The 57671-nt window shown below is 42.2% G+C and carries 40 protein-coding genes and 3 pseudogenes (1 of these 43 only partly in view); 18 read left to right on the forward strand and 25 right to left on the reverse strand.

All coding sequences use genetic code 11. The features are described from left to right. The first annotated feature begins 129 nt into the window (after positions 1–129). From rplY to MSG38_RS21880, 3 genes are all read left to right on the forward strand, one after another. Positions 130–408: a 50S ribosomal protein L25 gene (gene rplY, locus MSG38_RS21870; protein ID WP_017060373.1), complete on the forward strand. Its 279-nt coding sequence runs from the start codon at positions 130–132 to the stop codon at positions 406–408. 480 nt (positions 409–888) lie between these two features. After that, positions 889–1074, forward strand: coding sequence for a hypothetical protein (locus MSG38_RS21875; RefSeq protein ID WP_129590040.1), 186 nt, complete (start codon positions 889–891; stop codon positions 1072–1074). Between the two features lie 63 nt (positions 1075–1137). Beyond that, complete coding sequence (locus MSG38_RS21880; RefSeq protein ID WP_248402597.1) at positions 1138–2370, forward strand: tyrosine-type recombinase/integrase; 1233 nt, start codon at positions 1138–1140, stop codon at positions 2368–2370. A gap of 190 nt (positions 2371–2560) precedes the next feature. Here MSG38_RS21880 and MSG38_RS21885 read toward each other — a convergent pair whose 3' ends face one another. The 4 genes from MSG38_RS21885 to MSG38_RS21900 form a co-directional block, all read right to left on the reverse strand. Next, the gene (locus tag MSG38_RS21885; protein ID WP_248402598.1) at positions 2561–3118 is read right to left on the reverse strand and encodes a hypothetical protein; all 558 of its coding nucleotides are present in this window, start codon (positions 3116–3118) and stop codon (positions 2561–2563) included. 233 nt (positions 3119–3351) lie between these two features. After that, on the reverse strand, positions 3352–6309 hold the full coding sequence (locus MSG38_RS21890; protein WP_248402599.1) for a hypothetical protein: 2958 nt from the start codon (positions 6307–6309) through the stop codon (positions 3352–3354). Between the two features lie 9 nt (positions 6310–6318). Next, positions 6319–7602, reverse strand: coding sequence for a hypothetical protein (locus tag MSG38_RS21895; RefSeq protein WP_248402600.1), 1284 nt, complete (start codon positions 7600–7602; stop codon positions 6319–6321). Positions 7603–7604: 2 nt separating this feature from the next. Continuing rightward, positions 7605–10706 (reverse strand): SNF2-related protein, encoded by a 3102-nt coding sequence (locus MSG38_RS21900; RefSeq protein WP_248402601.1) that lies wholly within the window; start codon positions 10704–10706, stop codon positions 7605–7607. Between the two features lie 290 nt (positions 10707–10996). Here MSG38_RS21900 and MSG38_RS21905 point away from each other — a divergent pair, with 290 nt between their 5' ends. Then, on the forward strand, positions 10997–12538 hold the full coding sequence (locus tag MSG38_RS21905; protein ID WP_248402602.1) for a DNA cytosine methyltransferase: 1542 nt from the start codon (positions 10997–10999) through the stop codon (positions 12536–12538). A gap of 34 nt (positions 12539–12572) precedes the next feature. Here the strand turns inward: MSG38_RS21905 and MSG38_RS21910 are convergent, their stop codons facing one another. From MSG38_RS21910 to MSG38_RS21925, 4 genes are read right to left on the reverse strand one after another with little or no spacing between them, the layout of a single operon-like run. After that, positions 12573–14072 carry a hypothetical protein gene (locus MSG38_RS21910; protein WP_248402603.1) on the reverse strand — a complete coding sequence of 500 codons (1500 nt, stop codon included), beginning with the start codon at positions 14070–14072 and terminating at the stop codon, positions 12573–12575. Continuing rightward, on the reverse strand, positions 14072–15601 hold the full coding sequence (locus tag MSG38_RS21915; protein WP_248402604.1) for a DUF5710 domain-containing protein: 1530 nt from the start codon (positions 15599–15601) through the stop codon (positions 14072–14074). Before MSG38_RS21915 ends, MSG38_RS21910 begins: the two co-directional genes overlap by 1 nt. Beyond that, positions 15601–17397: a DUF1998 domain-containing protein gene (locus MSG38_RS21920; RefSeq protein ID WP_248402605.1), complete on the reverse strand. Its 1797-nt coding sequence runs from the start codon at positions 17395–17397 to the stop codon at positions 15601–15603. The genes MSG38_RS21915 and MSG38_RS21920 overlap by 1 nt, the downstream gene beginning before the upstream one ends. Continuing rightward, on the reverse strand, positions 17390–20545 hold the full coding sequence (locus MSG38_RS21925) for a helicase-related protein (protein ID WP_248402606.1): 3156 nt from the start codon (positions 20543–20545) through the stop codon (positions 17390–17392). Before MSG38_RS21925 ends, MSG38_RS21920 begins: the two co-directional genes overlap by 8 nt. A 1032-nt stretch (positions 20546–21577) precedes the next feature. On the opposite strand from MSG38_RS21925, the gene MSG38_RS21930 reads away from it, so the two are divergent. Then, positions 21578–22600 carry an integrase domain-containing protein gene (locus MSG38_RS21930; RefSeq protein ID WP_248402607.1) on the forward strand — a complete coding sequence of 341 codons (1023 nt, stop codon included), beginning with the start codon at positions 21578–21580 and terminating at the stop codon, positions 22598–22600. A gap of 9 nt (positions 22601–22609) precedes the next feature. Continuing rightward, positions 22610–22912: a hypothetical protein gene (locus tag MSG38_RS21935; protein WP_248402608.1), complete on the forward strand. Its 303-nt coding sequence runs from the start codon at positions 22610–22612 to the stop codon at positions 22910–22912. Here MSG38_RS21935 and MSG38_RS21940 read toward each other — a convergent pair. The 4 genes from MSG38_RS21940 to MSG38_RS21955 all read right to left on the reverse strand — a co-directional run bounded on the left by MSG38_RS21940 (position 22909) and on the right by MSG38_RS21955 (position 27365). After that, positions 22909–24438 carry a hypothetical protein gene (locus tag MSG38_RS21940; protein WP_248402609.1) on the reverse strand — a complete coding sequence of 510 codons (1530 nt, stop codon included), beginning with the start codon at positions 24436–24438 and terminating at the stop codon, positions 22909–22911. The genes MSG38_RS21935 and MSG38_RS21940 overlap by 4 nt on opposite strands. A gap of 1002 nt (positions 24439–25440) precedes the next feature. Beyond that, positions 25441–25833, reverse strand: a complete 393-nt coding sequence (locus MSG38_RS21945; protein ID WP_102450836.1) for an NUDIX domain-containing protein — start codon at positions 25831–25833, stop codon at positions 25441–25443. 30 nt (positions 25834–25863) lie between these two features. Next, positions 25864–26631 carry a nucleotidyltransferase domain-containing protein gene (locus tag MSG38_RS21950; RefSeq protein WP_248402610.1) on the reverse strand — a complete coding sequence of 256 codons (768 nt, stop codon included), beginning with the start codon at positions 26629–26631 and terminating at the stop codon, positions 25864–25866. Between the two features lie 71 nt (positions 26632–26702). Next, positions 26703–27365, reverse strand: a complete 663-nt coding sequence (locus tag MSG38_RS21955) for a DNA alkylation repair protein (protein ID WP_248402611.1) — start codon at positions 27363–27365, stop codon at positions 26703–26705. A gap of 204 nt (positions 27366–27569) precedes the next feature. Here MSG38_RS21955 and MSG38_RS21960 point away from each other — a divergent pair, with 204 nt between their 5' ends. Beyond that, on the forward strand, positions 27570–28091 hold the full coding sequence (locus MSG38_RS21960) for a type II secretion system protein (RefSeq protein ID WP_017083309.1): 522 nt from the start codon (positions 27570–27572) through the stop codon (positions 28089–28091). A gap of 86 nt (positions 28092–28177) precedes the next feature. Here the strand turns inward: MSG38_RS21960 and MSG38_RS21965 are convergent. The 7 genes and pseudogenes from MSG38_RS21965 to MSG38_RS21995 form a co-directional block, all read right to left on the reverse strand. Beyond that, a pseudogene (locus MSG38_RS21965) lies at positions 28178–28711 on the reverse strand (GNAT family N-acetyltransferase). Positions 28712–28713: 2 nt separating this feature from the next. Beyond that, positions 28714–29239 (reverse strand): annotated as a pseudogene (locus MSG38_RS21970) (GNAT family protein). 50 nt (positions 29240–29289) lie between these two features. Further along, positions 29290–29388: pseudogene (locus MSG38_RS21975) on the reverse strand (DUF3465 domain-containing protein); the annotation flags it as partial. A gap of 38 nt (positions 29389–29426) precedes the next feature. Next, complete coding sequence (locus MSG38_RS21980) at positions 29427–29678, reverse strand: TIGR03643 family protein (protein ID WP_017065384.1); 252 nt, start codon at positions 29676–29678, stop codon at positions 29427–29429. Positions 29679–29801: 123 nt separating this feature from the next. Beyond that, positions 29802–30323 carry a GNAT family protein gene (locus tag MSG38_RS21985; RefSeq protein WP_193842264.1) on the reverse strand — a complete coding sequence of 174 codons (522 nt, stop codon included), beginning with the start codon at positions 30321–30323 and terminating at the stop codon, positions 29802–29804. A gap of 146 nt (positions 30324–30469) precedes the next feature. Beyond that, a complete protein-coding gene (locus MSG38_RS21990; RefSeq protein ID WP_248402613.1) occupies positions 30470–31282 on the reverse strand; it encodes a hypothetical protein in 813 nt (270 codons plus the stop codon). 218 nt (positions 31283–31500) lie between these two features. Beyond that, the gene (locus MSG38_RS21995) at positions 31501–31926 is read right to left on the reverse strand and encodes a hypothetical protein (protein ID WP_248402614.1); all 426 of its coding nucleotides are present in this window, start codon (positions 31924–31926) and stop codon (positions 31501–31503) included. Between the two features lie 527 nt (positions 31927–32453). Between MSG38_RS21995 and MSG38_RS22000 the strand changes: the two genes are divergently transcribed. Both MSG38_RS22000 and MSG38_RS22005 read left to right on the forward strand, forming a co-directional pair. Continuing rightward, a complete protein-coding gene (locus MSG38_RS22000) occupies positions 32454–32645 on the forward strand; it encodes a hypothetical protein (protein ID WP_004734640.1) in 192 nt (63 codons plus the stop codon). Between the two features lie 206 nt (positions 32646–32851). Continuing rightward, positions 32852–33271 (forward strand): BLUF domain-containing protein, encoded by a 420-nt coding sequence (locus MSG38_RS22005; protein ID WP_248402615.1) that lies wholly within the window; start codon positions 32852–32854, stop codon positions 33269–33271. Between the two features lie 157 nt (positions 33272–33428). Here MSG38_RS22005 and MSG38_RS22010 read toward each other — a convergent pair whose 3' ends face one another. The 3 genes from MSG38_RS22010 to MSG38_RS22020 all read right to left on the reverse strand — a co-directional run bounded on the left by MSG38_RS22010 (position 33429) and on the right by MSG38_RS22020 (position 34952). Further along, positions 33429–33821, reverse strand: a complete 393-nt coding sequence (locus tag MSG38_RS22010; RefSeq protein ID WP_241486943.1) for a hypothetical protein — start codon at positions 33819–33821, stop codon at positions 33429–33431. Positions 33822–33892: 71 nt separating this feature from the next. Then, a complete protein-coding gene (locus MSG38_RS22015) occupies positions 33893–34342 on the reverse strand; it encodes a hypothetical protein (RefSeq protein WP_248402616.1) in 450 nt (149 codons plus the stop codon). Next, positions 34335–34952, reverse strand: coding sequence for a winged helix-turn-helix domain-containing protein (locus MSG38_RS22020; protein WP_248402617.1), 618 nt, complete (start codon positions 34950–34952; stop codon positions 34335–34337). The genes MSG38_RS22015 and MSG38_RS22020 overlap by 8 nt, the downstream gene beginning before the upstream one ends. A 254-nt stretch (positions 34953–35206) precedes the next feature. Here MSG38_RS22020 and MSG38_RS22025 point away from each other — a divergent pair, with 254 nt between their 5' ends. The 9 genes from MSG38_RS22025 (at position 35207) to MSG38_RS22065 (ending at position 43012) form a co-directional block, all read left to right on the forward strand. After that, positions 35207–35722, forward strand: a complete 516-nt coding sequence (locus MSG38_RS22025) for a hypothetical protein (protein ID WP_050621916.1) — start codon at positions 35207–35209, stop codon at positions 35720–35722. Positions 35723–35739: 17 nt separating this feature from the next. Then, the gene (locus tag MSG38_RS22030; RefSeq protein WP_248402618.1) at positions 35740–36258 is read left to right on the forward strand and encodes a hypothetical protein; all 519 of its coding nucleotides are present in this window, start codon (positions 35740–35742) and stop codon (positions 36256–36258) included. Beyond that, the gene (locus tag MSG38_RS22035) at positions 36255–39038 is read left to right on the forward strand and encodes a TcfC E-set like domain-containing protein (RefSeq protein WP_248402619.1); all 2784 of its coding nucleotides are present in this window, start codon (positions 36255–36257) and stop codon (positions 39036–39038) included. The genes MSG38_RS22030 and MSG38_RS22035 overlap by 4 nt, the downstream gene beginning before the upstream one ends. 2 nt (positions 39039–39040) lie before the next feature. After that, the gene (locus tag MSG38_RS22040; protein WP_248402620.1) at positions 39041–39739 is read left to right on the forward strand and encodes a hypothetical protein; all 699 of its coding nucleotides are present in this window, start codon (positions 39041–39043) and stop codon (positions 39737–39739) included. After that, positions 39739–40779, forward strand: coding sequence for a hypothetical protein (locus MSG38_RS22045; RefSeq protein WP_248402621.1), 1041 nt, complete (start codon positions 39739–39741; stop codon positions 40777–40779). The genes MSG38_RS22040 and MSG38_RS22045 overlap by 1 nt, the downstream gene beginning before the upstream one ends. Beyond that, the gene (locus MSG38_RS22050) at positions 40779–41582 is read left to right on the forward strand and encodes an outer membrane beta-barrel protein (protein ID WP_248402622.1); all 804 of its coding nucleotides are present in this window, start codon (positions 40779–40781) and stop codon (positions 41580–41582) included. The genes MSG38_RS22045 and MSG38_RS22050 overlap by 1 nt, the downstream gene beginning before the upstream one ends. A gap of 3 nt (positions 41583–41585) precedes the next feature. Beyond that, the gene (locus MSG38_RS22055; protein WP_248402623.1) at positions 41586–42137 is read left to right on the forward strand and encodes a helix-turn-helix domain-containing protein; all 552 of its coding nucleotides are present in this window, start codon (positions 41586–41588) and stop codon (positions 42135–42137) included. A 7-nt stretch (positions 42138–42144) separates the two neighbouring features. Then, entirely contained in the window at positions 42145–42570 is a 426-nt protein-coding gene (locus tag MSG38_RS22060) for a hypothetical protein (protein WP_248402624.1), read from the forward strand. A 67-nt stretch (positions 42571–42637) separates the two neighbouring features. Further along, positions 42638–43012, forward strand: coding sequence for a hypothetical protein (locus MSG38_RS22065; protein WP_248383701.1), 375 nt, complete (start codon positions 42638–42640; stop codon positions 43010–43012). Positions 43013–43101: 89 nt separating this feature from the next. On the opposite strand, the gene MSG38_RS22070 is transcribed toward MSG38_RS22065, so the two are convergent. The 3 genes from MSG38_RS22070 to MSG38_RS22080 all read right to left on the reverse strand — a co-directional run. Beyond that, positions 43102–44052, reverse strand: a complete 951-nt coding sequence (locus tag MSG38_RS22070; protein ID WP_248402625.1) for an OmpA family protein — start codon at positions 44050–44052, stop codon at positions 43102–43104. 62 nt (positions 44053–44114) lie between these two features. Further along, entirely contained in the window at positions 44115–47630 is a 3516-nt protein-coding gene (locus tag MSG38_RS22075) for a hypothetical protein (protein ID WP_248402626.1), read from the reverse strand. 27 nt (positions 47631–47657) lie between these two features. Beyond that, positions 47658–57671 carry the 3' portion of a DUF11 domain-containing protein gene (locus MSG38_RS22080; RefSeq protein ID WP_248402631.1) on the reverse strand. Its footprint extends 381 nt past the window's final position, so 10014 of the gene's 10395 nt are visible here — the last part of the coding sequence; its start codon lies beyond the right edge, outside the window; the stop codon is at positions 47658–47660.

Below are 57671 nucleotides of genomic sequence, written 5' to 3' on the forward strand. Positions count from 1 at the left end.
TGCTCATATTGGAATGTGATGTTAGTATCCGCGCTCGCTTAAGCATGAACTTTTATGTTTAAGCATTACCACGCACTCAAGGTCGCATTGAGGTGTGAAGTTAATTTTTACTAATTTGAGAGTAAAACTATGAAATTTGAAGCAGTAGTACGTACTGAACTAGGTAAAGGTGCGAGCCGCCGCCTACGTCACGCTGGTAAATTCCCAGCTGTAATCTACGGTGGCGAAGCTGAAGCTGTAGCTATCGAACTTGTTCACGCTGACGTGATCAACCAAATGGATAAGCCTGAATTCTACGAAGCAATCACTCTACTGATTGACGGCGCAGAAGTTAAGGTTAAGCCACAAGACGTTCAACGTCACGCGTTCAAGCCAAAAGTTGAGCACATGGACTTCATCCGTATCTAATTCCCTACCAAGGAATAAGATTGGATTAATCCAGCCTTCTGCATAGAAAAGATAATCGATCTTACCAGTCGAGAAATCTAGAAATTCGAAACCCCGATGCTACCAACACCGGGGTTTCACCGTTTCTGGGGTTTGAAAAACCGATTAATATTTCTATTTTTCATAACCTTAGGCGATAATTGGGTAAATTGTGAGAACATGACAGATCACGATAGTGACATTATCGAGACAGTATACAGTGCTCACATGGCCAATTAATCACTCTCATACGCCCCCACGACACCTCTCCCCGGTCTTGGTCTTTAAGTCACAACCGATTTGTCACTTTGGCCCAATTAGCGTCTTTTCAATTATTCGAAAAACAATTAAACACGCAAATTAGCGTCCTTATTTGCCAAATCCGTTGTTATTAATGATTACATTGATTTCAGGTGAACGATCACCTGACTTTAAACCAACGCAATGAAATGGAGAGCAATTATGAGCGCGCGAACACTAACACCTAAAAAGTATCTTGAAGAAAAGTACCCAGGTTCAGGGATCACAACAGCTACCGTACATAACTGGTGCCGGAAAGGCTACTTGCCCTATGTACTAACACCAAGCGGTAACCTACTCGTCTTAGTAGATGATAACAGTGGACTTCAGTTTAGTAACTGCAAATGAACGTCGGCAATTAGATCACTACTCCACGCTTAGGGTAGTGATCTATCATTAGGAGATCTAACTATGGGTAGAAACCGCTCTGTCAAAAATATCGACTTACCACCTTATCTTTATCGATATCGACACAAAGATGGCAAGGTACGTTACCGCCTAAAACTTGAGTCTGGGCGTTACTTCAATTTCCCTAAAGACACAAAAAAGCTCCACGCTATCAACGAAGCTATTAACTATAATATCCAATACCGCTCAATGGCACAGCGCATTAAGAAAGCACACCAGTCTTCAGATCAGACTGTGGGTAGATTCAATATTCCTTTAGAAAAAGCGCTAAGCAAAATCTTTCCATTGATTGAAAGAGAAGAGCTTTCACAAGGTTCACTGAAGAAGTATCAATCAATAATACAGAAACTCTGTGATGATTTGGGAACAACACTCACACATGACTTGAACTTAGAAATGTTGAATGCATTCTTAGAAACACATTATGGTAAGTCTTCATCTCAGAACTACAACAACAACCTCAGCCATATCAAAAAAGCATTCAGTTACCTAGCTGATCAATCCTTTATACCAGATAACTTCATACGCAATAAAAAACGTTTAAAAGTCATGAAGTCAGAACGTGTTAAAAAGCGTCAAAGACTGACGCTAGAAGAGTTCGAGTTAATTTATAGTAACGCACCAACCTTTCTTAAGGTCGCTATGGCATTGACGTTAGAGACGACACATTCCGTAAACGAAATATGTCGTATCAAATACAACATAAGAGAACCTAAAGATAATCGCTGTGGGATTGTCTGGAATCAAGATAAGAAACCAAATATGCTCCATGGAGAAAAAGTTTATGGATACCTTTATATACATAGGCAGAAAGTCCAAAACTCAGCGGCATCTAGAGTGAAGATCCCTATAACCCAATCCATCTACGATATTGTACAACTAAGCTATTCAGATCGAGTATCCTGCCCTTATATCGTCCATAAGAAGCCTATACAACAGCAACGAGGCATCGCTAAAGATTGTGACCATATCTATCAAGTACAAAGTCATTACCTAAGTAAGCAGTTCAGTAGAATACGCGATAAAGTTGGAGTGAAATCAGACTTACCGAGCAACCAAAGACCTACCTATCACGAGATTCGTTCCTTAGCAGCTCGATTGATCGAAGAAAAAGGTTTAAGTGCCACCAGCAGAATGGCTCATAACAACGCCAAAACCACAGAGATTTACACGAAACCTGACGAAACAGTATGGAATGAGTGTGAGCCTATTTCCCTTAGAAACTATTCGGTATAAAAAATTATACTAACCTGTGCTTTCCCATATCAAAGACCAACAATAAGTCTCAATGTTGGTTCACAACAAGGGCCTCTTTTAAGTAACATCTTTATGGAAACGCACACTACCTAGGTAACCGTTCTCAAGCTAACCACTCTTTATTACTGAATCAGTACTCTAGTTTGGTATTAACTAATCTATGAAGATATTAGCTACGTGAAGGTCTAACTGTAACTAGACGTTGTGTAGCTTCCTTAAGCTTGGCAACATCATCAGAAGTCATTTTAAGGCGCTTTTCGTATTTATTTATCGAAGCTATATTTAGTTGACGTTCGATAGACATTAAATCGTCAATTATTCTTCGCAATTTAGCCACTACTACTCGAATTTGTTTTAGTTCTTTTATGGCCTCTAGTTCAAGAGCTGCGACCCTATTAGAGCAACTATCGTATTGAGCTTTTAGGATCTTTTCAAACCCTCGAATATAACCATTTGCAACTACAAGCTCACTAATCGTTGCATGGTCAAAATACCTCTCTGGGTTATCTGATTTTTCTATTTCATCATATACACACCTTAGCTTTTTGGCTTGGGAGCTGAGTTTAGTCATAACAGTCACTGCCGTATCCATACTCTCAGTCGCAACTTGGTATTTACTTCCTTTACACTCCACCATCTCAAGGTAAAGCTTCATAGTTTTAGAGATAATATCGCTCATATCCGCACTAATATTATCACCGAGTACGATAAGTATACTTTTATTCATAATCTATATCTTTTTCCTACAGGCTTATAAATATTCAAAACCAGCGTGTAGAGTAACTAAACGGCAAGATGATAGTCATACTTAGTAACACAGAGCTCCACACTTCCTTGTGTAGTCAATCAACCCAAAAGTTGAAATCTAGGACCTATTTTTATTACTAGAAACAGCTGTCGTCACAGAACTCTAGTCATTGCTCTATCTTTAGACGGACCTGAATTCATACCACCGGAAAGCTATTCAAATGAACTTGCCTCTCTACCCAAAAAAACTTCATCCATAGACAATTCAGCACTTAGTAAACGTGCGACTGGGGTTGGTAGCCTTTCTATCAGAGATACTACATGAAGTTCTTTTCGTGGCCTAGACAGAGCAACATAGACACCGTTTACCTTGTCTTTTTTCGTCCATTCAACTTCTTCTAACCCAGCTAAAATAACCGTGTCAAACTCCAACCCTTTAATATGTTCAGGACTTGAAAAATGAATCTGATATTTCTTGTTCAACTGCACGGTTTCCGAGACATAAGATTCTCGGAAGACACTCTTCAGACCTTCCCTCAAGTTTTCCTCAAGAGTTTTGGCTAAGTTTAAGTTTGGCGTCAATACCGCAATAGTACGAGTCTGCGGCTGAGTTCTGATAACGTCCAAAATTGCATCATGAGCAGATTCAAACCCGAGATTACTAAAAGTATAGCCATCAGAAGACCGTATATTGTCCAAATGCATTTTCACTTGTTCGAGAGAATCAGATAACCTTATATCTCCCTGTATAAATCGTCTGAAAATCTGAGATATCGACCCAAGTGTAGCGTTAAACTCCTGTCTCTTGTTCTCTACCAGCAAATGCTTTGATAGCTTTCTGTATGGAAAGCATGCATCCAAATCTTTCGCCTGCCTACCACTCAACTGTTGGTGCATATCTCCGACCATAGTGACTGCGTCATATTCAGGAGACGCTTGTCGTCCCATAATAAACACTTGGATTTCAGTGAAATCCTGTACTTCATCTACAAACACACTTCTATAATACTGTGTGGTATGCCAGCGGGTTGGGATTGAGCCATATTCTTCATTGTCTTTTGCGCCAATAATATGGGACATAGCTAACAGTACGTCTATATCATGCGTATTGAGCTTTCTTCCTATTAAGCGATTTAAAGCATCGCTATTTTTACTCCCCCATCCTTTATCACCAAACAATAAAGCATCTCTGTACAAATCAGCTATGTGCCAATGATTAAACAGGCGTGGAATTAACCTCGACCTTAGGAAGTTAGAAAAACTTGTAGGCTTTCCTCCCTTCGAAGTTGGTGTAATAGTTGCTGTATACGGACTAGGGCGTTCAAATGGTCTAACTCTAGATGACAAACCTTGTAGTACAAATAACCTCCTTTCCGAACGAAGGAAGCTCAGTTGTTCAACATCTACAAGTTTACCTTTAAAAAGTGCACCATTAGAGCTCTTACCAATTAAATATTGCGTGTCTTCCTCACTGACTTTATCCCAGAGATCATCAAACGGTGTATTTAGTTCAATCTGACCCGGCACGTCTTGGATTGACAACTCAACTAATTCACATTTTTCAACAAACGTTGAAAGGTCTTGTTGCGAGGACAATTGGAAGCAAGTTCGCTCTTGCTTATCTAAAAATAAATGCTTGTGAGAACGGTAAGCACCGAATAGATTCGACAAGCTAGTCGTAAACTCTGGTTCATCATCTTTGATGGAATACCAAAAACCACTTCGATCAACTGTATCGGCAACAGTAACTCTCATAAGTTGATATAGCTGGGGGATAAGATCTTCACAGGCAAAGTGACTATGCACTCTAGATGTTTTCCATTGAGCTATATTTGTTTGAAGCTTCAGCTTTAATTTATCAGTCAAAGTAGATAGCAACAAAGTCGAAACAGATTCAGAAGGCTCAAATTTATTAGTATCGAAAGTAAGTTGGTCGACAACTTTATCAACTTTCGTTAATAATAAATCAAAAAGTACTTTATCGAATGACTCCAACCAAGACATCGTCGTCTCTGATTCATCGTTTTCACTTAAATCTACAGAGAGAGCATATTTAGGTGAGTTATCAGTTTTCGATCGTTGCTCAAGCTCCCTTGCTAGTTGAAGCCTTGAACGTAGTTCATCGTATTCGATAATCGGAAGATGTGATAAGCCGAGTTCATTACAGGTTTGCTTCAAATATTGAACTAACTCCCCGGTTCGGACAATACCGACACTACTCTCTTGATCAAAAAAATCGGTAGCTTCGTACTCATCACTTTCATCTGGTACAACTTTAGATAAATCAACCAAAGTTTTAGCACGACCTAACGCAGCACAAGTCTTTCCTGAACCGGCGATACCTTCTACCAACATAGGCCCAGTGTCCAAGGTATTAGACATGATCTTATATTGCTCTCTAGTCGGGTTTAAATAAAAGTTACTACTTAGGCCAAAATACTCATCTTTCAACTCAATTGGTTCGCTTATATTTTCTGGTTCATCGAGAATGATATCATCTATCGCGTCATCTTCGTCCCAGCCTCCAAACTCAGATACTCCCCAAGTAATATCACCCTGAGTTGTTTCTTCAATGTCTAAATCATCCTCAGGGCAAGTGAGCTCATTTCCAGCAATGTTGTTGCTCCACATCAAGACGGTCTTCTTCAAGTCTTGCGTATGATATTCATCAATATCATTGCTATATTTACCAGAGAAACTAGAGCGAACCATAGTTTGAAAGTTTCGTAAATTATCTGCAGCTACGTGACCTTTGAAACGCTCAAAAGTTCTTATTTCAAGGACTTCATAATTTCCTAGTAATTTGCTCTTACCTGAGAGTCCAATATAGGCTTGACGACATAGGGTACCTATGGGAGAAAGAGACGTTGATACACCGTGCTTTGTATTTGCATAACTTCCAGCAACTTGGGTCACTCGATACTCTTGAATGCCTTTTACATCACTTTCTATCAAAACTGACTTCCCATAAGCTACTCGTTTCATTTCTTCAAGAGTAGAGATGTCCTGGGAGTTACTTACTTCTCTTGCTCGGCGCAATTTTTTATCGACATCATCAATGACACTATCGATACAATCGAGCTCAGCTTTTATAGCCTCTTGTGTTGCAGTGGCTTGCTCAGCAGTGATTTTTTCTATTTCAGTGGGAATTTTCCAACGATTTATTGACATAATTTTCTACTACGATGCGTCTAAGAGGTATGAGTTTTCTGATTTTTTATATGAAGTTTTTTTTTCAACTACACCTAACTCTAAAAAGCCTAAATCATCTGGTTCAAAAGTAAGGCCGTAAGCTACAGATACCCTATGAAAATCTCGTTCACTTAACTTAGTGTCAACCATTTCATAAGGTTGATTAAGACCAGTTATGCGTAAAGGATAATAACTCTTCTGTTTATCTTTAAAGTCATCAAGAGCCTTTTTGTATAGAGGCAAGCTAGCACCACCTCCAATGAAAATACAATGTATATCTTCGACATATGATCCCGAAGGAATATTAGTTATTACGTCTCCAATTAGTGCTTTGAACTCACCTTCCATCCATTTATCCGCAGCCTTGACTCCCATAGATTCTCGTTTTTTATTGAGAACTTCTGCCCCTATAGTCTTAACGCTTTTGCCGTAAATTGGATAAGAGTACTCCCCTTCATTTTCAACAACGCGAAACACAGCTACATCGACCGTACCACCACCTACATCAATTAGAAGATGGGCAAAATTTTGTCTTTGAGGTGAACGAATATAAGACTGAATTTGACCGACAAATTCAGGAAACAATGATAAACAATCTTCATGTAGACCACTGAACTCATGACTTGACAATTTGTCAGGAACATCACCAAAACTCAAGTAACTTTCCAGTTCTCTAAGGCTAAAACCATCATTAATATTCGAGAACTTCCAAGCACTTTTAATTATCTTTCTATAAAGAGTAGTCAGTCTAGAATTCTGTGAACTTTCCGTGGGCAAACCAACGTTCAGCAGCCAATCAATTTCATAGTTTACGAGTCGACTGCTCTCTTTGCTTAGCATCCAACAGCGTGCACTTTTAAGAACTAAAGCACAATATGCAGCCATTATTGCAAGGTCTTGAGTTCGAGCTTTATTCTCTATCAATTTTAATTTGGATACTTCAATCTTATCCACTGCATCACTTTGTTCTAAAGTGCAATTACCCACACTATCAATAAAAAATCGAGTCGGAAGAAGATGCGTATTAGGTAACAATTGAACTGTATATTTATTTTCAAAGCCACTGATTGCGACTTTTGTATAAGAAGTTCCAAAATCTAGCCCAATAATAAACTGAGTTCGGGATCTAGTAGAAGAAGTGGTACGAGAAGACGCCCTGGACTTGAGTATGCGAGGTTGACCTAAAGGCTGTTTATCAACTGTACTAGATTGATGAGCTTTTCGGGGAAGTGCTTTTTTAAGCTTACCTTTAAGTTTATCTAAGCCTTTCATTACTAACCTATCCTAATGGCAATGAAACATACTTCGATATTGTCATGAAGTAGTTCTTGTTTAGCTGATAACTGCTCTATTTGCACATCAAATCGGCTTTCGATATTTCGAATTTGCGCTTTGGTCGCGGCAACAAGAGAAGCAGATTTTTTGTCATCCCTCATACTCAATTTTGTGAGCGCACTAAATCTCCCCTCTAACTGACGCTCCTTGTTTTTCTTGGCTGAAGATATTTGAAATTGAATTCGGTCTGCATTCTCATTGTAACGTCGATCAACCTCATCCTGATAATCTTGCTCAACATAGTCAGATACTACCTCAAAAGCTTCTTCTAGAACGTCGGCATCATATGCCAAATGAACGTCTTGCCAATCTCCTCCTAAAACCCGAGTCGCATTCAACAGGTTGTAAGAGTCTTGCTCGGACAATAGTTCGACTTCATCTCCCAATTTGAGTCCGCGTGAAAATAGCTTCTCTTCGACTCTTATTCCGCTAAATTCTCCTTTTTTTACGACTAAAATATAGTCACCTTCAGGAATTTCGACCTTTCCACTTTCTATTCTAGCTCCTACTAAAGGGTGCTGTTCTTCACTGTTAGTAGCCAATTCTTGTGCGAAGAAACGGACCAATGGATGAAATTGTGATAGTACCTCTGTTTGGGCATTACTATTTCGCGTCACCTTATTGGAAAACAGACACCTACGAACAACACCTGTTTGCAATTGAGATAAATTACTTAAGCTATGTTTTCTCACAAATTCAGCAAACTTTGCTGCAAGATCTGAAGGTAACCTAACGTCAAATGTCAAACCTTCGCTCAGGACTTGTTGGAATAAATGTCCAGAGCCATATTTATCTAAAAAGCTCTTTACAAAATAGAATAAATCTTGTTCATTTATATTCTGTCTAAACTGATGAGCAGCTTTTACTTGAGAAAGGATATAGCCACTGTGAGCGATCAAGCTCGATGCCTGTTCTTCAAGTCGGACGTTCTCACTTTTTACTTTTTCGATTGCAAGACGAGTCTGCTCTATACGGTCTTGCTCCTGTTGTGCTGTTAACTCCTCTCTAATGAGAGAAGACGTTAAATTTTCAATCTTTTCACCTAAGATCGCATCCATATCACCGAGAGCAGCTTTAAATATGCCTAGACGTTCAAACAAGCGATCGTAAATCCTTTGATCTATGGTATCGGCGTAGCAAAAGTTAATGATGTGTATCTTTTCTGATTTCTGACCATATCTATCAATACGACCTATCCGTTGCTCTATTCGCATTGGGTTCCAAGGCAAATCATAATTAATCAACACTCGGCAAAACTGCAAGTCTACACCTTCACTTGCTACCTCTGAAGATAGAAGGATACGGCACTCTTTATTAGCTTTGAAACCATCTATGATTTCCTGTTTAGTCTCTTTCATACCCCCCATTAATACCTGCGCGCTAATGCCCTCTTCGAATAAGCGCGAATTAAGGTAATGAAGAGTTTCTCTAAAATATGAAAACAGCACGACTTGATCTTCGGAGTGGGTGCTATACCAGCTTTTTAAAAAATCAATGAGTGCATTAAACTTACTATCGTTTTCTCTGAGATTATCTATATCTATATCTGGTAACAATCTGGCACCAATTTCAGACATCAAAGGAGACAGCTGATTCTTTGACTCAATATCAATGCCAATAGACTCTTCGATAGAGGTGTCAAACATACTTAATTCAGCTTTTCTTACTCTACGATTCCAGGCGGAGTAAGCTGCAACCATACAGCTAGAAACTTGCCTTTGAGGCATTGCAGAAAGAAATGCCTCATGCACATTTTTCTGCGATGCGTAACGACGTACAGTTTCAGTAACTGCTTGATAAAATTCCTTTTCGGCATCCGTCATCTGAACCGCCAAAGCAAGAGGCTCTCGAACTACACGGTATTCATGGACCTCAGCTTTTCTTGTTCGAGTTACAACCTTACTCAAGAGGTTCACTCGCTCAATTCGGTTCGCCACTTCAACTCTCTCTTCATGAGAAAATCCATCTTCGGGTTCGAACTCAATAATGCTTAAAAGTTGGGAACTATGATTTAAAATGGGGTTTAACTGTGCGTTTTTTAAGATACTTCTAGCTTCAAACCAACTCACATGAGGATTACGAACCGCATTTTGAGCTTCAAGGAGAGGTTTATTTGCTTCGAGTACTTGCGGAAAATAATGTCGATTGTCGAAGGTGTCAGGGTCAACCAACTCTAGAAGATGAAACAAGTCTTCATTACCAAGATTAATTGGCGTTGCAGATAACAGTACAACATGCTCTGTTGCATCACGGAGCAGATGACCCAACTTAGAGGTCGAGCTTTCTGGATTACGCATATAATGAGCTTCATCCATAATAATTAAATCGAATAAAGGCTCATTTGAGGCAGAATCTGAGAGTAATTCCGTCAACTTTTGACGTGGAGTTTCTGCCGAGTCTAACCCTGGAGTAAACCCCTTCGGAGGCCTTAACCCAGTGTAACTACATATGACCGCTTTACCCGTTGGCACTTGCTTTTTATCTCTCTTCAGATCATGAAGAAGATCTTCCGCACTCATCAAATCAGCATCAATACCAAAACGAAACATTAACTCATGCTTCCATTTTTCTCTTAGCATAGCAGGACACAGAATCATCAATCGGCGAGCATCTATCCTTGCCCTTAATTCGGTCCAGATCAGGCCCGCCTCAATTGTTTTACCTAAGCCGACCTCATCAGCAATAAGAATACCTTTTGAAGGGGCCTCAAGGAAAGATAGTACTGGTTTGTATTGGAAAGCAAAGAAATCAGTGTTTGTGGTTTCCATACTGTACACAAGGTTGGCAAGTTTGCCAGAGATATGAATATACGTAAGATTTCTACGTAGATCGTCAATTCGTCCAAAACGTCCACTATGAAGTAAGTCATTCCAAGTGTTACTTGCCACTACTTCTAGGTCGCTTTCACTTTTAGTTTGAGTTGCCCCCGCAAAAAAGAACTTGTAACGATTTACTCCGCCTCTGGACTGTAAAACTTGTGTAATTACACCTATCTTTGCGGGATCATGAATGAGCCTGACCTGGTCACCAATGTTAAACATTAACTACAACTCCTAGTTTCCCCAACTCAATAACCAAACTACAATCTTAATATCATTAAAGACAAAATTTGCTTCGGTACTGCCTAACAACCATATAGAAATGGTCTAAGCACACTTACCATTTTACGACAGTCCAACGTTAAGAACACTGAAAACTAATTGAAAACTAAATATAGTTATCGAACAGATCCAAATCTGAACGGGTAGTTAGGCATAAAAAACCAATTATATGTTGGTTGATTCGATAGTTCCTGGTAGCATTTGCAAAATGTAATCCAATCGACCTTTTTATGAATAAAGTTAAAGTTATCGACCTATTTTCCGGCCCCGGCGGACTTGGAGAAGGTTTCACTTCAGTAAAAGATAAAAACGGACAAACTCCATTCAAGATTGCAACATCGATTGAAAAAGAACCGAGCGCTCACCAAACTCTAACTCTTCGTGCTTTTTTTCGCCAGTTTGATGAGGCACCTGATGAGTACTATCAATTTTTGAAAGGACGCCTTGGCAAAACACCACAAGAAAAGCTCTATCTTCAATACCCAGATCAGTATAAAGCGGCCTCTGAGGAAGCATTATGCTTGGAGCTGGGGAAAGATAACGCTGATATAACCAAAGCAATTCAAACTAAAATCGGTAACGATGAGTGTATTTTGATTGGTGGTCCTCCTTGCCAAGCATATTCAACCGTAGGTGTTGCTCGAAATAAAGGCAACAAAGATTACGACCCGGCAAAAGATCATCGAAACTTCCTATATAAGGAATACTTGGCAGTTATTGCAAAGTTCCAGCCGAAGATGTTCGTCATGGAAAATGTGAAAGGCATGCTATCTGCCAAGGTTAACGGCCAGTTTATTTACAAAGACATTTTTTCAGACCTCCACTCACCAACTGTCTCTTCAGGAGAGGCCCCCCTTGACGGAAGATCTGCCAACTCATATCGCATTTATTCTCTAGTAAAAGAGGAACAATCTACACTTGGTCCCCAAGACTACGTGGTAAAGAGTGAGCAATTCGGAATCCCACAGAGTCGCCACAGAGTAATATTACTAGGCATCAGGGAAGATATAGATACCTCAAACCTTTCTCTTTTAAACGAAATTAACTCACAAGTCAGTGTCCATGACGTTATCGGTGACTTGCCTCCATTACGAAGCGGACTATCAAAATCAGAAAACAGTAATTCGAATTGGATCAAAACCATACAGAAAGAAACTCGCATCGCTCTTAAAGAGCTTAACGTCAGTCACCCTAATGTAGTTTTAACAATGAAAGGGGAAATTGAAGCCCTTGAACCGAAACTAGACCAAGGCTCATTGTTTGGATGTAAACGCAATCCAAAAAATAAAAACCCGTTATCAGAATGGTATTTCGACAAAAAACTCGGTTCTCATATTTGTAACCACGAAACTCGCGGTCACATTGATAGTGATCTAGCTCGATATCTATTTTGCAGTAGCTGGGGGAAAACTTACGAAAAAGAAAACCAGTTTGCCAGTCCTAAAAGCCATGACTTCCCGCACTCACTAATACCAGCGCATAAAAGTTTTAGTTCGGGTAAGTTCGCTGATAGGTTTAGAGTTCAATTGAGAGGGAAGCCCGCGACAACTATAACGAGCCATATATCAAAAGATGGCCATTACTACATACACCCAGACCCAAAACAATGCAGAAGTCTAACTGTTAGGGAAGCAGCACGAATCCAGACATTCCCTGATAATTATTTTTTTGTCGGAACAAGAACACAACAATATGTACAGGTTGGGAATGCAGTTCCACCATTGTTAGCACATCATATAGCTAAGCTAGCTATGAATATTCTAGAGTTATAGTGCGGCGGGATAAAACTCCCGCCGACCATTTTCACTATTTAATTAATGTACTCTTTCGAGAATTGAAAGCCTTGACTAAGGCTAATTCATGGCATGTATATTTGAGGGCTTGTAATAAATCACTCTCTGTATTTATGCTTCCAGACAAACGCAGATAAACACCATAACTATCTACTTCAAATCGGAAATCATTTGGCAATGCTGACTGTACTTGTAGTAAGTCAATACCAATTTTGCCTTTATACTTTGAGTTTTTCTCATCGCCGCGTAGGTCTATAAGCAAAAAGTAAAGCAATCCGTCGCTTTTTTCTATAAGTTCAGCTTTAAAACCTGTATTCGGGACGATTCCTTCAATAGAGTAAACTCTATCCCCTTTAAATCGCTCACCTAGTTCTTTGACAAACGAAACATCAGAGATGTTTAATTTGCTTGTGTACTCATCTTCCAAGTTAACCTGATTACTTAATAGTTGAGTCTCTACTTGTTGGTTTAGAATCTCACCAAATGATATGAGACTAGGTAACTCGTCATTGTATAGAGCAGCATTAAGATCTTGAACAAATACGCGCCCGTCACCCAAATCAGCTCGTTCTTCGTAATTTAGTAAACTGTACCCAGCTCTCAGAAGAACAAGCTTTTTAGCTGTGAGGAAGACCTTGTCACCAATTCTGTCTCCAAAACTATCTTTGATCGCGATTAAGTTACTCAATTCAGGGTTTAACAATACGAGAATAATTGCTCTCAAAATAGCTGAGCCATCGTCATCAAGTGGAATTGTCAATTCACCACTACCAGAAAACAACTCGTTAGCTTTCACTTCCCAGACCTGAAATTTATCTTCGCGTTTGGTATCTTCGCTAACCCGCTCATGAAGTTTGTTAAGAATAAACTCAATATTCCACCCCATATCTAAGCTATTTTCAAAGCATAAGTTAATAAAAATGTATAGGATTTCTACTTCGTCAGCTTTCAAAAGTATGCTTGGATCAAATAACGAAAGGAGTAGCTCTTTCTGACTTTGTTCTTTCGCAAATAAATCTATTAGCTCAGAAACGGTTTTGGCTTCATCTTTAATCATCTCGAAGGTTAATGCCATTACACCATCATTAAGAACCAAATTTGATTTTTGTGTAGGATTTACTGGCTTTTCTACTTGAAAATTCGCATAAGATTGATCAAAAGCTTGCTTAATTAGCACCATACAATTCAATGAGGTTACATCAAAATTTTCATAGCTTCTCTCTAAAAACTGTTCATGAGCATCATTTGAGTTAAAGATGACACGCTCCAGAGCAGAAAATGAGTAAGCTTGCTTTTTTTGTATATTTTGCCCCAGTTCCAAAATGATTAAGTCGTCTGAAAAAGCCCCCGAATGTGCAAATTTGCGAGCTGCCTCTGCACTGAGTAGGCTTTCGCTCTCAAAAGTGCAGCACCATGAATCCAAAACAACTTCATACGGAAGAGCAAAACGAGTAAATAATTTTCGTTGAATAACTAGATAAGAAAAATCTGTTTTCAAATTGTTCGTTGTCATTATAATTCTCGATATTCCATCAATCCTGAACTAGCACTTGGTAAGTGCTTCAACACCGGTGCTTGTGACACCCCTTCTTTAACATACATCAATACTAACTCAGATCTTGCGCGAGAACACATTACATACATATTCATATTGAAAGTAGTTAGATCCGAGTCATTAAATGAGAAGTTTTGTAAGTCTGGAACGAAAACCGTATCAAATTCAAGGCCTTTACAACTTCTTCTATTCAAAATAGTTATAACACCTTGTGTATCAAACTTTAGTTCCTCACTACTTAGGGGCTTAGAACTAGAATAATGTTGAACATGGTAAGTTGGTAATAATTCAGAGAGTTTATCTAGATAGAACTCTCTATCTGCATCTGAATCAACTATGACGGCTACTTCTTGTGCTCCACGAAATTGCAGGTAGTTGCGGATATATTCCACTTGCTTTTCCTGTTCTTTAACAGAAATGAACTTAGGTAAACCGCCTGATTTATCCGGTGTTTCAGGAACCCCTGTCGAAAGCCCCGTATAAAAGTGCTTGGCCAATTCTGCTATAGGCTTAGTATTTCGAAAGTTTTTTGTAAGGCGGAATTCTCGATCGGCCTTAATTTTTAAGTTATGTCGAATATCCTCAAGAGATGAATTCTGGCCTTCCTGAAGGCGTTGATTTTCATCTGCTAATATCGTGATTCCACCATACTCCATAGAGCGCCCTGCCCCACGTAAAAATTTAAACGTTTCTGGTGAGAAATCTTGCGCTTCATCAATGATCAAATGCCCCCAATCAATGACAACTTCTTCATCCAACTCAGCATATTGATCCAACATAGTTTTCCAATCATAGATCCATCTGTCTAGCTCAGGGGGCTCAAAATTAAACCTTGGGTCTATCCATTTCTGAAACTTCTCTGGGGTCTGATTTACCTGTTCTTGAGTTACCCACCACTTTCTCTCGGCGGGATCAAATCGAGCTCCTGCACTTTTTACCTGTTCCTTTTCATCAAAGGTACACTGAAGGTAAATTTTATCGGCATTCGGTGGTTGTTCAGGAGAAACAAATTCAGGCCACTTCATAAATTTCATAGGCTCTAATTCATAGGCTTCTCTGGATACATACCATTTTTTAACCTTACCATCCCAACGCCCACCAACAGACTTTACTTCCTCTTTATCTGAGAAGGGGCTGTTCAAGTACACCTTTGACGGTTTAGGCGGCTCAACAATAAAGTCAATTTCAGATTCTTGTATGATTTTGTGCTTTCGCCACCATTCGGGCAGCCAACTGTGCATTGTTTTTGAAACAACATTACCTTCGATTTCTCTAGCTACATTTTCGGTATAACGCCTCAAGACGCGGTTATACATAAGAACAGTAACCTCTGTCTTTTTCTTAGCTAGAGCTTGAGCGCGTAAAAAAGCAATTACAGTTTTTCCGGTACCTGGCGGACCACTCACTAATACATTACCGATTATTGGTGCATCTTCAAAAACATCTTGTTGCTCCTCGCTTATCTGACGAGCATTGGGCATACGCATTAGCTAAATACCTCGTTTAATTTTCTCATAATTTGACTAAATAGCCCTTGCTCGCTCTCATCGCCTATCAAGAGCTTACGATCTAAAAGAAGGTTATTATTCTCACAACTAGTTTCAGATACTAAGGTACAAGAATGACATGCAGCTTTGTTTAACCCCATAACCCCCTGAGCCTCTAGTTCACTGCATACTGGATCATTTGAACACCAATTGGCAGTTTCAAGGGCAGCAATAATCGCCGGGAAGAGTCGAATTGGCTCTCCCTGCTGTACGAGGCCACCTAAACTCCCTTCGGAATCTCCATCAGCTGTATAGATTAATATCCCCGACTGCCCTTCATCTGCGTATATTCGTTCTCTAAGAGATCCGCTGGAATATCCACTTTCGAAGCTCAGTTGACGAATAATCAAATGTGCAAAAGTGTGAAGAGCGATAAACTTGACTGTAGGTTCAGGTAAATAGGTGGACGTCACTCCCGCATAACGCTTCTCTACCGAATCAATTCTTGGTTTAACAAACGTAGTCGATTGATACTCCCAGCTTTCAAGAGCTCTCTGATCAAACTCTATAAATATACCTTCACCAAAAACCTCACACGCTGGCAACCATGTTTTTTGTCCTTCGGCTGATTTCATCAAAACAGGGTTGTCGTCAGGCTTGATTCTTTCAAAACCACAAAAAGCACGAACTTCCCTAAGCTTGTCGACTAGCACGACTTTCTTGATGTATTCCTCAAAACCAAAAGACTCAGAGTCTGTGAATTGCGCTGTACGAGTAACAAAGTTTTCGTTTTGCTTTTCAGCAATATTGCTATTGCTTAGCACGTCCCATTCAGCTAACCGAAGTTCTTTATCATCTGGAATCTTGAACTCGCGTTTAGGCTCCCCACCTGATTCAACTGCTTGAAGTATTTCTTCAACAGAAAAGCCAAAATCATCAGAAAGGTCTTCAGCACAACTTTTAACACGATTTAGTCTACCCCTTTCAAGAGCTCTCAACAGGTCTTGATAATCCTCAGTGCCATTTATTGCCGCAATGATTGGGTTACCTTTAGATGATGAGTCATAAGGGATATCTAATGCTGAACGAATAATTGGATAATAGAGATTACTAGCACCTCTTTGCAGAACACTTAAGGGCTCTTTACAATTTCTACTATAATCCTCGTTGTATTCCCAAGGCTGTTTATCTGAACAATGAACGTTCAAAGCTCCCTCATGCATGATGCTGCCAAGAGAGTTCGTTGCACCACAGTTTTTACAGTGAATTTCTAGTGCATCTAAGCCACTGCCCTTTGTACTATTTGAATAAAAATACAATTGTTCTTTTGGCAACGGGCATGAGTGTTTTTGATTTTGATGAGCCCATCGATCCCATGGTACATCCTGAAGATGTCCGTGATTACATGCAGCAACAAAACGCATTGGAACTAAAGTTTTCTCCTTACATACACTATTATCACAAGCTGGGGCACCTTTTTCATTCACCATTCCTTCGCGAGTCCAACGTTTCAAACGTCTACATCTTGGGCAAAACATCCAAGCAGGAAATCTATGAGTCATAAGTGCATTGTTCTTATGCACTTTCTCCCAGCGGGTTTTCAATACGGGTGGTTTCTTCAAGGCCCAAACACCAGCTTCTTTTGTAAGGCGATCTAACTTAATCTCGTCAAGGTTAACCGGCCAATGGTCAATACCCATCAAAATTAGTGATTCATCACCAATATCAATAATCGAACCTGGTCCGAAGGGGCTTATTAGCTGCGAACTACGATAGCTACGATTAGAGTCAGACATTCGATTCTCCACGAATTAGGATATGGGTTTCGGTATCAACACTTCGCATGGAGTTGAGTGTGTTCCACGCCTCATTGTTACTGTTATTTGCATCAAACGGCTTAAATAACGCTTTGTATTGCTTCCCTGCACCACCAGCTTCATAAAGGTTAATTGGTGACTCACCACAATTCGCTTTTTCATGCCACTTATCAATCACATCACTTAAATAATCGAACACTTTATTCCTTTCTGATTCATCCATACCAAGCATTGAGTCTCCAATTCGTTGCTCAAAGATAGCTCTCAGTTTTTTAAATATCTCGGACTCTTTATCGAAAAACTTCGCACTTTTATTATCTTTCAGGTGGCCACTCATGCGAACTAAAGCAATTAGAGATGCATGTAGAGCTCTTTCAACCGCAGGCATAGCCCAAGGAGTCACGCTAGTTGGCTCGACATAACGGTATAAGGCTTGGTGGTAGCTTCTAAAAGACTCATAATGCGATCTATCTCTGGGCTTAGTCGCTGAATATTGTGTAAACACGATACCTGGCGGGCGAGATTTCTTACGGCCAACTCTACTTGAAGCTTGAATGTACTCAGCTGTCGCTTTTGGTTGACCTGCGATAAGCATCATGCTTAAACGTCCGATATCCACACCAACAGAAATCATATTTGTACAAGGGAGTACGTCCACGACTTCCTCACTAGATGTCTTTTCTATTTCTAACTTGGCTAGAATTTCTGGAATTCGAGGGCCTTTAACATTGGCACTAAGCTCTTCCACAGATTGAATATCTCTTGGTTCCGTACCTTCATTGGCAATAACCCCTATACGAGCTGGAATATCATCTCGTGCAAGCGTCATTGTTTTACCAAGCTCTCTTCTTGAATTGTGATAGATTGGTAAGGTCCAGTAGCTATCCAATATGATATCCGCAAAACCTAATTGTTGTGGCGACTGCAAAAGCGCTGCTCCCAATTGCACCAACCCCGTTTGTCCAGTTTGCCCCGCAGGCATTACCCCGACGTAAAGTCGCCCTGGGTTTTCACCGTCCTCTTTAGAAAAAAAAGAATCTGCTTCATCAGTACCAGACGGTGGGAAAATAGCTACGTTTCGACCAAACAATCTATTCACTTGCTGACCAGCACTACGAATTGTTGCCGTCGCGGCTATAACCTTAGGCTTGTGAGTTAGGCTCTGAATAATACTATCGAAGCCTGCTTCATAGATTCCGGCAATGGTACCCAGCGGACCCGAAATAAGATGAAGCTCGTCCTGAATAATCAGACTTGGAGGCCGAACACCGTTCTTACCAAAAAATGCCGAAGCTTCAGCCTTCCAAGTCAATCGTGCAAATTTATCGATAGTACCAATTAGTAAACTTGGTGGGCTTTCGTACAGCCCATCATCGACTACTTGAATTGGAAGATGGTTATGAAACTCGCACGCCTGTGAAGGACAAGTAAACTCAAACTTCGAATGTAGATTACAATTAACACCGTAGTCAGATATGTTTTCTGAATGCCTTTTGGGGAATATTGATGTACCACACCAAGGGCACACTTGTAATTGAAAAGGATTCTCTGGCTCATCAGCTTCTCGCTGCTTCTTAAAAGATTCATATGCATCTTTAAAGCTATTAGGGGCACTTGCGGAACCAACCCACAGGCCTAAACTAAATTTTTCCGCCCCCAGTAATTCTTGTTGTTCCTGACGAAGCACTTCTAAAGCACAAATTAAGCTACCAGCACGCTGAAACTGCTGTGAGGTTAATAGTCTCAAGGTATAGCGCTTTATCACAGAAGTGCCCCCCCCCTTAGAACCAAACTTTAGACGACGGTAAATCATCTCCCAAGCAGCAACTGCAAGGTAAGCTTCTGTTTTACCGCCACCAGTTGGGAACCATAAAAGGTCTACATCATCATGTGATTCAGAAAACTTGCCTGAATCGTCAGGAATCAATGACTCAAGTACAAGTAACTGGAAAGCTAATTGGAACGGTCGCCAATTAAAATCACGAACCTTATCAGCCGAAGAATAATCTGGAGTTAGGTAGCCCCAGTCTCTTTTCTTCGCAGAACCGGAAAAGTCAGAACCGGAGTGGATCATCTGCATTAGCATAGCTTTATTAGCAATCCTAAAAGCATGCATCGCTGCTGGATCTCTTTCTAATAACTGGATTCCAGAAAGCATTCTTTGTGATGCTACCTTAAGCCTTGAAATAACTCTTGTTTTGGCTTCGTCGTATCGCGTATCTAAAACTTCATCTTCAAGCTCACTGACCCAACGAGAATATGCATTGATTAGAGTTCTAAAGTTTTTACACAACTCTTTACCATCAACTGATTCAACATTTGCAATTCGATGAATATTTAACATTTCATCTGTAAGTTCTGGAAACTTATCTTTATCTAAGTCAGTAGTAAAACCCTTAACTTCATGACTTGGCATTACATCTGTATGCAGTTCGTATGGAACGCGTTCCGAATCTGCATTTTTCCAACATACAGCCACGCCATGCCCAACTCCCCACGGAACTCGATTTCTATAGGTAAGCGCTAGGTCTTTTTGCTCATCATCAAGTTTAAACCTATCGCTACTTGGATATTCTGCGAACTTTCCCTCTAAAACCGTAGCGGAAATTTGGCATTGAAAAAAGCAATCCTTGGGATCAAGTTTTTCACCAGATTTAGTCTGGTTAGATAGCGCGATTGTCACTATTTTACCCGTAACATACGGTCTAATCGCGACATCGATACGAGCGTTATCACAGAAGATCGGAATTGAATCTCGACTTCCATTTCTAAGATCTAACGTAAATGTAAAATCTAAGGGTTTGCGCTTCCAAGTAGATTGCTGGTCTCGAGTGTAGTTTGCAGCAAAAACAGTCACTTCGAGTACAGTGGAACTTTGAGCTGCAAATGACATAGCCATTGAAGAAGGCTTAAAGTCATTACTCAGCGCTTCAGTCGTTGATTCCTCATCTTGAGATTCATCAGACTCATCACGGGATGCAGCTGGAGGAAAAAGAGTTCCGGAAAGGTATCGCTTATGAGGAGCATCTTTGATTTCCTCTTCCTCTCCGTGAACAGGACCTACGAGTTGAGATTTCACATACTCAAGTAAGCTCTCACGCGCTTCGATAAATTCTTGAGGTAACATCGTTTTCCTTGTTAAATTAGAGTCGTATGACTTTTAAATTTTACCCGACTTCATTGGCTTAGAATGCGACTGAAAACAATGTTTAGGGCAAATCATTGTAAAACTGCACACCTATGGTTCACCAGTCTATTAACCGCTTCCAGTGTCGATTCACTATTAATCTAAGAAGTAAATCACCTTTTATTATACAGAATGAAACCCCATTTAATCACTATATTTTATTTCATATTCGTTTGTAAGAAATAGGCCAAACACGCTAAACAGCTCGCTTAATTTGCATCAGGTGTATTTTTTACATTCATAATCACCAAAGTTAACACAAACCCAAAGTACACTTCGCAGATAGTGCGTTAAGGCAAATTGCCAAGATAACTTTGGTCACAATGGCGGTTGGTGAAGAAAGACCCTCTAAGTTTAATTACTTATCCATAAGGCGGAACAGCCGCACCGATTCGGGTATTAATACGGAGGATAGACTTCCATATTTAATACCGAATGCTTTACTCGATTTACGTTGAGCTAAGGCAGAAACAACTACCAAACCACAGGCGTCTCTTTTCGACTTACCCAGTCGAACTCCAAGCTATAGAGCTATGAGAAAAGAGACGCCCTTGCGCAGCCCTAGTCCAGCCTAGCCATATAAAGCTATCAAGCCAGATCTAGAGACTATCGCTTAAACATGAAAAGACATGAAAACTGCCTTCAAACTAAGGACATTGCTGGAATCGACCAACAACTAAACGTATTTGGAAGAATTTGTGACGCAGCCACCAAGCAATCCTACCTCTCTCCAGATCAATTAATACTAACTACCTCATTCAAGCTTCCGAAAACAGATAACTTCTTTTTCAATGAGCTCTCGCAAACCTCGGTTATCACGTTATCGAAATCACAATGAGCCTAGCTAGTAAATTCGCGTTGGAAGCGCGTTTATCTTTCTATAAGTCGCAAATGACGTGCACATTTTTAAATGCACACAATCACTTACCACAGCACAGCTGCATGCGACCCCATCCACACTGAGGAGACATCATGAAAAAGCAATATCAACCAACACAGCGGAACGAGCGAGCCAACCCAAATTCCAAAAACTGCGGACTGCGTTCAAAAGACATAAATAGCGCAGCCAAAAATGCATTAAAGGAAAAGTTTTACGCTGGACAAATTGGCTATGCAACGATGACAGATCAACACAACCGATTTAAACAATTCTCGGAATTCATAAACGAGAAGTTCTCGGTTACGGATCTAAGAGGCGTGACTAGAGAACATATAGAAAGGTTTGCTGAAAGCTTAAATGAGAAAATCGATAAAGACGGTAAAAGTGCATCGTCTGCACAGAACATTTTGTCCGCTGTTAATACAGTAATGAGCCAAGCTATTGGGAGTAACGCTTTGCAAGTATCGGCTAGAGATTGTTGTTTACCCTCTCGCTCTGGTATCGCCATAGAAAACAAAGCTATTTCTGAGTCGCAACATCACCAAATAGCAAGTCAACTACCAGAGCGGCTCGCTGCTTTATCTGAAATCCAAAGAGCCTTAGGACTGCGTTTCGAAGAATCATGTAAAGGAAACTCACAAAAAATGCTCTCCGATGCGCTAAATCGACAAATAGTAATCGTTGAACTAGGCACTAAAGGAGGACAAAGCCGCACCGTCCAAATAACATCCCAAAAACAAATAGATGCATTACAACAAACAGCATCTATTCAAGGTAGCCATCACTCAATGATACCAAGTCATATGACATATTCACAATTTCAGAGCGCTGCTTATAAAGAATATGCACAATCGAACTACCGCCCACATTCAGAAAGACACGCGTACGCACAAAACAGTTACTCAAAACACCTAGAGGCTATAACAAAAATCTCGGGCCTACGATGTCCAGTTGAAACTGGTATCAAACACGGTGCCCAGCACCATCAATACCTTTCGAAAAAAATTGGTTGCTCAGTTAAACAAGCAAAAGAGTTTGATCATCAAGCACGTATCTACGTAGCAGAAGAGCTTGGGCACCATAGAATCAACATTACTAATGCGTATCTAGGATAAGGAAACATTATGGACCGACTTTCAATTGAAGTAATCAAAGGTACTAATCTATATCTTCGAACAGGCGGAAAGAAAAACCGTCAAGAGCAAGTGAAAAATATGGAGCGGTTTGTTGCTTGGATTAAAACACATCACCCTGAAGTTACTTCATTGGGGCAGTTAGGAAGAAAACATATCGCTCATTTTTGGCGATATAATGCCAGCTGTTCTAAAACATATAAAAGAAATTATTTCTATGCCATTCGATACATCTGGCAACAAATCCTACATCGTAATAGTGAACCGCCTCATTACAATAAGATGACACCTTAAAGACTTACTTTACTTAGTTGCTTGCAAGCTTTGCAGAACTCTTTTTTATCCCTGTGATAATAGTGAGTTTTATAAGCGTACACATGACGATGTCCATTTTTACATGTAACACTGTAATATAATTTTCCGTTGTTATAAAAAAAAGAATCTATATTGGCACTAAACTTGTCGTAGATGGTGTAAAGTATGTTATGCCGCTCATCTAACCTATCGCAATAATCTTCATAAGAATAGAGCAAATCATCTATATTAAATTCATGAACTGGCAGAACTGAACCATGAACTAATAAGTGTAATTTCTTGGCTATAGACAACGCACTATCAAATTGTTCAGATTTTGAAAGTGATCTCGTACTTTTTTGGGTCTTGTGATAACACGGAACTCGGTAGAGACGATATGAAGAGTGTCGGTCAAAATAATCATTAACTCTAGCATCTCTCTCACGCTGGCTAGAAAGCTTCTTTTTTTGCTCCTTGACTGTACCGACCGATGGCATTAACTCTATGTGTTGAGCACCATCAATCTCTATAGCAATTCCAAGGTGTTCATTAAAAAAATCCACCCTAATAGGGTTTGCTTTGTTAGTTAGTAAACCTTTAAATTTTACCTCGTTTGAAAAGCCTAAGTTGTACTTGTGGTTAAGTAATGCAAAAACCTTTGCAAGGAAGCATGAGCCGCCTCTAAGGTGGGTTATTTTTGAGCTTCCTTTTTTAAACGCGGCAAAGGAAACCGATGATTTGAATGGCTCCATTACCCCACCATGCCAACTAAGGCCAATCGGTGTAATTAAAACAGGAATAGGGACTAACCAAGGTTGCTTCCCTTGTTCTATTGCGTCATCAAATAACTCTTGCATAACTTCATCAGAGATTAATGCTTTATACTTTGCTCCATACGTTCGAATTCTTTCCTCGCTTTCAAAGTAATCTCTTACTCTCTTAGGATTTATATAATAACCAGCACTTGGACTACATCTATTGCAAAATCCTTTATTTACCGAATTTTTAATTTTCTTAGTGATAGCATAAGTAGTTAAAGGGCGTGATACCTCCCCATGTATAGAACACTTCAGATATAAATGCATTTGAGGTGCTATTTTTTCGAGTTCGTTTTTTAAACCACTCTTACATATATCCACAATGATTGTGTTTGGAAGTCCCAATGTGGCGATTTGAGAGTTAATTAATTTTGGGGTGTACCGCCGACATTTATTTCCTCCACATTCCCTACAGGAGTAACTTGTGATTTCCTGTCGAAAACTCCCTCGAATCTGTACCTTTTTTTTAGAATGTGGATGTATTTTGCACTCAACAACTAGATAGCCATCCAAGTTATGTAATACGTGGTTATTGTAAGTGACTTTGTTGTGTTTCACGTCGACAATTGACCGAGAAATCCTCCAATTAGAACCAGGTAGCCTATCCACAAATTCATGCAAGGCTGTCTCATCGACAAGTGATTTAATAACATTATTCGGATTATCGGAGCAAAAAACACAAGCATTCGGCTTAACCCGATTCAACATAACCCATTGACGCCATTGGCACTTATTGCAGACCCCAATACACTTTTCACTCAACTTCGTATATGAACTCTTACAAATTGTAAAACCTTTAGTGTTAGCAACTTCATAACTAATCGCTTTAGCCCCAATTCGATTGCTTGAACATACTTGGCAACGTATATGTTTTGGCTCCTTTCGGAGATACATTATGTTAGAAACGTTATGTGTTTTTTTATTACCACACTTTTTGCACTTCAACCTCGCACTGTGAGCGTTTTCTACCCACTCAACTTCATCTATGGGCTCTTCGAATCGGAATTCATGGTCAACGTCAACCAGCACTTGAGCAACGTCATCCCATCGACGCAAAAACTTTCTTCGATTAGTCGGAAAGTTGTCTCCATAGTGGCACATTGGGCAGCATTGAGTGTTATTGCATACCTTCTCACGTCCTAATAAATAACGAATCTTTGTAACAAAACGACAATTGTGTCGGCTACAAAAAACTACAACATTAGGCTTGTTCCGCCCCAAAGTAGTATGAGGGCTAATAGCCTTATAGTACTTATAACAAAGAAATTTGGAGTTACCGTTATCTAAAGTGGATAGTTGCTTAAGCTTGAAATTTAACTCTTTAAGAAGCATCTTAACTTGCCTCATAATGTAACGACCAACACGCTAAGAGTTTAGTTCATTTTTAATAGTCCATTAGAGATAGCATGTTTAGAGCAATTGAACGTAAAGTTTAGGTTGCGAACACCTCCAATCTACGTCAAATATTTACGATTGTTGGTTATTGCTGATTTTTGGTAAATACTGTGATAATAACTCAAATCAAGGCAATTAAATCAATGAGTTAATTTCGAAGAAATTGAGCTTTTCTAATAGAAGGTTGTTAAAATTAGCTCGATAACATATTGGAATATATTAAGTTTATGTACTATTGTTTAAGAAACTACCAACATCGGGGTTTCACCGTTTTTGAGCCCTCAAAAACATCGTAAACATCTTATCGAATCCAAACTAAAGATACCTACCCACGCGCTCTACTTCTTTCAAAGCAATACCATCGGCTGCTATACCAACAGGAGCTGAACCTAGTGAATACCACTTAACATCATCAGCCTCTTGAGCGGTGATATCTCCTTCCCAGTCACTCACGATAAAATAATGAATCAACTGAAGTTCCTTCGTAGGATGGTAAAGCGAACACAAGTATTGGTAATCAATCGGAACAACATTAAGCTCTTCATCGATCTCACGAAAGAGTGTCTGAACCTGGTTTTCACCGTGTTCAATATGGCCGCCAGGTATAGTGATTAAGCCGGGATCGGTCTCCTTAGACTCACTACGCTTTTCTAGCAATACTTGTGATTCGTTCAGCAAGATAAAAGAGACACACTCATATACATCCATCGGGGGTTCCTTAGGCCATAGTTTATATATTTAGACTTTCTTTACGACAAGCTTTTTGCTCAGCCTTTCATACAATTCAAAAGCTTCTGTTTTAGATATCAAGTTTCCGAGAGCGTATTGATGTGCTAGCTCAATATCATCGCTTTGATTGGAGTAATAACGCTTGGCTACTTCGGCACACTGGCTCAGATTGGTGTACCAACTGCCGTCTTGCTCAGCCACAAAGTAATACGTCGCTCGCACTAACTTTTTGCCAATTATCTTAACGACATCCGCATCAGTCATTGTTTTGAAATTCGGGGTCATTTGTTTAAGAAAAGTCGATAAATCGCCATTAAGAGCTTGGGCTATTTCATTACTGGGCTTATATCGTGGAAACTTTATAGATAGATCATTCCCCCAAATACAACAGCAACAATGCTTGAGCCAAAACTGCCAATGGAATTCTTCGTTGGGCTGCAGAACCTCTGAGAGAGACCCTGGATCAATATCAAGCTTAGTCACTTGAGGATAGGTTTGGGGTATGGTGTCGGAAAGTCGGTTAAATACTTCCTTTTCTCTCTGACCAACAGGCGTAGCGAGTACGATAGAAACATCCAAATCAGAACGACCAACAATGGCCGTTCCTCTAGGCACGCTTCCATACAAGTAGATACCATCAACTTGACTTGGAAGTTCTCTTAGCAACGAATCAACGACTGCTGACACCACTTCTTGAAATTCAGGCGCAATGTTCTTTGGCGAATAAAGATTTTGAATGAACCCTTCTCGATCGAGTCCTCTAGTTTGTTCTTGCACCTTGGGTTCCTATTTTAATCGTTATAATTAATCACACCGGATTCTGATGATGATTTGAGGAGTGCCAGTGGTTAAAGTAACATTAACTCTCGCTTAGTTTTATCGTCCAGCTTTTCAATCGCGTAGCGAAAAGCAACTCTTGGTATTGCGGCATGCTTAGCGTTTAAATAACCAATAACCTGTTGAGGTTCCTTTTTACTGAGGACTTTAAGCATCCAACCATATCCTTTCTGCACGAGGTCATGTCCATCTTCTAGCAATAGGTCTGCTACACAAAGCGGAGCCAACGCTGAGTATCGATTCTGATTGATCGGATAAATTAAGATGACAGCAGCAGCTCTACGTACAGCAAAATTCGAATACTCGACCCATTTGGTTGTGAGTTCGAACAACTCATTGTATTGAGACAGTAACTCACCTAACGCATGAGTGCAGAAGTCATCACAATCATTCCAGTCAGTGACATACTCCATTAACCAATGCTCAAAGATTGGAAACGTTTCTTTCGAATATTGTTTTCTTACTCTAAAAGCCCAGTCGTAAGCAATAACACCTAACGCCCAATCCCTTTCTTCAAGCAATTGAGTACACAGGGACAAAACATTAGAGATATCTTTATTTTTGATGGTTTTAAAAACGAGCGCCGATATAGATCGAACCTGCCCTGTTTTAACACTAGCCTCTGGATAACCAACGTCTGAAAGATGAAGCTTTACCGTTTCAACGATATTCATTAATTGCCAAACCTTCATAGAACTAAAATTAATATCAAAGTGAGATACACAGCACTTAAACCATACGCATTGGATTTATAAAATATAAGTTACCTTAATCACAACATTCATTATTGAGCATTTAAATTACCACTAAAATAAGGATATTCCCTTTGGTAAGAGTAACTTATAATGCATACTAGCGGCCTTTAAAAGAGGTGCTAAATGAAAAAGAACGGTTTTACACTTATTGAGCTTGTTGTCGTTATTGTGATCCTTGGAATACTCGCCGTAACTGCTGCTCCAAGGTTCCTCAACGTAAGTACCGATTCTCATATTGCAGTTGTAAAAGGCACTGGAGCCTCTTTTAAAACAGGTGTCGATCTTGCCTATTCAAAAAATTTAACCTCAAACGGTGGCGGTGCTTCCACGAACGTCCCTATCTATGATGACTCTGCAACAGGTCAGCTCGATTTCAATGAATGGGGATACCCGGCCCAACAATGGCACTTACCCGAAGAGTCCCCAAGATTAGATAACGCTGAAGACTGCATTTCGGTATGGGGCGCACTGCTCCTCGATCCACCTAGTATTTCAAGTTTCAATTCACCAGAAGAAACCGACTACATTGCTGAATATATACAGACGGATCAGTGTATCTATCATTATCGAGTCGTACCGGGAGTTTCCATTAACTACAACTCAATGAATGGTGACGTCACTGTAGACGATGAGCCAGATAACTAAGCGCTAAATGTTGGTCTTTCAGAGTACTTGGGAATTTACGGTTCTCTCAATAAAAGTGCCACACATTAAGAATCAACAGCACACATTTAAGACTGGCTTATTTTGGCGTAAACGAGCGTGCTGTCCATATCTCCTGAAGGCAAACGTCGATCATTGGCTAAGCGATCTTCAAGTTGATATCCACACCGTTTAGCCACCGCCTGACTTTTCAAATTCGATCCTGCCATCCTAATTTCGACTCTTTTCGCACCTTTTTGAATGAATGCATACTCTTCGACAATTCGGATGGCTTCACTCACGTAGCCTAAACCCGTTTATGATGTTTGCAACCAGTAGCCGATTTCAAAGTAAGGGACAGTATCGTCTCTGATCATAAAGCCAATAGCCCCGATAAATGCCCCTGTTTGCTTTTCAGTAATATTGAACCAGAACTCGCCAGTAAAGTTGGCGAAATTATTGGTAGCATCTTGAATGTTAAGTTCTAGCTGCTCTTTAGTTAGAGAATCAGAAACCCAAGGTAAGAATGGGGAAAACTCGGCCTTGCACTCATTTATCACCTCAAACATCTCTTCGCTGTATTTTAATGATGGAGGGGTTAATTTGAGCCTTTCACTTTCCATCACTAAGCCTTTCCCCAATTAGATCGAACAACCGCTATCCCACCATTGACCTTTGAAGAATCGATGAGCTTTAAAACACGCTTCTTGTTTCATTCCCAGTGACTTACATAATTTAATCGCAGCCAAGTTCTTGCTGATGGTTTCGGCGTAGATACGGTGTATGCCTAACTCTGAGAAACCAAAATCAGCGAGGGCTTCAGATGCTTCTATAGAAAACCCTTTTCCCTGAGTTTCCCTCGAGAAAGCACAGCCCATTGAAGCTCGTTTATCGCGTTCAAGACGTAAACAAACGGTTCCAATAAACTTCCCCGAATCTTTGCTTTCAACCGCTAGCTGATAGGACTGGCGTGGTACTTCCAAAGCCTGTGCAACAAACAACTGAGTTAGCTCTCGATATTTGTCAGGTTCGCAATCACTTTCATCATAGAAACGCTGATACTTTGCGTCTTGAGAGATCGCAACAAAGGCACACTCGTCTTCGATACTCATATCTCGAAGAATCAACCTGTCAGTTTCCAGCTTAAACATCAAAATTCCTTTTTATTTTATAGCCATGAAGGGAAAAGTCTCGGAGGTGTTTACTCGTATACTTTCCCGTTATGCTTCAACCAACCATGAGTGTGATGATTACGAGGGTCTTTGTGCGTCCAGTGCACTACGCCACCTTTCTTATTCCATAATGAAATGTCATTGGGCTGACTAAATAAGTCCCTATCTAGCGGTGCTTGTACTGAGTCGGACAATAACCTCTCGAAACGTCCGAACTGCGTAGTTTTACATGCTTGGTCGAGCGCCCAGAAACACGTGAACGCCACAGCTTAAAACTGCCAAGCTTGAGATGGCTACGCATAAAACGAATCACTTCCGATTCATTTAAACCAAATTGCAGTTCTATTGCTTCAAACGGCGTTCTGTCTTCCCACGCCATTTCGATAATTCTTGATTCATTCTCTTTAGATAGCATCATGCATACTCTTCCTTTATAAACTGGAAGAAATACGCCCGTCTTAGATTTAAAGATCACAAGTGACCACTTTGAACTACACGACTTATAAAGTTCAGTAAAACAACAAGCTAACTCAAATTATGGCTATTTGCTTTCCAGCCACTCAGAACGCAATAGACCATACTTAATCGAGTCATAATACTCGCCTTGGTAATAACGCACTTTTCTTAGCCTAGCTTCTTGCTGGAAGCCTAATTTGAGGGCTAGTGACATCATCCGCGGATTACCCGACCAAGTGGTTAAACCGACACGCTCTATCTGCTTGTTTTCGAATAGGTAAGATACCCAAAGAGGAAGAGCTAACGCAGCAATACCCTTCCCCCAATAGTCGGAGTTATAAATGACTACTCCGACTTCAAGCCAACGTGTCTCTTCACACTCCCAATAACAACTGACAGTACCTACAGGCACATCGTCTACAACCACCAACTGTAAGTCAGATCCATTGAGTAACCGTTGAAACGAACGGCTTTCAAACTCTTCTAGTGATGGCGGTGAGTATGGAAAATAAGGGCCGTTAAACTTCGTCCACTCATCGTTTGAGATAACCAATGCATAAATGGCGGCCAATTCGCTTGGTATGGCGGACCTAATAGTTACTTGCATCTTCTCTCCTTGGTTTGGTGCTTAGGTATGGTTCTTGGTCTAAGTTCTAGAGGGATTAGTCGCGACCACAGCAGTCATTAATCTCATAATAATCATTAATAATAAAGTAACTAAATCGGATGACTACCAATCTAGCAACTAGGCAATCATAGGGTTAAATAAGCTTGTGCGAACTCTCTAAGCACTCTCGCATTATTGTGGTATTTGCTATCCCCGCACTTTATGCCATCCACTCTGATGTCCGGGCTGGAATATGCAGGTATAACATCTCGCTCATAAGACATCACTGTCCCTCTGTCAGCACAAATTGCACCGAAGGAATATTGAGGAGCTCTTGGATACGTTCCAGAAATGTAACTTTCTATACTATCAAAATCTTTCAATAACGTTTTATAGTCATGATTAGCACCACTTAAATGGCCAATTTCATGCTCCATTAAGTAATCAGGGCAGTTTATCGCTAAAGAAAAAAAGTAGGATACCGAAGATGACATACCACAATAATCAGACTCAAAGCTAAAATTATAATTAGAAAATACTATCCCAGTAAAAATGGGGACGCCGTCTTCTGTTGTTTCTGGAATCGGTTCTTCCATCGAGAGTTTTAATAACCTCTCTGCTGCGCTCAAATCTTGAAACCAAAGGCTGTCGATTTCAGACGTATAAATCACCTTAGTGACTTTTCTCGTCATAGGGACGCAGGAGTTTTTTAACACCAGATTCGAATAGCTTTCCCATGTCGCTATTTTAGAGGCTATAAATGCTTTGGAATATTCATCTAACACCGATTCATCAACATAAAGGTGGATTTCTGTATTCAAAACCTCGCTCTGTACACAAGTAGGAAACTCGATGCTTTGAGCATTGGAGAGTCGACTATTGCTCAACACTATAATCAAAACACAACCAACTAACTGGATGAGCCTTTTAAAAGAACTCTCACTGACTCGTGTATTCATTTCCACCCTCTCCCTATATTCAAAACCACAAAGAGCATCACAAATGCCGTGACTTAAGATTCATATCAATCCCCATTACACATATAAGCATTGGCCTCTCAAAGTAACCTGCACTATCTGTGTATTTCAGAAAATAAAAAGCTCGCCATACAATGACGAGCCTTGTTGATTATGGGAGCTTAACGGTTATAAGACCTTAACCTTAACAGATCTAGCCACTAAGACAGCTGATCGCGTAAAGCCAATTCAACGTTTTTCAATACTTTGAACTCTTCTCGAGTACAACCGCGCGCCACGGAAACCCAATGGTCGCCAGTTTCATCGGCCCCTTTAAACTCTGCACGCAACTCATATCGTCGCCATGTAACAAACGCCAAAATAAAGGTCAGTGCAAGCATTGGTAAACCGAACTGAGGAACAAATGCCCAAGTCGCCGCCGAGAGGACTAAAGCCAACGAAACGATATTGATTGCGTTTTCTTTAAGACCCAATTGACGAATTTCTAACTGTTTGATTTTACGTAAGCTATACACATCTTTTTTAACTCGGAGTTCATCAGAACTCACCAGAAAGTCTGATGCTTTGTATGACCTACGAAGTCGCACTAAATTCGCTAACCTGTTGCGTGTTTGGTTCTTATTCACCGCCTTTCTCCATGTTATTTAAAGGTTAGTAAAAACTAATATAATCATGAAGTTAATGAACGAATGCTTGTTTTATAAATCAAACCAATATTAAAATCAAGCATATGCAATTAATAACAATTATAACAACATCATTTAGCATACAAAATTTAGATAAAAGAAGATTTATTGAGGAGTCGACTCATCGTAAATCGATGTGCTTTAGTTAAGTTAGATATAGGCCGATAGTGATTCCGATAATCGACCGAACATACTAAACAGCGGGCATGGTTCACCCTGCTTTGTAACTACTTATTTCAACGAGATTTTTGCAATGAATCTCACGCTCTAGGAATGCTGAACCACGGTCACATAACACCCCATCTTCCATAATCAGAACATTCACCCTCCCTCTTGATTATCGATTTTTTGAATACCAAAATCATTCAATTGAACATATCAACATAGCTTATTAATTAAGCAATTGATCTCATAATAAAGAGGCTGTACGCTTACATTATGCACACGGTTACCTAATGGAGATCACGATGAATGAACTACTGACATGCGCTATGGAACAGAAACAACGAACAACAGTGACGAGTTTATTCGCAAGAAATGGATTCAAGATCGCGGCTACTGACTTTGATGATGTGACTTTCGAACGAGAGAGTGTGTTGGTCAATGTTCGTTTTGATGCGTCTTCAAACGTTGAATCGATTTCAATTCTAAACAACTAAAGAGCTCACAAGCAGATCGCTAAAATAATTGAATGGCCAAAATTCAAGTCATTTTAGCGTATCTTGCGACCGGCCCTTTTCTACTTCATCCCCATCCTCTTCTCTTCCAAAAGCCACCGAGTGACAATTAAATCAATGACTCGCAATTCCATGAACTTGGCTTATATTTATTAATACCCTTTGTACAAAAATTCGAAATGATGCCTATGTTCCTAACTCGGTTAATTTATGTCAGTACGCTCTGTGAAAGTTGCGATTCTCAGGCTTTGAACGACATTCTTCAGATTTCACACGACCGCAATAAGCAAAGCCATTTAACAGGCCTTCTAAGCCACAATGATAAGTATTTCCTGCAATGTATTGAAGGTTCGAGAACCGCAGTGAACCATACTTACAATCATATCTTGAATGACACGCGACACAAAAACGTCATGATTTTATATTTCAAAGAGATCGATTGTAGGCAGTTTGGTGATTGGTCTATGGGTGATATTCCACAATCTAGCCTAACTGAACTGGTTAATTTACAGTTTTCAACATCAGATCAGTTCAACCCGTATGAGATGCCAGGAGAAAGTGCCTACCGAATGCTTCTGGAATTGAAACAGAATTTGCCATCAGAATAAGTATTGCTTAATCACAGGTTCATGTCTCAATCACTGTTGTAAAACCATGAAACGTTGAGCTGATATTTTTGGATTAAAGCGAGGTTACAAAAGGCTAGATCAACTTCTAGCCTTTCTTTTTGAACTTACGTCTGGTTATGCATCCTTCAAGTACATTTTATAATGCTTGATTCACTTCAGGTGTCGGTATTGAGGACAGTGGACCAAAAAAGCCTACGGCTTCTATCTGGCTTTCATGCATACCCAGTCGAGGATCTTCTTCAAGCCTTCTTAATATGTAGTGCCCATCGTCGTTTTTCTTAATTTTGTAAACCATCAAAGTTTGGTGTGAACGTAGGAATGCATTTAAGTTATTAGGGTCGCCTTCAACGACTTTATCAGTGCGAACAGTCAAAAGATAAATCGTATCAAAGAAGGTGCCATAATACCCTGTTCCCACTGCATGCGTGCCGTCATGATAAGCAGCCTGAGCTTTGAAGCGCCCATGCGAGCCAATCAAAGTGACCTCACGATCATCAAAGTGACTGTTGATTTCGAAGTCACTAAACATAGCATTCACCCATGGCACCAACAGCGGCAATATAAGTAAGGAAATAATGGACAGAATCTTTGTTTTTCTCGTTAATCCCATACTCTTATCCGCCCTTGGATCACCACTTGATCAAACGTTTTCTTTATGTCGTCTTTTTGTAAAAGGCCTACCATATTTCCGTTCTTCTCAGAGACGTACACATGAGTCAAACCTCGGAAATAATTCTCAAGGTCACTTGCCACTACCTTGGCTGCAAATTCAGGATCTAGTCCCTCTTCATAATCTCCATCTAATGAAAAAAAATAGAGAGAATCTCCCAAGGAAGCATAGATACCACGGTGGACTCGATACACTTGCCCTTCATAACTGTGAATGGTTTTGTAAAAGCCTGACTTAGCATTCAAGATAATATCGTGTTCGTCGTCTTCAAAATGGGCGTAACCAGAAAAGTATGTACCTAAAGACAAAAACCATGGCACTAAAAACAGCACCACGATAAACAACCCAATTCGTAGAGTCAGGGATTTAAGGCTAACCACCAACACCTCCCCCAAAACATTCAAAGCATTCGAAAGCTTCACGATAGACAAAATAGAAAGTGATCAATCCAATAAACAATGCGATGGTGATCTCCCATACCACAGGCTTCTTACTCCAACGACGAAATACGTTAGATGTTGCAGGCTGTTCTTCTTGGATAGAATTAATAGACGTATCTGTATGGTCTTCATCAATTTGTAAAGTCGGCGCTTGAGTTAATTCTTTTTCATGATCTAACTCGTTAACCTCCAAGACATTGTCACTATTGGCGGCAGACTCATCATGAACAATCTCGATGTTCATCGCATTGATGAATACATACCCTTCTCCGGGCAAGTTGTTCACTTCAAACCCTAGCTCCAAACTGTCTAGCTTTTTTCGTAACTTCATAATGGCAACGGCCAAAGAGTTCTCACCGACGACTCTTCCTGGCCACCCTTTCTCAATCAAAACCTGTTTATCAATCACTTCTCCGTGTGACTCACAAAAAGCCAACAGCAAATTATATTCACTTCGATTCAGTTCTAAGGGCTGATTTTCTTGCCCCGAGTCGCTGCTTATCAAAGTTATGGTTCTTCTTACTGTGTCTATAGAAAGTTTTTTAAACATTCTTTTCCCTGCATTCGCACTACCTACTAAAAGTAGACTAAAAAAACATAAAACACGAATTATCAGCCACTTAACTGTAGTAAATCTAAAAAATTAAACGTTATTAACTGCGTATAAAGCACTATTAACGTGCTTTTATTTCCAATTCATACGCCGTTGAAGTCAAATCAATCACCTCGAAAGTGTGCAGGAAATCTCGATTCCAATGCACCTTTTATTTTTATACATACATTTCTAAACAATAGGTGAGAAACATGAAACTTAATAACTTTTTCGTGATGGGCGCAACAGCATTTGCAATGACTTCTGGCGCTGTATATGCAGCAGATGAAGCACTTGCGGATGCAATTTGGAGTGGCGTGATTGGCGGTTCAGTACCTAGCTCGAACCTTATCATCACGGGCCTAAATGGCGGTGAGATTCAACCAGGTAGCTTGTACGTAAATACTGATGGAACCTTCACGTCTTCTAACGTGGTTCTAGAAGCTCGTGACTTCACACCAGAAGACCAAACTATCGGTGACCGTCAGCCAGAAGCAACTTGGACTTACGTAACGTCTCAAGTGCTGATTGGGAACCAAGTAACTCAAGACGCATCCGTTGAGCTTTACAACGACCAGACACAGCTAACCCTAGGTCAAGTCGGCTCAGTAACTGGTGGTTATGTTCAACTTAGCGTAAGAAACTCTTCTGAAGTATCAGACGTGCCTGTAGAGGGTGAAGCTCAAGTTATCGTACAAATGGCAGCTAGCTACGTAGCAGCGCTTTAAGTGGTTTGGGGAAAACTGTGAATTACTTAACTCGCCCACTTATCACTTTGTTGACTGCAGGCGCTATGAGTCTTTATGCCAATGCAGAAACTCATACGTTCCAGTTAACGAGTGAAATCGATAAGAAACACTTTTTCTCTTATCAGATTACAGAAGTCGCGTTTTCCCCTTCTTCTTTATCGCTAAAGGTCGATCCAAAAACCGACACTTTTCGAGATGCTACAACACAGTTATTGGTCGAGACCGATATTCCAAGTTCGGATCAGTCGACTCGATTCCAGTTGTTCATGACAGGCAATACAGCTCAGTGTTTCGATATTCAGAAACAGGCACTAACAACGCCTGCAGACCTTGTTGATGTCACTGTCGCTGAACAACCCTTAACGTCATCAACCCCAGTTCTGATGGATTTCAACACCACATCAGACGACCTAAAGAGTGGCGAATACGACGTCATCTTATCTTTTGGAGCTTTACCGACAGGCTCAAACCTGTGCCAAGGCCAGTTATCTGTTTTAGCGGAGCTTTCGTTATGAAAAATAGCACGTTGATTACAACAGCGATCTTAGCTTCGTTGACCTTGTCACACCTGGTTTCTGCTAATGGAAACACTTCAATCCCAGCTGGATTTGAAGATTTTTATTCGCAACAAGAACGCGATGTCGAGTTAAAAAACATTGATGGTCGTTACATGACGATTCCTATGTCTGTAACTTACGATTCAGTGCAATTCAGTAATCCTGAAGATGCAACCGCAGTTGCAAAGGAACTGATGTCATCAGGCCTAAATGAGCGCTCAGCAAAGCAAATAGTTGCCGGGTTTGCTCGCGGTCAGTCGAATACTGTTGACTGCCAGGGTGACCTGAACTTATGTAGCCTTACTCCTAAAACGTACGACACTTTCTATGATTACCACTCAAACAAGCTCTACCTATACGTTAACAAAGAGCTGCTTGAAAAGAGCAAACCGAAAGCACTCAAGAAGCATTACGCGTCGACTTACAACGCAAATCCAGGCTTGATCAACAACGCAAGCTTGTACACATCAAGCGACTTTTCAGACGACTTGAATGTGAATTTAAGTGATCAATTCATCTTAGGGCTGCCTTATGGCTCGGTTCATTTAGACACCTACCTGAGCAACCAAGAAGATGCGTCTGAGCTCAATTACGGCTATTACAACCTTGAGTATCAAAACCTGCGTTTAACAGCAGGTTATCACCAAGATCGCTTGGTGCTTAACAGTACCTCTTTCTTGCTCAACAGTACTCAATATCATGACGTAAACGTGAATTTGTCTTCGAGCAAAAACCTAAGTCGTACCGCTAAAAACGAAGACCAATCACTGTACTTCTATGCACAGACCCAAGGTGTGTTAAAAATCTTTCGCGATGACCAAATCATCGTGCAGCAGTCTGTACAAGAAGGTCAAGGAAGCATCAGCTACTCAGAACTCCCAGATGGCGTGTATGACGTGACTGTTGAGATCTCTGCGGGTACGCAAGTGGTTTCTTCTGAATCGGTACGAATTTACAACGCAAATACAGACACATTGAATACTGGTGAATTCGATTACTCGGTTGCCGCGGGCCAATTCCAAGACAACAACACTTATCAGAGTGACGAAGACCAACCATCAGGCTTGTCTTCATCTAACGTATTTGAAGGTGTTGCCTTTTTCCAAGGTGCATTGGCTTATAAATGGTCGGATACACAAACGGTCGCGATAGGTAGCACGTTGACCACCGAACATGCGATGGGTCAGTTAGGTTTTAAAGGCTACCTACCCTTCGATAGCCGCTATGAAATGTTCCTTTCTAACATCGACAATGAGGCTTGGTATGTATCTGGATACTGGAACCTTGGCAGCTTGGGCTTTACTTATGAGCGCCTGAATAACCCAGACCAAAACCAATTTGCTGAACACTTATACGGAGCCAGTGACAAAGAACAGCTCGGTATTTCCACCAGCTACACCATTGGTGACACGGTGCGTGGGTATAGCTCAGTGAATTACATCGAACAAAGTAATTTATACAACAGTTCGCTAAGTAACTGGTCACTGTCTTCTGGTTTAAGTGCACCGTTTATTGTCGATTCAACTCTCGACCTAAACGTCACCTTCAACAATGAACAACTGACGTCAAATTGGGACGATGGTGAGCTCTCCATCTCTCTAAATTGGTCGGTGCCTCTTTCATCGAAGCTGACTGGCAATACGGGAGTCACGATCACAGAGAATGGCTTTAGCCAATACACCAACAGCTTAGAGACACAAGATTTGGTCGAAGCCCAAGACACAGATTTACGACTTACTGCCAGCAACAGTTACTACGTTAACTCGCCGAACGCAGCGGTAACTAATGTAACGGCGTATGCCGCCAAACGAGATCAGCATTACCAAGCTGACGGCTTTGTCTACGCTGCGAACAACGGCGAAAAAGCGTTAAACGCTACATTGCGTAGCACCCAAATTATTGGTGGTGAGAGCGTGAATTTCACTACCGCGCAAAGCGATGCTTATGTGGTAATCGATACCCAAAACAATATCCGTTTTGATACCGACGAGAAAAAGACAAAAGGCTTAGTGGTTGTACGTGCCGATGATCAGGTGATGAACAAACAGTACATCTACAACGACCGAGCAGTCATTACCCTAGACGACTACCAAGCTGCAACGATAGAGCTTGATGTAGAAAGCGTCGCTTTACACAACACTGGCCAACAGTCAGTAACAGGCTACACACACCCCGGGTCGGTCATTGAATTGAACTCGAACGTGAGCCGTGTGATCAGCTTTGTTAGTAAATTCAAGGACATTTTCGGCAACGATGTACACAACATTGAATGTGAAGGCCCAGCATGTTTGAACGTATCAAGCATTACGTCTGGCATTCACAAAGTAGATGTACAAGAAGGTCAACAGTTCGCACTGACCAGTAACGGCCAACAATGTTACTTGCCGACTGTCGATGATGCGAAACAGCTGAACTTTGGGACCAACTTCTGCCAACCAAACTTGAATCCAATGGAATCAATGATGTTGGTGAGTAACAACAAAGAAATTAACGTGATGTACATCGGTGAATTCGATGACATCAACACACTGAACGAACAATTGTATGCACTGACCGACAGCGGGATGGAGTTTATTACCACTCGTCTAGGTCGTACTTCTTTTGTTTACCTGACTGTAAATAAGGATCTTCAACTCAGTCATCAACAACGTCAACACATAGAAAATGTTGCTCGCTACGCCAATTCGGAATCGCTACGAGAGCACAACTTTGTACTTAACCGACCTGAAGGTAACTGATTATGAAAAAGCTTCCTATTTTACTGACTGCTGCACTTACAACCTCTGTTAATGCGATGAACGTCGATACCATGTTACTGATTGGAGACGAGTACGGAAACGGCGTCTTCACTCTAACGAACAGCAATAAGATCACCGAATTCATTCAATCCAACATTACGCAGTTGATGGTTGAAGACGGAGAGATCACTCGTGTGCCTTACGCTGAAGATAACTTTGAAGACTGGCGTGTAACGCTGACTCACAACAAAACCATTCTAGAGCCGCATCGCCAGAAGCAAATTGGCGTACGCTCTCTGTGTGGCAGCAAATGCGATTTCACCGAAGACCAGTACTACCTAGTGAGCTTCGAGCCCTCTCCATACGATCCTGAAGGCAAGCTTAACTCAGCAGTAACCATTAACTTTGGCTACCGCCCTTTGTTTGTTATCCCAGCACAAACTCAAGATATTGATTACTCGATGTCTTGGGACAACGGTGAGCTACACATCAACAACACGGGCAACAGCTTTGTACGGGCTCACATCGATCAATGCACAGATGAAGTCACAGAAGACTGTGAAGTCACGATCATGTCTCTTGCTGGCCGTGAGCGTAGCTACCCTTTACCGAAAAACATTGATCCCTCGAACTTAAAAGTAACGGTCGTTAATCACGATGAAAGTTACCGTCAAGATGTCACTCTGAGTGAGAGTAAGTAATGAAACGACTCGTTTTATTGTCGCTACTGTTCGCGACTATGCCTAACTACGCTGCCACTCTTAATATCAATATTGAGGGGCAACAAGTACGTTTTGAAAATGCCATCACTCTCGGTGGGAACCAATACACCCTGAGTGATTGGTCTATCGCAAATGGCCTCACTACAACCAGTCAGTTTTTGCCTAGTGCATTTGTTACAGACAAGCCAGACACCATGACATTAACCAGCAATGCAGGCCAAAGTGTCCAAGCGGCTATTGCGGTTAATGGATTGCAATACAACACAGCATCCAACCCATACACACGCGGTGATAATAAATTTGTAACGCCTACATGTAGCCAGTCTCAATTATCGGGGAATATTGTGACGCTCGGTGACAGCGATACCCAAAACTGCAGTGCCAGTTTTTCACTTGAGTATTCGCAATCAGTCACACCGTTTTATTTTTATCGCCCGACGTTCAACATAGATACAACGTCTCTATTGAACTCGCTTCAAGGCCAGGAAAAAGGTGTGTATACGGCAACAATTCCAGCTGACATAAAATACTACTATCGCTCTTCAGGCGGGGCGTTGACCTACCGTATTCTGCCCGACGTTTTTACTGTGAATATCGATTACACACCTAATAGCTTAGAGAGTATTGACGTTAGCGGTGATGGTGTACTGAGCCCAGTTTATGACACCACTAACCATACCGTCTCAGCTCAAACCACATTCAATATCACGGCAATTGGCCAGTTCAGTACTGGCTTGTCGATGACATTATTGACCAATGAGTTTGAACTTACGTCGGCGTCAGGCAATACATCCATTCCCTACTCTATTCAGTGCAATGAAGCGAATTGTGAAGATAAAGACTGGGTTAAGAATGGCGTCAATCAGCTCGACAATAACCAAACCAGCTATGCGATTCAATCACCAAGCTCAGTGATCAATTTCGATCTCAATGTTAACTACCAAAATATTCCTTCGACAGACGTGGAAACCGGTACTTATTCAGGAAATTTCACCGTCATGTTTGAGGAACTTTACTAATGAAAATATTGTTTAATCATACGCTAATAGCCAAAAGCTTTATTGCGGGCGCGTTGGTGCTGCCGAGCTTATGTTTAGCTGATGCATCACCATTTTATATTGGCGCTGATGTGACCAACGCAGGGAAAACTAACTCTGAAGTGTCTGATACTGCATTTGGTGGTCAAATTCTTTTAGGTTACGACCTAACAAAAACATGGTCAGTCGAGGCCAGTACTGGCTATTACGGGCACATCAAAACCATGAAAGAACCGGACCTTCCTTATTCAGAAGTTGAGGAACAAAGATTCAACAGCACGGATATTTCGTTACTTGGTACTATCCCACTATCTCGCCACTACAACCTTTATGCTGGTGTAGGCTCACTATGGGAAAGCGATACATGGTCTCCCATCAGTCAACTTGGCGTGGAATATGAGTTCAACGATCAACTCACTATGAAATTTGGCTATAAATTCATTTTTAGCGATAACCCTGAAAAAGATCTGCAAGTTCTAACCTTGGGCATGCGCTATCACTTTCTGACACAAAATAACTCAGAACCTGAACCGATTGTGTACAACGACCTCAGTGTGACTTCAACGTCAAAAGTGACAACGTATGAACCTAAAGTGGAACCTCAAACCTGCCACCCGGTCCGCTACGTTGTGAAACAAGACGATTGGCTGATTAAAATTGCTCACAATCACCAGATCAGTTTCGAGAAACTTGAACAACTGAATCGCAAATTTGCTGAACTCAAAGACATCGACCTGATCTATGCTGGTGATGTTGTGTTACTTCCAAACACACGTTGTGAATAAGCTATGTTGTTGCACCTGAACTCAAAACAAGACGCACTCGAGCTCTATGAGAGCAAGCCACTGATTCTTTTGAATTCAGTGTCTCTCAGTACTATTGAGTTTAATATTCTCAGTGTTCTTTATGAAAACAGTTATAAGCCATGTACTCGCCAGCAATTGAAACAGGCAGGTTGGCCAGATCGTGTGGTTGGCCCAAATTCGCTTAATGTTTGCATCATGCACCTCAGGAAGAAGGTTAAATCCCTGATTCCTGATTCAGAAATTCGCGTGGTGCCATCGCATGGCTATAAGTTGCTGATACCGACTGCGATTCAACTAGTCGAAGAAGGTGAACTACCCAACATCAAACCGAGTACGGTTGCTAGACGACCGAAAACGTTAGATCCAGAACCTGTAATGTCACGCACTTTGAGCGCGAGGGTAAAGCGACCGCGTATCCAGCCAAGCGTTGTCCACTTTGATAATGAACACAAACGACTTCGCTGGGAGGACCTGATATTAACGGCATGTATCTGGATATACGCTTTTGCGCTTTATTACTCGATTTACAACTGAGGTTGCCATGAATTTCAAAAGACCACTCATCATCATTCTCGCCATTTTGGCCTTACCTTATATCAACGCGACGGGGGGAGAGTTCTCTATATACGGCAGTCATACTGAGCAGCACGCTGAAACCCATTTGCAGTTTAATCATGGGCTGTACTCGTCCGTGCAGTTCCTGCCACACGAAGTAGTTCGAAAAGGATACGGTATATATGCCGTCCTCAACAATACAGTATTCATGATCTCTTTAGACAGAGATTACGAATTTCTTAACCACCGCATAGACGACAGTGAGGTGCTTAAACTTGACTCAATACAGCACCTCTCAAAGATTAATGTCGCACAGTTAAGCTCTGATAAAAAAACTATTTATATGAAAAAACGGTTAGAACATGAAAAGATCGAAGACATTCAATTTAAGGGCAACTTGGGCTTCTGGTAGGCTTTCTCTGTGGAAAGTGTCATTCATACTTTCTGCTCTACTCTTGCTCAGTCCTTGGCTCAAGCTTATGAGCTATCAATTTACGCTTGAAAGTCACCTCGCAAACCCTGAGCGTTCTCTACATGTCTACATTAACAACGGCGTATTCACGTTTGTGAACACCTTATCTGATGGCACAACAAGAAAGAGCTCGGGGATTGTTGGCTTTACTCACAACACACTTTACTTCCTAATTTGGGATTCGACATATCTGCACGTATCGGAGCATTTAACACCACAACTCAGGCGTGATCTTATCAATGCTAACAACCGCTTATTCGATATTCGATTAGAAACAAAAAGTGAAGGGGAAGTTCTTATGTCATTCGATGAAGAACTCAAGTTTGAAAGAGTACAAACGCAACTGGCTAAGATAAAAGGCAGTTACCCAGAAATACATTGATTGTTTCATCTTGACACTCAAGCAACAAAAGCCCCAACGTATGGGGCGTTTTGTTATAGAGACATCTATTCGTTATTCTTCGGTGATCTCTAATCGCTCTCGCTGCTCGACGTCTCTTGTTCACTGCCAGCAAGCGCTTGCTGTTCTGCGGTAATATCAGACTCTTTAAACACAATGAACGCGCGGCGGTTTAATGCATCGGCTTTTTCAGAGCGTTCATTAATCGCAGGCTGCAACTTACCAAATGACTTCACTTCCCAGATGAACTGCTTAGGGTCGAGTTTGGTTTTGAGGTATTCAACCACCGTTTCTGCGCGGCGCTCTGCCAGTTTTTCATTGTAAGAAAGTGAACCCGCTTGGTCGGTGTGTCCTGCCACCATAATGCTGCCTTGTAGGCCGCTCAATTTAGTTGTGAAGTCATCTAACTGAGTTAGGTCTTCTTGCTTGAGTACTGACTTATCGAAATCGAAGTGCGGCGTCATTGCCATATAAACTTTACGTTCTGGTTTTGGTGGCTCACAGAAAGGCATCTCTTCGTATTTCTGAGCTTCTTCAAACACGATAAATGCACGGCGGTTCTCCGCTCGGTCTTTATCTGTCTTACCAAACAGAAGAGGTTGAGTCTCACCAAGATGTTTCACTTCCCAGTCATATTGCGTTGGGTCTAGTTGCCCTTTCAAATAATCTGCGACCGATTTAGCACGGCGCTGTGAAAGACGTTCGTTGTATTCCAGAGAACCTTTGTAATCAGTATGGCCGACAATCGTGATACGCCCTTTCAAGCCTCTGATCTCTTTTACAAAGGTATCCAAGTTGATCTTGTCGAGGTCACGCAATTGGTATTTATCAAACGCAAAATGCTCTGCGATGGCGATATGCACCTCACGCTCTGGCGCCAAACACTCGCTGATTAAAAACTTAGACACGTCTATGCCAGCAAACTTGTCTCGGTTCTCCTGACTCACGTACGTGTCGGTTGCACAGCCGGACAGCAGCAAAGTACTCATCACTGCGCTTATTAGGAAAATAATTGTTTTCATCTTACTCTTAACTGTCACTTCGAATTCTCAACTCTTAACTTTCATCCCACTTTTGGGCTGGCTTAGATCTTACCGACTAAGTTAATGAACACACCGGATGCGTCGTAGTCATCATCATTGGTTAAGTCACTATCAAACGCAGAAAAGTTATAACCAATCCCCATTTTAAAGTTCTCGCCAATGTGCTTGTTCACCGAAACTAATGCACCGTGTTCTAGCTCATCGTTGAGAGTGTCTGTTTTCCAATGGTATTCACCCGTCACATCCCACTCTTTCATCACGCGGTAAGAAGCGCTTAATCCGTATAGGTCGATATCGCTTTTAACCAGCTCATTCGAACCAGATGCTCGTTCAAAAGCTTGTTGTTTGTCTTTATGGGCGTACTTAGTACCGACGTCCCAGTGTTGGTCGATCGAATAGATCGCTTCAACTTCAATGATCTGACTGGTTTCGTCTTGATAATCCACATCGCGATCCAGTTGATCGAAATCTGCAATATACGTGTAGCGGCTCAGTAAATTGAGTCGATCTTTGTAGATCGGACGATACGCAAGGCCGCCAGTGGCTTCAGTAAATTGCGCTATGGTTTCGCCCGTGGTTTCGCTTTCAGTGATGGAGTAGTTGTACTTACCAAATAGCGTGTACTCTTCCGTTAAGTGATGCGTATAACGGTTGGTGGTCACGATTTGTTGCAGTTCTCGCTGAGCGATGTCTGGATCGTCTTCACTCTTATCTACTCGGTATTCAAATTTGTGGCTTAGGGTGATGTCATCTAGGTCAATTGAAGCATTGAAGCTAATAGATTCACGCTCTGTGGTGATATTCTGGTCATCTTCAATTTCCCCAAGTTGATAACCGATCCCCATCTCGACATCTTCCGTCACGTCGTAACCAAAGCCGTACGAGTCGATACGGCCATGACCGTCGTTTTCATCAACAAACTGGTTCTCTTGGTAAAAGTCGACACTGCTGGTGAGGTCTGCACGCTGACCAACAATCACGTTGTTTTGGCCTTCGTAGTTATCATCTACATAAGTTACGTAGGTTGAGTGTTCATCGGATACATCGTAAGTCACGGTAGCTTCTGCTACTTGGCCTCGGTCGCCATCGGTGTATTCACCGCCAAGAGACAAGTCTTCCAACACTTGGAATTCAGCACCAATCGACGCGCTGTCGTTTTCATCATAGTCATCCGACTGATCGACGGTCTTTTGCCCTTTGACGTAAACGCTGTTCTCACTGTCCCACATGTATTCCAAACGCACACCTGCTAAGGTCGCATCGCTGTGCTCGTCGTTTTGGTTAAGCTCTTCAGTTTGTTGCCCTGCCGCCGAAACTTTGATGTGCTCGGTGATTTTAACTTGAGTCTCGATCTCAATCGTTTCAGTATCTGTTTCTAGATTACCATCGACATCGCGCTCTTCATTGGTCGAGAAGCGAGAGAGAACTGCCAAGCGATCGGTGGCTTGTAAACGAAGTTCGGCACCGTATGCCTCTTGCTCTAAATCATCGCTGCTGCTCGCGTAGCTGTATCCCGAGTCTTTGTCTCGATACCAAAGTTTCAAGTCATTACCAACGGCACCAAAGATGGTTGGGGCAAGGTCATAAAGGCTGGTGACAGCAGTGATTTGGACACTATCACCCTCGCGGTCTTCCAATGTGTCGCCAATCGGCGTAAAGGTTAAACCACCATCAGTAGAGACGAAATTCGACTCGGTTTGCCTGCCTTCACTATGCGCAAACTCAGCTTTAATGTAGGTTCCTTCAGTGGCACGTAGCGTTAAGTCTGTGCCGTAAGACTCGTAGTCTTGGTTGTCTTTCTCTTGGGTCGCGTACGTCACGCCAACGCCAATGTAATCGTTGATCCAGCCTTTGGCACGACCACCGTAAGACATCGCGTCCAATGAGTCTGAACCTTGTGGGACGTACTCATAGTCAACAACCAGAAAGTTTTCGTAGTCGTCTCCGTTTTCTATCACGCTACCAAAGCTGTCGGATAGAATGTTATCGAGTGGCTTGGTCAAAATAATTCGACCTTGGTACGGGTCAAAGTCATAGTCGACGCCCGGCTCAAGTGGGATTTCATTCTGCACTAGGCCAGATTCATCTTTTACTTTGACGTAAACTTTGTCACTTCCCGGTACCGCTTCACCGTGACGAAGGAAGTACAGAGAGCCGCCTGTGCCCAAGAACTCATCGTGTGCATACAACGAATCTGCTTCTGCGGTAAAACCGACCACGTTCAAACGATCTTCACCATACTGCGTGGTGTCGCGAGTGCGATAATCGGCTTTGAAACCATAGAGGCTACGGTTGTAATCGTTGTTCTCGGTGCCTGTTAAACCCGTGTTGTAGTTACCCCACAAGTATTGAGACTTATCGTATTCAACATTGAGGTAAACCTTGCCCTTGGTGTTGACCACTTTTTCGATGTTTGAGCTATCGCCATAGTTGCCGTAATAAAGCTCATCGTCGTCTTCAAGGATATCGAACACATCCGAATCGTCGGAGGCGAACGGATGTTTGAACATATCCTTTATCTCACTTTCTCGAGTATCGAAGTGAGTGGTCACGCGAAGCTTGTCACCAAATTTACCCTGACCAAAGTACGCTAAACGACCTTGGTTATAGATGTCATCTTGGTACTGGTCATCGACACTTAATGCATCGCTATTACCAGACACATTATTCTTACCAACATAAAGATCAGCCAAGCCGGTTTGTGCGTAGTACGTATCTGGAATACGAACGTAAAGCTTGTAACGACGTTCATCACCGTTATCAAACACAACCTTGGTAGGGAAAATGTAGGAGTCTGTAGGTAAGTACTGCTCTGCGTATAAGTTGCCATCTTCGACATCAAATTCGTCTTCACCGATGATGACTTTATCTACGCCCTTTAAGCCGGTACCGATGAATTTCGCTAAGCCCGCATTGGTCGGGATGTTGTGACGCATCAACTTAGCTTGGCCGTAGCTTTTATCTTTGCTCTCTTCATCGTCGTTATCGTTTCGATCGATCTCGACTTCAGAGTCCGGCTTGACTAAGTCAGTCACACCAACGGTGGTCACATCCATGTTGCCATCTTTGTCCCACGCTTTTAGGCGGAACATCAGCTGCTCACCGACATTAAACTGATAGTCAACATCGGTTTGACCATCCCAATTGATGTCAGAGTCGTTCGCCAGTTTATCGCCTTCAAGCACAGCGATTGGCTCAGACAAGCCAAAGTCACCCACGCGGTACACTTCCAACTGATACTTTTTGATGTAGTAACCATAGTTGGTGGTAATGGTGAAACCTACGCTGTCTCGTAATGTCCCCTGCTCGACTTCTAATTCATCGCTAACACTGACGTCGAGCACTGGGTCAAAGCGAGTGATGTCACGGCTTGCCCAAATAGCACCTTGTTCTAGGTAAATACGCGAACTGTCTTGGTCTTGGTTCGGCTTAGTGATTTCAATGCCAGTCGTCTCAGAACCGAGTTTTTCAAGCTTACCTGTGTCTTTCGCTACCGCCATCACAGGAATGGCCGTTAACACACACGTCGCTAAACGAGACTTACTAAATACTTTCATACAATTTCCAGATACGGTTCCAATGGCTTACTTCTGTTCACTTTGTTGGTCTTTGCGATGAACGCTAAAGTTGAACTTGGTGAGCTTGTTCGGGGTAATTCGCAACACTTTCGGGTTTTCGCTTACCACTTCCATGGAGGTGGAGAGCGAATCAGTGTCCAACTTCACTAGGAAGTTCTTACCTTTCTTATTGAGTACCCATTGGTCGGGCACGTGGTAACGACCGTACTGGTCTGTGTAAATAACGATTCCCTCAACCGTCATCAACTTAACGCCCGGAATACCATCTTCGTAGATACCTTTGTTCTCGATAACGATTTCCCAAAGGTAATCCTCGCCATCGCGATATAGGTTTCTGGTTACATTGAGGTTTTCCGCGCTCAGTCCCTTTTTCTTGTCCGATTCATGTTTAAACTGAATCTGACCTTGTGCGTCGAACTCGATACGAGAACCCGCATCAGTCGTGACGTAGAAATCAAAGCTCTGCTGTGTGCGAGTTTTAAATTGAATAACCACTTTGCTGGTTTCTGGCAGTGTTCGGTTCACGGAATGACCCCAAAGGTCACCAAGATCCAAGCCTTGCTCAAGTGCAGTGGTTATCGCACCATCTTGAATTGCGACATCCAGACCATCACGGATGATGTGCGTCGAATCAGCGATGTAGCCTTGTGTTGCTAAGTTCGCAGTTAGCTCAACATCAAACGCGGTTGCATCAGCTTGGAATCCATCTTTGTTGTGATCTTCAAAAACCTTGCCAATGATCGAAGAAGTATCGAATACCTTGTCCGGTTCAACCGTCACTTTGGCTGTGTCTTCATTGGATACCGCCAACCCATCCACTTTAGCGACAGCTGTGTTGATGTAATCACCAAAGGTGGCACCTACCGATACACGTAATAAATAACGAATACGCAGCTTCTCGCCCGGATCAAAGTTCAACGATGTGAACATTAACTTGCCCGTGTCTGATGGCTCTTGATAGATAACCTGATCGTCTTCTGTACCAAACTCACCATCAATGCCGCTTAGCACAACTTCTGATGTATCCACGATGTATTTCAGACCACCTGGGTAACGGTCTTCCACAGTCACGTTCTTAAAGTAAGATTCATTGTTGTTCTCAACGATGATCTCATACTCAACCGCATCACCCACTTGCGCGGTATCTTGCAGCGCAGACTTGGTTAGCTCCAACTCCCCAGAGTTATCTGGAATCTTCTTGATGTGAGTAGTTACGCTGTCGCTGGTTTCAGTACCGTCAGATTCAGTCGCCGTAAAGGTATTGGTGATGTCGTCATCTAAACCTTTACCTAATGTACCCACGACCTCAAACGCGTAAGCATTTCGTTTGTTGGATTTCAGGTTAACGGTGGTGTCTAAGTCTTTATTCGGCGGGAAAGTATGACGCTGAATAACCACGCCCGAGTCGTCGACTTCCACACCTTCAATTGTCCAATCGGTAAAGACTTTATTAGCAGTGCTGTTTTGTAGCTCACTGATCTCATCGGTTAGACGAACATTGGCCGCGTTACCTTGACCGTTGTTGGTCACGGCTAAGTAATAAGTGACACTGTCATCATCTTCGGTGTATTCAGGTTTATCTGAACGTTTTTCAACAACCAGATCAGCACCCACTGGCGGCAAATCCAAAGCAGATACTTGGTCTGCTACTGCCTGCATAGAGGTTTCAGACGCTAACATGCCCTTAGAACGAGCGCGCATCGCTGGGCTACCAGTTAAATCGAGGTAGTAACCAAGCACATCGATATTAGTCAGCATGTCTTCGTTGACCGTCAATGTGAACGTGTAATCAATCTTGCCGCCCGGTGCGATGTCGACCAAGGTGAACAGGTCTTTGTCGTTAGCAAAGGTGCCCGGTTGAGTTTCAGCCCCTTCTGATGTAGCCGTTAGTGTCCATTTATCAAACGCATTACTAAAATCACCATCAATATGATCACCCATTGATTCAGAGAACTGGGTGTAAAGCGCCACATCTTTGGCTATACCACGGCCTATGTTTTGCACCACTAAGTGATACTCAACCTGCTCACCTGGAACGTAATACGGGGCATCGGTAAACAGCTCAGCTTGAACCACAGCCGCAACTGTTTGAACTGGAGGACTGATAACATCGCCGCCGTCTACTTGCGCAGTATTAATGATGTGTCCGGTCGCGGTATCGACTACGGTGCCTTTTGAGCGGAACACAACTGTGCCGTGCGGCGCGATATCTACGTTGTACTCCGTCGGGCTAACTTGCTCGGTAGTGGTACCTATTGTGGTTGAATCGACAACCAAAGAGGTGGAACCAGCCACAAAAGCAGGTCCTGTCGAACCGTTGTAGTATGCGACCTCAATCGACTCCATATCATCAACAACACTCAAGTCACTGATGTAGTTGTTCGAGGTGTTTTCAATGGTGATCAGGAACTCAAGCTCACCACCCGGCTCATATTCGGTTTGCACGTTGGTTTTCGTCGCAACAAACTCCGCCTCTTTCGGTGTGATAGTCACTACAGAGTCTTGTGGGGCGCCGTTGTAAGTGATGGTGGCCGTATTGCTGATATCACCAATCGCTGTCGTGCGAATTAACGCCTTAACGTGGAAGGTTACTGTGCTCTGTGGCGCAACATCCATACTCGCATCGATGTCTTCACTCAAGTCGAACGTCTTTGGAGTGACAACAGATCGATCATCCGAGGCGTCAAAGCTCACTTCCCATAGTAGGAATGCCGACTCTTGTTTATCCGCAGTCGTGTCGACTTGAATGTCACTGATGATGTCTTGAAGTTGAACACCAGATGCAAACGCATCAGAGCTGTTGGTTACGGTGATGTCGTAGTTAATCAGCTTGGTTACTTCATACGATGGCGTATCAACCGTCTTCTTGACCGAAACCGTCGCCAACACTGGTGTACTGGTAGCACTGTCATCAAATGTTGTGCCGTCAAAGGTCGCTGATGCGATGTTAGTGATATCGCCTGTCGCCAACGGATTAGTCGTCACTTGAATCGTGAAAACAATGCTATCTTGAGGCGCAATATCGAGCGTCTCATTAAGGTCTTCACCACTGGTTACATCCGGTACTGGGGTTTCACCCGTTGTCGATACCGCAGATATTTGGATTGAAGCAGGGTCAAAAGCTTGCTCAGTCGTACCGCCTGCGATCGTGGTTTCAACCGACTTCAGCGCATCTTCAATAGCAACACCTTCAGCCCAACCTAAGCCGTTATTCTTAACGGTCACGGTGTACTGAAGCGCCTCTCCCGGAAGGTACTCTGCTTTATCGACGTCTTTAGTGATCTCAACTTGCGCATCTTCTGGAATGTAGGTCGCGTCTGCAGAGTGCTCACCGTCGTCGCTATCAACTTTAACGACGTTAGTGATCTCGCCTTTGGCTTTATCATTAACAGTGTTGGTCACGACAAATGCATAACTGTCACCCGGGTGAATGCTGTAAGTCGCACTATAACCCTGCGCGTTATTAACTACATCTTTGCGAGCGTTCAGTGCTGGATCGCCACTGCCATCAAGCTGTTCGTCACTAATGACCCAATTACCGGTCAACGCTTGTTCTTGATCTGGGCTGTTAGCCACCTCTGTCATGATGGTGTCGATACGATCGGTTAGAACTTGATCCACAAGGTAACCTTCACCCGTGTTAGCCACAGTGATCTTGTATGAGATTGGTTGACCCGGTTGGTATTTGGCATCAGGTTCTGAAATTGGCGTCGTCTCTTTGGTTAACACCAATTGACCCGACTTCGGCGTGATAAAGCCTTCTCGTAAGCGAGCAATCTTCGAATCGTCCAAACCATGTCGAAGGTAAGCCGTATTGGTAAAGCGCCCAATCGCGTCATCACGAACCTTACCTTGAACGTGAATACGGACAGCTGTGTACTTATCACCACCACCCGTACCGGCATCGTCACGCCCTGCCATCTTGATAGATTCGGCAGGTAAATCGATGTCTGGACTGTTTTGACCAACTAGCTTATCTAATTCTGAAAAATCATTAGCGTCAGGGTCTGACGGCGCCGAGTTATAAAGCACATCGTAATCAACCGTCCATTCTGTCAGTGCCGTTTTCATTGAGCCATCGACAGTTTCGACTTCAAAACCACTAATGATGTCACGAATCGAAAACAGGCCAGAATCCACATCGTCGTTGGTGATGCCGATGTAGTAATTCACAGTACCGCCCGGCACGTACTCAGGCGTATCCGTCCATTTATCAATCAGGATATTCGAGCGCCCCGGATCAAGTACGATGTCGTTGGTGTTATCACCGTTCACTTGCGCCGTGTTGGTAATAGTGCCTGTCGCTGAAGTCGACACGGTGCCTTTCACGTCAAATACAATACGCTCACCAGGACGAAGATCGACAGTTGCATTCAATGGTACGCTGCCGTTGTAGTTACCTTGCACGTCGTAAGTGCCAACAGGTTCAACCGCAATAGCCGTTGTCCAACTAGAGAACGCATCATCACCATCTTCAGTTTTGATGGTGTGAATCGCATCGATAACACTCACGTCATTTGCGATGCTATCGCCAGTGTTCTCTAACGTAACTTGATACTCAACATCACCACGTGGTGCGTAAGTACAACCGCTGCCATCGATTGAAGGAACAGAACACCCTGCCGATTCACCATCGGTATAAGCCAAGGTTTTGAAGTAATCGAGCTCAGCATCTTTAGGGGGGATCACTTGCGATGTTGCAGAGTCACTTCCTGCGGTCACTCGGTTCGCATCAATCGTACCCAAGGCGTCGTCACGAACGATACCTGTTAAGTTAAAGGTCAGCACTTCTCCCGCGGCAATATCGGTTTCAATATCAAGGTTGCCGTTGGTGTTATAGCTTGGTACATAAGTATCAATGTTGGCATCAATACCATTGCTGACTTCATGAGTGATATAGCCCGAAACAAAGGCAGATTCCATTGTTCCACCAATAACCTCAACTTGAATATCCTTTACCGTGTCTTTGATCTGAATATCATTCGCCCAACCGTTTTCAGGGTTTGTGACTACAAATTCATACTCAACTTCGTCACCCGGAAGATAGGTATCACCATCACTGAACGGGGTGCCGTTGATCGACACCACACGTTTTTCAACACTGGTATTATTTTCAAGCGGCATTAAATTCGCTGTTCGAGCACTACCGTCGTACGTCGCTTTATTTTGAATGTCACCCAATGCATCTTCACGAATGTGAGCATGAATAGTGAACGTTAGGCTTTCTTGAGGCGCGATAACAATTTCATTATCAATATCGATGTTATTGCCCGGAACAAAGTCAATCGCGTCGGTAATAGAGCCTGTCGCCGCCGTTTTATCTAAGCTAACTTCCCAGCCAGCCAAGAACGGTTGGCCGGCAGGATCACTACCAGAAGTTGTGCTGTCTTCTGCAATACGAGTTTGAATTTCCGAAATCGCATCTTCTAGGCGAGAACCATATTCAATACCATCACCCGCATTCTTAATCTCAACGCGGTAATAAACCTCACTCTCACCAGAAGCTTGAGAGTATTCAGTTTTTTGCGAAGAGAAGCCTGCATCATAAAACGCTTTTTTAGAGAACGTGACTTCAGGATCCGCCATCGTTGATGGTGGTGATACCGCGATCAGTTCATTACCATTGTCTTCATCGATGAAAGCTTTATTAGTAAAAGATCCTACCGCTTTCGGACTGATCTTGGCTTTTATGACATAGCGGACAAACGCTGACGATGCAGCTCGGCCAAAGTTGTCTGCCGAGATATCGAAGTGAGTATCAATCGGCTTATTATCTTGGATTGAGTTATCAACATCTGGGTTGGAAATACCTGAGCCATCAGTGAATGTTTCAATCGTCCAGCTATCAAATGCAGGGCCACGCGTTCCATCAAAGTACTGAGTGTTAATTTGGTCGATGTCATCACGCAAGCTCATATCATCAACGTGGGCGCTCGCAATGTTCTCAATTAAGATTTCATATTCGACGTAGCCACCTGGCATGTAATTGGTTGCGCCAACCAGCTCATTACCATCCGTGTCGTAGTACGCCAGAATGTTCTTTTCAAAATCGACTTTACGGGCTTCTTGCTGAATATCATGAGATATCGTGTCGCCATCGACGGTTAGAACGTTGACCACATCGCCATTAGCTTTGTCATTGATGGTCGCGACAACTTGATACTCAAGCTTAGCGCCCATCGGAATATCGGCTTCAACATTTAAGTTACTGTTGGTTGATGAGTAAACATTGCCAGCACCTGCGCCCGCATCCACATACTCAGAATCGGTTCCAGTTGCGATCGATGTGATGGTCCAATCTGAATACGCTGGCCCTGTATTACCATCCACTAAGCTGACCGTAACGTCTTCCAGGTTATCGACGATTGGAATATCGTGAGCGTTACCTTTGCCGTCATTCTCAATCACTAAGTGATAGGTCACAGTTTGAGCTGGCTCGTACACCACTTCATCGGTGGTTTTATCAAAATCTAAATGGTAGTCATCGGGAATCACTACAGTATCTCGGTAATGAATATCACCGACCGCATCCGGTCTTACTGTACCTGTTACTGTGTAAGTCACGTCTTCGCCAGCATCGATATCAATCGAGGTTACGATGTCAGTATCGTTCGCAACATCACCGTCTTTGGTACCATCGGTTGTACCCACGTTCGCAGGGTCGCTCTTAGCAACTGCCACCGTAAACTTGTTTGAACCTACCGAATCATCGAAAAATGGATTACCTGAATTGCCATCTTGTAGCTCCACTGATATGTCGTTAATCAGTTCGTTAACGTCAACGTTATTTCGATAACCGTGTCCATCTTGAGAGTTGTACTTGATGGTATAGGTCAACTGATCGCCCGGGGAGTAACGATTAATATTGGTTGTACGAACTACGCCGCCACTGTTATGCACTTGATGGTTTTCAGCCACGGCACGTTTCGCATACTCACAATCGTCAGTACAACCGGCATTATCGTCATGAATCAGCACTGCTTCGTTGCGGATTATGCCGCCGTCTCTGTCAGCGACACCGTTAGATACCGCATTGTCTTTGACATGCGCCTTAATACGCACCGTGACAAAGTCTTTGGCCGGAATTGAAACTGGGAACTCCACATCTTCAGTCGTTTGAGGGCCGAAACCAGAGCCAGTATCAACAGACCAATAGTCAAACGGGTTTTGATTAAGAACATCTTCTACTTCACCATCTTTATCATTCGCTAGCGTAGTAGTGATCTCACTCAAGCGATCCATGAAGATAAGATCGGTCTCATCAGTGTCGCTGTTATTGCCAATAACGATGGTATAGGTGAGGTCTTCACCCGGTGTGTAACGGACAACATCAGTCGTTTTAGCTAGTGAAACATTGATGTCATAGGTACTGTGTGAGTTATCTATTTGAGCGGAAGAGCTGTGGTCACGGTCTGTAATAGGATCGTAAACATCAACACGGTTCGATACTTGTTCTTCTTCATAGTCAGACTTAACAATACCGCTCACCTCATAGTGAACCCAACCTCCGGGAGTGATATCAACATCGGTATCAATGTCTGTATCGTTAGCAATGTCACCGTAACGAGAACCCGGTTTATCTGTATTGGTCGAACCTACAATTGTCCAGCTATCAAAGAAATTAAGCGCTGAAATGCTATCTTGTACCGTTGCGTCATTCGCGTAACCAATGCCGCGATTATAGATATAAATATCGAATGTAGCGCGCTCACCTACAACAAAGTCGGTATTTTGAGCGGTCTTAGCGACTACAAGATTCGGTTCGCTAGGATAGGTACGTACCGTATCCGATAAGTTAGTATCAGGTCCCGTCACTGTTGCGGTATTGGTGAATGCTCCCCAAAGAATCTCACTGTCTACAGTGCGATCGAGTGTCCCAACAATGGTATAAGTAATCGTGGCACCTGGCGGGATCTGAGCGGTGGCATCCAGATCATTGTTATCCGAGAACGATCCAGGGTCAGTCACAGCTTTCACCCACGGAGAGTCTGCCTCTCTTTCTGCACTGATCGTCCACGATGAGAACACGGGCTTGGTTTCACCCGGCTCGTGAAGGAGCTCAGCTTCTATGGTGCTGATTTCATCTTTGACATTGATGTTAGAAGCGAAGCCGTTCCCTGCTGGGTTGGTAATGCTGATCGTATAAGTGACAGTATTGGTGGTGTCGGTATACGCGTTTTGTTCGTTATGACCATCAACACGCTTATCCAATACTAAGTAGTAATCTCGTGGGTATGAGCCTCTGTCGGAATAAAGCACGCTGTCGACCGTCACTTCATTACGGATTTCATCATCGGCAATGGGGTTTACGATCGCCGCAATGCTATAAACAATCTTATCGTGTGGGGCCAACTTAGCCTTCTCGTCTAGGATAAGTTTATTGCTTTGATTACCTTCAATTTGACCAGTAAAGCCGGGATCACTGTTTGTCGAAATTGAGCCGTCAGAGGCATAGGATTTCGCAGTAATAACCCAGCTCAAATATGCTTTAGTCGGTGTATCGTTAATCGACTGAGTCATGACAGAGACTAAATCATCATAAACCGGTACATCAATCGCGTAGCCGTCACCGTTATTCTCTACCGTGATGTCGTAGTTCAGGGTACCGCCAGCTGAGTAGTAACGAGAATCCACTTCCTTTTGGACTTTTAATTTCGAGTTTGGCATTTGAACGCCAGAGCCCGACTCGCCTAAGTTATCCCCTAAACACAAACCCGCATCGGTACCATCATCAACAATCTGACCCACACTAGTGTCTGCTACTTTTGCGGTCAGCTTATAATGAACGTAGCCTTCAGGTGCGAGGTCGACTTTCAAATTGATGTCGTTTGTTGTCCAAGTATTGTAATTAAATGAACCATAATTCGATCCATCACCACTTCTATCAGCGACTTCAAGCTTCCACTCGGAAAATGCTGAAGCGTTAGAGCCATCCGCTTGCTCTGTCACGATACAAGCAAATTTATCGATAACTTCAATATCGTTGGCGAAAAACTCTGTGTCCTTGTTAGAAATAACAATGTCATAAACCACTTCGTTATCACCGGCTATCCCCGGGACATAAGTAGTATCTGTGGTGTTCTTATTACGTGTAATTTGACTTGATGACGTTGTCAGAACGTCTTTAGAATCAAGAATATTAGCTAAAGCATCGCCAGAATCCGCGAGGCCATCAGCATCAACCACTCGGGCAGCAACTTGGGGAATTTGACCAATAGACACAGGGCTAACGTCCACCACAACGGAATAAACAATCTGCTCACCGGGATAGATAGACACTTTGTCTTCTAGTGACTTGTTGGACTCCTTTCCAGATGCATTGAGTTCTGAAAGGCTATTAGAACCGATTGAGGTCACTTCATTGGTCCAAAAATCGTAAGGATTACCAACCTTGTCAGTTGCGTTCTTTTCGTTGCTGACATCGTTACCTAGATCGGTTTCAAGATCCGCAAGAAACTGCTGAACAGAATAATGGTACGCGATACCAGTGTTTGTTTGGTTAGCAACCGTGACCGTATAGGAAAACTCATCGTCGACTAGGTAGTTATCCGATTGGTTCAAGGTATGTGTCAGGGTGATACTAGGCTCAGTGGGTGGAGTGATAACCTCATCAACTGTAACCAAGTCATCGCGTGTTTCAGCAGTTATGTCGTCATTAACAATGTCGCCGACTAAATTGTCGGCAACAGTTGCTTGAATTTCGTAAGTCACAGACCCGCCAATATCAATCGACGCACCACTTACTGATAAGTCCCCTGATTCGGCGAAGGTGCCTGGTTCGCTCTTGCTGCCTTCAACCTTGCTGACTGAGTTAACGTTGTCAGTAAAGGCTTGTTGCAAAGCCCCTTCAATATTGAGTGCCTTTATGTCTGAAAGGACATCTTGAACGTCGAGCGTCTGAATAAACGTATCGCCAGTGTTCGAAACCTTAATCTTATAGGTGAGTTTGTTATTGAGTTGATAGTTCGCCTTATCGACCGAAACAACAACATCATGTTGATACACGCCACGCTGAATGGA

This window comes from Vibrio sp. 1CM24A, assembly GCF_023161725.1.
Lineage (GTDB): Bacteria > Pseudomonadota > Gammaproteobacteria > Enterobacterales > Vibrionaceae > Vibrio > Vibrio coralliirubri.

What these genes read in the sequence shown, in the direction of transcription:
- MSG38_RS22070 (WP_248402625.1), bottom strand. Translation starts at nt 44,052, where the DNA reads ATGAAAACAATTATTTTCCTAATAAGCGCAGTGATGAGTACTTTGCTG.
- MSG38_RS21875 (WP_129590040.1), top strand. Translation starts at nt 889, where the DNA reads ATGAGCGCGCGAACACTAACACCTAAAAAGTATCTTGAAGAAAAGTAC.
- MSG38_RS21990 (WP_248402613.1), bottom strand. Translation starts at nt 31,282, where the DNA reads ATGAATACACGAGTCAGTGAGAGTTCTTTTAAAAGGCTCATCCAGTTA.
- MSG38_RS22065 (WP_248383701.1), top strand. Translation starts at nt 42,638, where the DNA reads ATGAGCTATCAATTTACGCTTGAAAGTCACCTCGCAAACCCTGAGCGT.
- MSG38_RS21955 (WP_248402611.1), bottom strand. Translation starts at nt 27,365, where the DNA reads ATGAATATCGTTGAAACGGTAAAGCTTCATCTTTCAGACGTTGGTTAT.
- MSG38_RS22050 (WP_248402622.1), top strand. Translation starts at nt 40,779, where the DNA reads ATGAAAATATTGTTTAATCATACGCTAATAGCCAAAAGCTTTATTGCG.
- MSG38_RS22000 (WP_004734640.1), top strand. Translation starts at nt 32,454, where the DNA reads ATGAATGAACTACTGACATGCGCTATGGAACAGAAACAACGAACAACA.
- MSG38_RS22035 (WP_248402619.1), top strand. Translation starts at nt 36,255, where the DNA reads ATGAAAAATAGCACGTTGATTACAACAGCGATCTTAGCTTCGTTGACC.
- MSG38_RS22075 (WP_248402626.1), bottom strand. Translation starts at nt 47,630, where the DNA reads ATGAAAGTATTTAGTAAGTCTCGTTTAGCGACGTGTGTGTTAACGGCC.
- rplY (WP_017060373.1), top strand. Translation starts at nt 130, where the DNA reads ATGAAATTTGAAGCAGTAGTACGTACTGAACTAGGTAAAGGTGCGAGC.
- MSG38_RS21890 (WP_248402599.1), bottom strand. Translation starts at nt 6,309, where the DNA reads ATGTCAATAAATCGTTGGAAAATTCCCACTGAAATAGAAAAAATCACT.
- MSG38_RS21935 (WP_248402608.1), top strand. Translation starts at nt 22,610, where the DNA reads ATGGACCGACTTTCAATTGAAGTAATCAAAGGTACTAATCTATATCTT.
- MSG38_RS22025 (WP_050621916.1), top strand. Translation starts at nt 35,207, where the DNA reads ATGAAACTTAATAACTTTTTCGTGATGGGCGCAACAGCATTTGCAATG.
- MSG38_RS21920 (WP_248402605.1), bottom strand. Translation starts at nt 17,397, where the DNA reads ATGTCTGACTCTAATCGTAGCTATCGTAGTTCGCAGCTAATAAGCCCC.
- MSG38_RS22010 (WP_241486943.1), bottom strand. Translation starts at nt 33,821, where the DNA reads ATGTTTAGTGACTTCGAAATCAACAGTCACTTTGATGATCGTGAGGTC.
- MSG38_RS21900 (WP_248402601.1), bottom strand. Translation starts at nt 10,706, where the DNA reads ATGTTTAACATTGGTGACCAGGTCAGGCTCATTCATGATCCCGCAAAG.
- MSG38_RS21940 (WP_248402609.1), bottom strand. Translation starts at nt 24,438, where the DNA reads ATGTTGAATCGGGTTAAGCCGAATGCTTGTGTTTTTTGCTCCGATAAT.
- MSG38_RS21880 (WP_248402597.1), top strand. Translation starts at nt 1,138, where the DNA reads ATGGGTAGAAACCGCTCTGTCAAAAATATCGACTTACCACCTTATCTT.
- MSG38_RS21980 (WP_017065384.1), bottom strand. Translation starts at nt 29,678, where the DNA reads ATGATGCTATCTAAAGAGAATGAATCAAGAATTATCGAAATGGCGTGG.
- MSG38_RS21885 (WP_248402598.1), bottom strand. Translation starts at nt 3,118, where the DNA reads ATGAATAAAAGTATACTTATCGTACTCGGTGATAATATTAGTGCGGAT.
- MSG38_RS22060 (WP_248402624.1), top strand. Translation starts at nt 42,145, where the DNA reads ATGAATTTCAAAAGACCACTCATCATCATTCTCGCCATTTTGGCCTTA.
- MSG38_RS22040 (WP_248402620.1), top strand. Translation starts at nt 39,041, where the DNA reads ATGAAAAAGCTTCCTATTTTACTGACTGCTGCACTTACAACCTCTGTT.
- MSG38_RS21960 (WP_017083309.1), top strand. Translation starts at nt 27,570, where the DNA reads ATGAAAAAGAACGGTTTTACACTTATTGAGCTTGTTGTCGTTATTGTG.
- MSG38_RS21930 (WP_248402607.1), top strand. Translation starts at nt 21,578, where the DNA reads ATGAAAAAGCAATATCAACCAACACAGCGGAACGAGCGAGCCAACCCA.
- MSG38_RS21910 (WP_248402603.1), bottom strand. Translation starts at nt 14,072, where the DNA reads ATGACAACGAACAATTTGAAAACAGATTTTTCTTATCTAGTTATTCAA.
- MSG38_RS21945 (WP_102450836.1), bottom strand. Translation starts at nt 25,833, where the DNA reads ATGGATGTATATGAGTGTGTCTCTTTTATCTTGCTGAACGAATCACAA.
- MSG38_RS21915 (WP_248402604.1), bottom strand. Translation starts at nt 15,601, where the DNA reads ATGCGTATGCCCAATGCTCGTCAGATAAGCGAGGAGCAACAAGATGTT.
- MSG38_RS21925 (WP_248402606.1), bottom strand. Translation starts at nt 20,545, where the DNA reads ATGTTACCTCAAGAATTTATCGAAGCGCGTGAGAGCTTACTTGAGTAT.
- MSG38_RS22005 (WP_248402615.1), top strand. Translation starts at nt 32,852, where the DNA reads ATGTTCCTAACTCGGTTAATTTATGTCAGTACGCTCTGTGAAAGTTGC.
- MSG38_RS21905 (WP_248402602.1), top strand. Translation starts at nt 10,997, where the DNA reads ATGAATAAAGTTAAAGTTATCGACCTATTTTCCGGCCCCGGCGGACTT.
- MSG38_RS22055 (WP_248402623.1), top strand. Translation starts at nt 41,586, where the DNA reads ATGTTGTTGCACCTGAACTCAAAACAAGACGCACTCGAGCTCTATGAG.
- MSG38_RS22020 (WP_248402617.1), bottom strand. Translation starts at nt 34,952, where the DNA reads ATGTTTAAAAAACTTTCTATAGACACAGTAAGAAGAACCATAACTTTG.
- MSG38_RS21985 (WP_193842264.1), bottom strand. Translation starts at nt 30,323, where the DNA reads ATGCAAGTAACTATTAGGTCCGCCATACCAAGCGAATTGGCCGCCATT.
- MSG38_RS22045 (WP_248402621.1), top strand. Translation starts at nt 39,739, where the DNA reads ATGAAACGACTCGTTTTATTGTCGCTACTGTTCGCGACTATGCCTAAC.
- MSG38_RS21895 (WP_248402600.1), bottom strand. Translation starts at nt 7,602, where the DNA reads ATGAAAGGCTTAGATAAACTTAAAGGTAAGCTTAAAAAAGCACTTCCC.